Annotated in this window: 50 protein-coding genes and 4 tRNA genes (1 of these 54 only partly in view); 45 read left to right on the top strand and 9 right to left on the bottom strand. The window is 67.3% G+C overall.

Going from position 1 to position 57473, the window contains the following annotated elements:
- Nucleotides 1-188 precede the first annotated feature (188 nt).
- From D106_RS0109460 to arfB, 16 genes are all read left to right on the top strand, one after another.
- Nucleotides 189-1049 (top strand): CbbQ/NirQ/NorQ/GpvN family protein, encoded by an 861-nt coding sequence (locus D106_RS0109460; RefSeq protein WP_018867533.1) that lies wholly within the window; start codon nt 189-191, stop codon nt 1047-1049.
- Nucleotides 1046-3601: a nitric oxide reductase activation protein NorD gene (locus D106_RS0109455; RefSeq protein WP_018879885.1), complete on the top strand. Its 2556-nt coding sequence runs from the start codon at nt 1046-1048 to the stop codon at nt 3599-3601. The genes D106_RS0109460 and D106_RS0109455 overlap by 4 nt, the downstream gene beginning before the upstream one ends.
- The gene (locus D106_RS0109450) at nt 3598-4818 is read left to right on the top strand and encodes an acetoin utilization protein AcuC (RefSeq protein ID WP_018877047.1); all 1221 of its coding nucleotides are present in this window, start codon (nt 3598-3600) and stop codon (nt 4816-4818) included. Before D106_RS0109455 ends, D106_RS0109450 begins: the two co-directional genes overlap by 4 nt.
- Nucleotides 4819-4957: 139 nt before the next feature.
- Nucleotides 4958-6124 (top strand): aldo/keto reductase, encoded by a 1167-nt coding sequence (locus D106_RS0109445; protein WP_018867529.1) that lies wholly within the window; start codon nt 4958-4960, stop codon nt 6122-6124.
- Between the two features lie 149 nt (nt 6125-6273).
- On the top strand, nt 6274-7857 hold the full coding sequence (locus tag D106_RS0109440; protein WP_018877046.1) for a DNA mismatch repair protein MutS: 1584 nt from the start codon (nt 6274-6276) through the stop codon (nt 7855-7857).
- A 289-nt stretch (nt 7858-8146) separates the two neighbouring features.
- Entirely contained in the window at nt 8147-9865 is a 1719-nt protein-coding gene (gene ilvB, locus D106_RS0109435) for a biosynthetic-type acetolactate synthase large subunit (RefSeq protein WP_018879884.1), read from the top strand.
- Nucleotides 9866-9887: 22 nt separating this feature from the next.
- On the top strand, nt 9888-10382 hold the full coding sequence (ilvN, locus tag D106_RS0109430; protein ID WP_018867526.1) for an acetolactate synthase small subunit: 495 nt from the start codon (nt 9888-9890) through the stop codon (nt 10380-10382).
- 85 nt (nt 10383-10467) lie between these two features.
- Complete coding sequence (gene ilvC, locus D106_RS0109425) at nt 10468-11484, top strand: ketol-acid reductoisomerase (protein WP_018879883.1); 1017 nt, start codon at nt 10468-10470, stop codon at nt 11482-11484.
- Between the two features lie 61 nt (nt 11485-11545).
- Nucleotides 11546-12220 carry a phosphatidylserine decarboxylase gene (locus tag D106_RS0109420; protein WP_018867525.1) on the top strand — a complete coding sequence of 225 codons (675 nt, stop codon included), beginning with the start codon at nt 11546-11548 and terminating at the stop codon, nt 12218-12220.
- Entirely contained in the window at nt 12217-13041 is an 825-nt protein-coding gene (gene pssA / locus D106_RS0109415; protein WP_018867524.1) for a CDP-diacylglycerol--serine O-phosphatidyltransferase, read from the top strand. The genes D106_RS0109420 and pssA overlap by 4 nt, the downstream gene beginning before the upstream one ends.
- A 4-nt stretch (nt 13042-13045) precedes the next feature.
- A complete protein-coding gene (locus tag D106_RS0109410; protein WP_018867523.1) occupies nt 13046-13777 on the top strand; it encodes a uracil-DNA glycosylase family protein in 732 nt (243 codons plus the stop codon).
- Between the two features lie 108 nt (nt 13778-13885).
- Entirely contained in the window at nt 13886-14365 is a 480-nt protein-coding gene (gene rimI, locus D106_RS0109405) for a ribosomal protein S18-alanine N-acetyltransferase (protein WP_018878531.1), read from the top strand.
- A gap of 169 nt (nt 14366-14534) precedes the next feature.
- The gene (locus D106_RS0109400; RefSeq protein WP_018867521.1) at nt 14535-15341 is read left to right on the top strand and encodes a tetratricopeptide repeat protein; all 807 of its coding nucleotides are present in this window, start codon (nt 14535-14537) and stop codon (nt 15339-15341) included.
- Between the two features lie 132 nt (nt 15342-15473).
- Nucleotides 15474-17066 carry a peptide chain release factor 3 gene (locus D106_RS0109395; protein ID WP_018867520.1) on the top strand — a complete coding sequence of 531 codons (1593 nt, stop codon included), beginning with the start codon at nt 15474-15476 and terminating at the stop codon, nt 17064-17066.
- Nucleotides 17067-17232: 166 nt separating this feature from the next.
- Nucleotides 17233-17538: a hypothetical protein gene (locus D106_RS0109390; protein ID WP_018879882.1), complete on the top strand. Its 306-nt coding sequence runs from the start codon at nt 17233-17235 to the stop codon at nt 17536-17538.
- 7 nt (nt 17539-17545) lie between these two features.
- Nucleotides 17546-17962: an alternative ribosome rescue aminoacyl-tRNA hydrolase ArfB gene (gene arfB / locus D106_RS0109385; protein ID WP_018867518.1), complete on the top strand. Its 417-nt coding sequence runs from the start codon at nt 17546-17548 to the stop codon at nt 17960-17962.
- A 261-nt stretch (nt 17963-18223) separates the two neighbouring features.
- On the opposite strand, the gene D106_RS0109380 is transcribed toward arfB, so the two are convergent.
- The 4 genes from D106_RS0109380 to D106_RS0109365 all read right to left on the bottom strand — a co-directional run bounded on the left by D106_RS0109380 (nt 18224) and on the right by D106_RS0109365 (nt 22440).
- On the bottom strand, nt 18224-20044 hold the full coding sequence (locus D106_RS0109380) for an ABC transporter ATP-binding protein/permease (RefSeq protein WP_018879881.1): 1821 nt from the start codon (nt 20042-20044) through the stop codon (nt 18224-18226).
- Nucleotides 20045-20486: 442 nt separating this feature from the next.
- On the bottom strand, nt 20487-20885 hold the full coding sequence (locus D106_RS0109375; RefSeq protein WP_018879880.1) for a hypothetical protein: 399 nt from the start codon (nt 20883-20885) through the stop codon (nt 20487-20489).
- Between the two features lie 78 nt (nt 20886-20963).
- Complete coding sequence (locus D106_RS0109370; protein WP_018879879.1) at nt 20964-21962, bottom strand: diguanylate cyclase; 999 nt, start codon at nt 21960-21962, stop codon at nt 20964-20966.
- A gap of 13 nt (nt 21963-21975) precedes the next feature.
- Nucleotides 21976-22440 carry a cytochrome c gene (locus D106_RS0109365; protein WP_018879878.1) on the bottom strand — a complete coding sequence of 155 codons (465 nt, stop codon included), beginning with the start codon at nt 22438-22440 and terminating at the stop codon, nt 21976-21978.
- 176 nt (nt 22441-22616) lie between these two features.
- On the opposite strand from D106_RS0109365, the gene recQ reads away from it, so the two are divergent.
- Both recQ and D106_RS0109355 read left to right on the top strand, forming a co-directional pair.
- Entirely contained in the window at nt 22617-24506 is a 1890-nt protein-coding gene (gene recQ / locus D106_RS0109360; protein WP_018879877.1) for a DNA helicase RecQ, read from the top strand.
- Nucleotides 24507-24549: 43 nt separating this feature from the next.
- Nucleotides 24550-25302, top strand: coding sequence for a DUF3581 family protein (locus tag D106_RS0109355; RefSeq protein ID WP_018867512.1), 753 nt, complete (start codon nt 24550-24552; stop codon nt 25300-25302).
- A 252-nt stretch (nt 25303-25554) separates the two neighbouring features.
- On the opposite strand, the gene asd is transcribed toward D106_RS0109355, so the two are convergent.
- A complete protein-coding gene (asd, locus tag D106_RS0109350) occupies nt 25555-26409 on the bottom strand; it encodes an archaetidylserine decarboxylase (RefSeq protein WP_018878523.1) in 855 nt (284 codons plus the stop codon).
- 82 nt (nt 26410-26491) lie between these two features.
- On the opposite strand from asd, the gene prmB reads away from it, so the two are divergent.
- The 22 genes from prmB to D106_RS0109235 all read left to right on the top strand — a co-directional run bounded on the left by prmB (nt 26492) and on the right by D106_RS0109235 (nt 46150).
- Nucleotides 26492-27385: a 50S ribosomal protein L3 N(5)-glutamine methyltransferase gene (gene prmB / locus D106_RS0109345; protein ID WP_018879876.1), complete on the top strand. Its 894-nt coding sequence runs from the start codon at nt 26492-26494 to the stop codon at nt 27383-27385.
- A 96-nt stretch (nt 27386-27481) separates the two neighbouring features.
- Nucleotides 27482-28525, top strand: a complete 1044-nt coding sequence (gene ruvB, locus D106_RS0109340) for a Holliday junction branch migration DNA helicase RuvB (protein WP_018867509.1) — start codon at nt 27482-27484, stop codon at nt 28523-28525.
- Complete coding sequence (gene ybgC, locus D106_RS0109335) at nt 28522-28941, top strand: tol-pal system-associated acyl-CoA thioesterase (protein ID WP_018867508.1); 420 nt, start codon at nt 28522-28524, stop codon at nt 28939-28941. The genes ruvB and ybgC overlap by 4 nt, the downstream gene beginning before the upstream one ends.
- Before the next feature lie 32 nt (nt 28942-28973).
- Complete coding sequence (tolQ, locus tag D106_RS0109330) at nt 28974-29648, top strand: protein TolQ (protein ID WP_018867507.1); 675 nt, start codon at nt 28974-28976, stop codon at nt 29646-29648.
- A gap of 3 nt (nt 29649-29651) precedes the next feature.
- Nucleotides 29652-30104: a protein TolR gene (gene tolR / locus D106_RS0109325; protein ID WP_018867506.1), complete on the top strand. Its 453-nt coding sequence runs from the start codon at nt 29652-29654 to the stop codon at nt 30102-30104.
- A 10-nt stretch (nt 30105-30114) separates the two neighbouring features.
- Nucleotides 30115-31128: a cell envelope integrity protein TolA gene (gene tolA / locus D106_RS0109320; RefSeq protein WP_018879875.1), complete on the top strand. Its 1014-nt coding sequence runs from the start codon at nt 30115-30117 to the stop codon at nt 31126-31128.
- Between the two features lie 34 nt (nt 31129-31162).
- A complete protein-coding gene (tolB, locus tag D106_RS0109315) occupies nt 31163-32449 on the top strand; it encodes a Tol-Pal system beta propeller repeat protein TolB (RefSeq protein WP_038045813.1) in 1287 nt (428 codons plus the stop codon).
- 45 nt (nt 32450-32494) lie between these two features.
- Nucleotides 32495-33049: a peptidoglycan-associated lipoprotein Pal gene (gene pal, locus D106_RS0109310; protein ID WP_018867503.1), complete on the top strand. Its 555-nt coding sequence runs from the start codon at nt 32495-32497 to the stop codon at nt 33047-33049.
- A gap of 121 nt (nt 33050-33170) precedes the next feature.
- Nucleotides 33171-33920, top strand: a complete 750-nt coding sequence (ybgF, locus tag D106_RS0109305) for a tol-pal system protein YbgF (protein WP_018867502.1) — start codon at nt 33171-33173, stop codon at nt 33918-33920.
- On the top strand, nt 33917-34612 hold the full coding sequence (gene queE, locus D106_RS0109300) for a 7-carboxy-7-deazaguanine synthase QueE (protein ID WP_018879873.1): 696 nt from the start codon (nt 33917-33919) through the stop codon (nt 34610-34612). The genes ybgF and queE overlap by 4 nt, the downstream gene beginning before the upstream one ends.
- A 1-nt stretch (nt 34613) precedes the next feature.
- The gene (gene queC / locus D106_RS0109295) at nt 34614-35300 is read left to right on the top strand and encodes a 7-cyano-7-deazaguanine synthase QueC (RefSeq protein ID WP_018867500.1); all 687 of its coding nucleotides are present in this window, start codon (nt 34614-34616) and stop codon (nt 35298-35300) included.
- A 138-nt stretch (nt 35301-35438) separates the two neighbouring features.
- Complete coding sequence (locus D106_RS0109290) at nt 35439-36707, top strand: YeeE/YedE family protein (RefSeq protein WP_038045809.1); 1269 nt, start codon at nt 35439-35441, stop codon at nt 36705-36707.
- A gap of 139 nt (nt 36708-36846) precedes the next feature.
- Nucleotides 36847-36922: transfer RNA gene (locus D106_RS0109285), tRNA-Lys, on the top strand.
- A gap of 122 nt (nt 36923-37044) precedes the next feature.
- Nucleotides 37045-37131 (top strand) — tRNA-Leu (locus D106_RS0109280).
- 82 nt (nt 37132-37213) lie between these two features.
- Nucleotides 37214-38521, top strand: coding sequence for a trigger factor (gene tig / locus D106_RS0109275; protein WP_026279296.1), 1308 nt, complete (start codon nt 37214-37216; stop codon nt 38519-38521).
- Nucleotides 38518-39159 carry an ATP-dependent Clp endopeptidase proteolytic subunit ClpP gene (gene clpP / locus D106_RS0109270; RefSeq protein ID WP_018867497.1) on the top strand — a complete coding sequence of 214 codons (642 nt, stop codon included), beginning with the start codon at nt 38518-38520 and terminating at the stop codon, nt 39157-39159. The genes tig and clpP overlap by 4 nt, the downstream gene beginning before the upstream one ends.
- A gap of 148 nt (nt 39160-39307) precedes the next feature.
- Nucleotides 39308-40588, top strand: a complete 1281-nt coding sequence (gene clpX, locus D106_RS0109265; protein WP_018867496.1) for an ATP-dependent Clp protease ATP-binding subunit ClpX — start codon at nt 39308-39310, stop codon at nt 40586-40588.
- A gap of 82 nt (nt 40589-40670) precedes the next feature.
- Nucleotides 40671-43136 carry an endopeptidase La gene (gene lon / locus D106_RS0109260; RefSeq protein ID WP_018867495.1) on the top strand — a complete coding sequence of 822 codons (2466 nt, stop codon included), beginning with the start codon at nt 40671-40673 and terminating at the stop codon, nt 43134-43136.
- Between the two features lie 260 nt (nt 43137-43396).
- Nucleotides 43397-43669 (top strand): HU family DNA-binding protein, encoded by a 273-nt coding sequence (locus D106_RS0109255; RefSeq protein ID WP_017940837.1) that lies wholly within the window; start codon nt 43397-43399, stop codon nt 43667-43669.
- An 11-nt stretch (nt 43670-43680) separates the two neighbouring features.
- A tRNA-Val gene (locus D106_RS0109250) sits at nt 43681-43756 on the top strand.
- A 36-nt stretch (nt 43757-43792) separates the two neighbouring features.
- Nucleotides 43793-43869: transfer RNA gene (locus tag D106_RS0109245), tRNA-Asp, on the top strand.
- Between the two features lie 391 nt (nt 43870-44260).
- Complete coding sequence (locus D106_RS0109235; RefSeq protein WP_018879870.1) at nt 44261-46150, top strand: SurA N-terminal domain-containing protein; 1890 nt, start codon at nt 44261-44263, stop codon at nt 46148-46150.
- 339 nt (nt 46151-46489) lie between these two features.
- On the opposite strand, the gene D106_RS0109230 is transcribed toward D106_RS0109235, so the two are convergent.
- Nucleotides 46490-47293, bottom strand: a complete 804-nt coding sequence (locus D106_RS0109230; RefSeq protein WP_018867493.1) for an enoyl-ACP reductase — start codon at nt 47291-47293, stop codon at nt 46490-46492.
- A 252-nt stretch (nt 47294-47545) separates the two neighbouring features.
- On the opposite strand from D106_RS0109230, the gene D106_RS0109225 reads away from it, so the two are divergent.
- Genes D106_RS0109225 through D106_RS0109210 form a run of 4 tightly spaced genes read left to right on the top strand, consistent with a single transcriptional unit; the run spans nt 47546 to nt 53712 of the window.
- Entirely contained in the window at nt 47546-49405 is a 1860-nt protein-coding gene (locus D106_RS0109225) for a peptide-binding protein (RefSeq protein WP_018867492.1), read from the top strand.
- 47 nt (nt 49406-49452) lie between these two features.
- On the top strand, nt 49453-50832 hold the full coding sequence (locus D106_RS0109220) for an ABC transporter permease (protein ID WP_018878515.1): 1380 nt from the start codon (nt 49453-49455) through the stop codon (nt 50830-50832).
- Nucleotides 50825-52093 (top strand): ABC transporter permease, encoded by a 1269-nt coding sequence (locus D106_RS0109215; protein ID WP_018867490.1) that lies wholly within the window; start codon nt 50825-50827, stop codon nt 52091-52093. Before D106_RS0109220 ends, D106_RS0109215 begins: the two co-directional genes overlap by 8 nt.
- A 2-nt stretch (nt 52094-52095) precedes the next feature.
- On the top strand, nt 52096-53712 hold the full coding sequence (locus tag D106_RS0109210) for an ABC transporter ATP-binding protein (RefSeq protein WP_018867489.1): 1617 nt from the start codon (nt 52096-52098) through the stop codon (nt 53710-53712).
- 327 nt (nt 53713-54039) lie between these two features.
- Here D106_RS0109210 and mutM read toward each other — a convergent pair whose 3' ends face one another.
- The 3 genes from mutM to D106_RS0109195 form a co-directional block, all read right to left on the bottom strand.
- A complete protein-coding gene (mutM, locus tag D106_RS0109205; protein WP_018867488.1) occupies nt 54040-54855 on the bottom strand; it encodes a bifunctional DNA-formamidopyrimidine glycosylase/DNA-(apurinic or apyrimidinic site) lyase in 816 nt (271 codons plus the stop codon).
- The gene (locus D106_RS0109200) at nt 54848-55795 is read right to left on the bottom strand and encodes a hypothetical protein (RefSeq protein WP_018879869.1); all 948 of its coding nucleotides are present in this window, start codon (nt 55793-55795) and stop codon (nt 54848-54850) included. Before D106_RS0109200 ends, mutM begins: the two co-directional genes overlap by 8 nt.
- Nucleotides 55796-55946: 151 nt before the next feature.
- Complete coding sequence (locus D106_RS0109195) at nt 55947-57161, bottom strand: EAL and HDOD domain-containing protein (RefSeq protein WP_018879868.1); 1215 nt, start codon at nt 57159-57161, stop codon at nt 55947-55949.
- 84 nt (nt 57162-57245) lie between these two features.
- Between D106_RS0109195 and D106_RS0109190 the strand changes: the two genes are divergently transcribed.
- Nucleotides 57246-57473: the 5' portion of a hypothetical protein gene (locus tag D106_RS0109190; protein ID WP_018867485.1), read on the top strand. 3 nt of this gene lie beyond the right edge of the window; the window shows 228 of its 231 coding nt (coding positions 1-228); it begins with the start codon at nt 57246-57248; its stop codon lies beyond the right edge, outside the window.

Below are 57473 nucleotides of genomic sequence, written 5' to 3'. Positions count from 1 at the left end.
GTGACGGGCGCCTTTGCACGCCCAACCCCGCAGCCGTGGGGCGTTTGGTTCATGCAAGTGCGCAGGTTCGATAGAATATAAACAGCAAATGATACAACAAAGCCTGCGCGAACACGATTGGCCGCCCGCCCAGCGCGCTGGAGGGTAACGCTGCGCACGCGCATACACCAGTCCCTGCCGGAGATCCCATGAAGAACCTGATCAACCGCATCCGCGGTGTGGAACGCGATGTCATCGAGAAGCCGGGGGACGCGGGCGGTGCCCCCTTCTACAAGCCCCAGGGTGACGAGATCGAGATCTTTCAGGCGGCGTACTCGAAGCGCCTGCCGGTGATGCTCAAGGGCCCGACCGGCTGCGGCAAGACCCGCTTCCTGGAACATGTCGCGCACACCCTCGGCCAGCCGCTGGTGACCGTCTCCTGCCACGAGGACCTGACCAGCTCCGATCTGGTCGGCCGCTTCCTGCTGGAAGGCGAGGAGACCGTCTGGCAGGACGGCCCGCTGACCCGTTCGGTCAAGGAGGGCGCGATCTGCTACCTCGACGAGATCGTCGAGGCACGTACCGACACCACCGTGGTCATTCACCCGCTGACCGACCACCGCCGCCAGCTCCCGCTGGACAAGAAGTCCCAGATCATCGACGCGCACGAGGACTTCATGCTGGTGATCTCCTACAACCCGGGATATCAGACCGTGCTGAAGGATCTGAAGCCCTCGACCAAGCAGCGCTTTGTCGGCATCCACTTTGACTACCCGGCCGAGGATGTCGAGCGCGAGATCGTGGCCAAGGAATCCGGCGGCCTGGATGCCGACCGCGTGGAAAAACTCGTGGCGGCCGGGCGCAAGGCCCGGGCCCTGAAGGACCATGGGCTGGAAGAGGCGACCTCCACCCGAGCACTCGCCTATGCCGGCGAACTGATGCAGGCCGGTCTGAGCCCGCGTGTGGCCTGCCGTGCCGCGATGATCGCCCCGATCACCGACGACCCCGAGCTGATCCAGGCGCTGGAAGAGATCTTCGACGCCCACTTCCCCGAGTCCGAAGCCGCGTGAGCGATATCGCGACCAACGGCGGCGCGAAACCGGAGGCGGAAGAACTCGTCGAGATCGAGGAAATCCTCCAGCACCTGGAGGACATCAGCTTCGTCGCCCACCGCGACACGAAGGAAGCCCTGCCGGCTATCCGCCCGTTCGGCGCCACCATTGCGCGGCGCTGGATCGAGACGGCCCGCGACCTGTTCTTCCATGACCGGGAGTCGGGCAAGAGCTTCATGCGCCACTCGGCGCGACTCGCCGAGCACATGCAGACGGTGGAGCTGTGGCTGGAGCAGGCGGCCCGCTTCAAGGAGTGGGTCAACTCGAACTATGCCCTGGAAGGCTTCATGGCCCAGGCCGATCGCGTGTATGACGCCTGGGGCGAGGCCGGCGAGCGCGAGTGGGCCGAGATCGGCCTGCGCTGGTGCGCGCGCAGTCTCCCGGATGCCCGGGCCTATTTCGAGACCGACTTCGAGAAGCTCGCCGGCGGGCGTGGCATCGACGGCCTGCGCGCCCTGATCGAGCCGGCCGAGACCCTGTTCGACGAGCGCGGCCTGACCCTGGATGCCTACCTCGAGGGTGCGCCGATCGCCCGCAACCTGGTCGGCGACCAGGGCCTGCTGTCCTGGGCGCGACGCGGCGCGGACCTGCTGAAGGCCGGGCGCTCGCGCGGCGAGGCGTACTTTCGCCTGGAGAGCGACGAGAGCCTGAAGCTGCTGCTGGAGGCGTTGCCGGGCTTTCGCCCGCGCATGCACGGGCGCTTCCTGCGCCTGGTGCTGATGGCCTGGCTGGACGCCGACATCCCGCTGGCCGATTCCAGCTGGAAGCCGGGCGAGGGCCGTCCGATGCTCGAGACCGATGGCCGGCGCCTGTTCATGCCGGCGGTAATGGACTCGCGCGAGGAGGCGATCGTCGCCACCCAGCATGCGGCCGCGCATCTCGCCTTCGATACCTATGCGCACAGCGAGGTGGAGCGGCTGTTCGCACGCGCGGGTGCCGAGCATCCACCGCTGGACGACAAGTCGCGCATCACCTGGCGCCCGCTGTTCGCGCCCTTCGAGGCGCGCATGTTCCGCTTCCAGGTGCTGTTCGACCTGGCCGAAGACCTGCGCGTAAACGCGCGCCTGGCCCCGCGCATACCGAACTTCCTGCCACGCCTGGTGGCGCTGGCCGAGGTCCACGGTCGCCCGGAGGGCGTGGCCGGCGTCTATTTCGACTTCGCACTGAAGGCCCACCAGGCCCTGCTGCGCGACGAGCCGCAGGACCCGCGTCTGGCGCGTGTGCTGGAGCCGGACGCGGACGTCGTAACCGCCTGGGCGGTCGGCGAGGAGCTGTTCGCCGACGAGGCCTTCCCCGAGATCACCATCGAGGATCGCGCCGAGGCCTATCTGCCCGGGCTGTCGCTGAACCAGTCGCTGCCGGTGTATCCGCAGCGCAAACGCGACGGCAGCCTGGCCGACTTCCGCGACCACGAGGCGCACGACGAGCACAAGTTCGAGCACCAGAAACAGGAAGAGCAGCCGCAGCAGGCCCCGGAGCAGGCGCAGAAGGACCCGGACGCCGACATCCAGACCCCGCAGCAGGAGACTTCCGGCACCGGCGGGCGCATCGGCACGGGCATCCCGCAGCCGGCGCAGGTGGCCAAGCGCGCCGCGCCCTACACCCCGAAGAAGGACGGCATCCCGTATCCGGAGTGGGACTACCGCGAGCAGCGCTACATCTCCGACTGGGTGAACCTCTACGAGCGGGTTCTGGACGACGAGGACCCGGAGCGGGCGGCCACGATCCTGTCGGAGAACGCCGATACCCTGAAGCGCCTGACCCGCGGCCTGGAGATGCAGCGCCCGATGCGCCTGGCGCCGCTGAGGAAACAGCTCGACGGTGACGAACTGGATACCGAGGCGGTGATCGACTACATCGCCGACAAGAAGGCGGGGCTGTCGCCCAAGGCCTTCATCTACCGCCGCCGTGCGGTGCAGCACCGCGATACCGCCGTGCTGATGCTGGCGGACATGTCCACCTCGATCATGGCGCGCCACCCGGGCGGGCAGGGCAAGATCGTCGACCGCGTGCGCGAGGGGATGATGCTGTTCGCCGAGGCGATCGAGAAGGTCGGCGACCCCTACGCGATTTCCGGCTTCGCCTCCAAGCAGCGCGACCAGGTCAACTACTACTGGCTGAAGGACTTCAACGAGGACCTGAACGACACCGTCCGCGCCCGCATCGCCGGGGTTTCCGGGCGTCTGGCCTCGCGTATGGGCGCGGGCATTCGGCACTCGCTGGAGGCATTCCGGCGCAGCTCGGCCCAGCGCCGACTGCTGCTGATCCTGTCCGACGGCCGCCCGGCCGACTACGACGACGGCGGCGATCAGCGCTACCTGCACGAGGACACGCGCATGGCGATGAAGGAGGCGGTGGACGCCGGCGTCCACCCCTTCTGCATCACCCTGGACCCGTCCGGTTCGGAATACCTGCCGGCGATCTTCGGTCCCGGCCACTACACCATCATCGACCACGTGGACGAGCTGCCGCGCCGTCTGCCCGAGATCTACCTGAGGCTGCGCCAGTGAGTGCCACCCCCGAATCCATCGATGCATCCACCGGGGCCGCGGCCCGGCACTCGGAGCCGGCCCGTCGTCATGCCACGTTGCTGCATGCCCCGCGCTATCGCGGGCACAGCTACGGCGACAACCACCCGCTCGGGATCCCGCGCGTCTCGCTGACCATCGACCTGATCGAGGCCTATGACGCGATCACGCCGCAGGAGATGGCCGTATCGCGCAAGGCACAGCCGGCCGAGCTCGAATGGTTTCACACCCGCGAGTACGTCGCCGCGATGCAGCGCGCCGAGGCGCTGGGCAAGGTCTTTCAGCGCTACCGCGACCGCCACAACATCGGCAACTTCGAGAACCCGTTCTTCGCCGGTTTCTTCGCTACTCCGGCGACTGCCACCTGGGGCTCCATCCAGGGGGCCGAGGTGGTGCTGGGCGGGCGCATGGCCTTCAACCCGGCCGGTGGCATGCATCACGCCGCCCCCGACCAGGCGCGCGGCTTTTGCTACTTCAACGACCCGGCGCTGGCCATCCTGCGCCTGCGCCAGGCCGGGCAGCGCGTGCTGTATCTGGATATCGACGCCCACCACGGCGACGGGGTCGAGGCCGCGTTCACCGACGACCCGGACGTGCTCACCGTCTCCCTGCACATGGACACCGAATACGGCTACCCCTTCGAGGGCGGGCGCATCGAGGACACCGGACCGCTGGGCAACGCCGTGAACCTGCCGCTGCCCAAGGAGACCAACGACACGGAGTTCCGCGCCGCCTTCACGGCCGTCTGGGAGGCCGTGCGCACCCGCTGGCAGCCGGATGCGGTCGTGGTCCAGGCCGGGACCGATGCGCTGCTGCCGGACCCGCTCGGCAAGTTCGGCATCTCCACCCAGTGCTTCCTCCAGTGCATCGACGACGTAATCGAGACCAGCCCGCGCCACGCCGACGGCACGCCGAGGCTCCTGGTGCTCGGAGGCGGCGGTTATCACCCGCTGGCGCTGGCGCGCTGCTGGACCGGGGTCTGGGCCCTGCTGACTGGCCGCGAGCTCCCCGCCGCGATCCCGGAGGCCGGCCAGAACCTGCTGCGCGAGGTCGACTGGGACATGGACGAGGAGGAGGACTGGTACGAGAACCTGTTCGTCTCCCGCCTCGACGCCGACCGCTCGGGCCCGGTCCGTCCTGAACTCAACGCCCGCCTGGAGCACCTTTTAGCCACGCATCCTTTGTTCGCGCAAGGCTGACTGCGGCGGAGTGAGGCGGGGTGGGAGTAGCCCGGCCCACCTGCGGGTTTTCGCAAATCCCGTCGGCTGACGTAGGATTCCACAGCTTGCAGGCTGGGGGCACCCGGTCGGTACGACGTCTGATCGAGCGAGGAGACGCATGGAGTCCGAGCAGAAACTGATACCCGGATACGCCAATGCCAAGGCAACGCGCCGCTACGCGGAGCAGTTCGTGGCCGAGGGCAAGGCCGCCGAGGGGCATTACAGCGAGTTCTCGCGCGCGAAGATGCGCCTGTCGAGCCTCGGCATCGGCACCTTCGGCGGCGCGGCCACCGCCGAGGTGGACGCGCAGATCTCCGCGATCGTCGCGCGCGGGCTGACCGAGGGCGTCAACGTGGTGGATACCGGCGCGCACTACCGGTACGGGCGTTCGCTGGCGGCCGTCGGGGCGGGTGTGCGCACCGCGCTGGAGGCCGGGGTCCCGCGCGAGGCGATGTTCCTGATCTCCAAGGGCGGCTTCCTGACGCTGCGCGGCGGGCCGCCGGAGGACATGGAGGCCTGGTTCCAGCGCGAGATCGAGTCCCAGGGCATGGGGACGAAGGACGACCTGGCCAAGGGCGCGCACCTGCTGACGCCGGAATACATCCACTACCAGATGGAGCTGTCGCGCTCGCTGATGGGGGTGGAGACGCTGGATGCCTTCATCATCGACCAGCCCGAGGTGCACATCCACGAGATCGGCAAGGAAGCGACCAACCGCAAGCTGGAGCCGGTGTTCGAGGTGCTGGAGCGGGCCGCGCGCGAGAAGAAGATCCGCGCCTACGGCATCTCCACCTTCGAGGGCTTCCGCGAGGAGACCGATGCCGCGGTGTTCCAGTCGCTGACCTCGATGCAGGGGCTGGCCGAGCGCGCCGCGCAGACCGTCACCGGCGACGACCATGCCCGGCATCACTTCAAGATCGCGATGCTCCCCTTCAACCAGGTGATGCTGGAGGGGTTCACCCGCTTCAACACCGCCACCGGGCAGGGCAACGTGGCGAGCCCGCTGCAGGCCGCCCACCAGCTCGAGGTGTACATGATTGCCTCGCACTCCATGCTCAAGGGCCATCTGGCGCAGCAGTCGGTGGAGGTGGTCGAGCAGCAGCTGGCCAGCCTGCCTAATCCGGCTCAGCGCGCGATGCAGTTCAACCGTTCCACGCCGGGGCTGGGCACCTCGCTGGTCGGCATGAGTACGCCGGCGCACCTGGACGACATGCTGGCGGTGATGCGCGAGCCGATGATGGACAAGAAGGCCTACCTTGGCATGTTCAAGAAGGCCGAGGAGTAAGCCGGAGCCGGGTCTTTCCCTGGTGGGAGCCGGCTTGCCGGCGAAGCCCCTGCCTGCATCCGGCTTTGGCAGGGGCTTCGCGTGCAAGCACGCTCCCACAGGGTCCCGGGCCCCGGCTGCAATCGCGAATTCATGCACAAAGGTATGCCATGCAGGTTGATCTGAAGGCCCTCGAATTTCCCGCGATCCAGCGCCTGCTGGAGCGCCTGACTGCCACCCCCTACGGTGCCGATGCCGCGCGCGGCCTGGAGCCGGCGCCGAACCTGGATGCCGCCCGGGCCCTGCAAAAGGCGGTAACCGTCGCGCGCCAGCGCCTGGACGCCGGCACCCTGCCGCGGCTGGGCCAGCTTCCCGACGTGCGCGCGGCGCTGCGCCAGGCGGCCAATCCCGGCGCGGCCCTCCCGGTGCAGGCGCTGCACAACCTGCAGACCATCATGCGTCATGCCCGCGAGCTGGCGGACCAGCTCGCCGATACGCCGGAGATCTACCCGGCCGACCTGAACAAACTGTATCCGCCCGAGGCACTGGAAGAGCGTCTGTCCGCGTGCCTGAATCCTGGGGGTTCGCTGCGCGAGGACGCCAGTGCATCACTGGTCGAGGCCTTTGGCGAGCGCAACCGCCTGCGCGGCGAGGTCGAGGCGGTGGTAAAGAAGCGTCTGGCAGCCTCCGATGTCGCGCAGAAGGGCGAGGACGCGCTGAAGGTTCAGTGGCACCAGGAGCGCGCCGTGATGGTGCTGCGCGGGGATGCCGCCAGCGCGGTAAAGGGCGTGCGCCGAGGCACGGCCATGGGCGGGCGCGACCAGATCGTGGAGCCGATCGAGGCGGTGCCGCTGAACAACCAGCTGGATACGGTCAACGGTCAGATCAACACCGAGCAGCAGCGCCTGCTACGCGAGCTGACCGATGTGGTGCGCCAGTACGGCGAGCCGCTGGAGCTGATGCTGACCGCGCTGACCTGGATCGATCTCGCCTCGGCCGCGGCGCAGCTCTCGGCCCAGATGAATGCCCACGCCCCGCGGCTGGAGGCCGAGGCGGGCGTGGAGCTGGTCGAGGCCTACCATCCGCTGCTGCTGTTGCAGTTTGCCGAGGGCAACGGCCCGCAGCCGGTGCCGCTGTCGATCCGGCTGGATGGCGAGCAGCCGCTGTTGCTGATCACCGGGCCGAACACCGGTGGCAAGACGGTCGCGCTGAAGACCTTGGGCCTGCTGGTCACCATGGCGTGGTGCGGGCTGCATATCCCGGCCGAACAGGACTGCCGCATCGGGCGTTTCGATCAGGTGATGGTGGATGTTGGTGACAACCAGAGCCTGTTCCACCACCTGTCGACCTTCGCCGGGCATGTGGAGGTCCTGAAACGCATCCTCGAAAACGCCGGCCCCGAGAGCCTGATCCTGCTGGACGAGCTGGGCACGGGCACCGACCCGGACGAGGGCGCGGCCCTGGCGATGGCGATGCTGGACGAACTGCGCGCGCGGGGCACGCGCGGGATCGTGAACACCCACCTGGCGCCGCTGAAGGACTACGCCGCACAGCATGCGGGCATCGTCAACGCCTCGATGCAGTTCGACGCGGAGACCCTGTCGCCCACCTACCGGTTGCTGATTGGCGAGCCCGGCGTCTCCTTCGGTCTGACCATCGCGGAGAAGAACGGCCTGCCGCCGCAGCTGGTGGCCCGCGCCCGCGAGCACTTCGCCGAGCTGCCCACCGCGCAGGCTGGGGCCGAGCACAGCTGAGCCTTGATCCGGGGTGCTCCCTGGAGATCGCCGCGGCGCTGCGCGCCTCGCGATGACGATTATTTTTCGTGCCGGTCATGGCGAGGCCCCGCCGGGGCCGTGGCCATCTCTGGGCACAACCCCAACGCGGGTTGCGGCAGGCTCCTCGGCGCTGCATGAATTGCACCGATTCCGCGCGTCATGGCGTGAAATGGGGGCGATTTCATATTAGGATGGTGGGCTATTTTGATTTGTGGTGCATGATCGCTCGACGATCGTGCACAAGCCCCCGGTAAGGAAGTCGACCATCATGTCCGAGACCGCAAGTTCCTCCACCGCCATCACCGGCGCCGAAATCTTCTGCCGCAGCCTGCAGGCCGAGGGCGTCGAGGTCGTATTCGGCTATCCCGGTGGCGCGGTACTGCACATCTACGATGCGCTGTACCGGCAGGACAAGGTCTCCCACGTACTGGTGCGCCACGAGCAGGGCGCGGTACATGCGGCCGAGGGCTATGCCAAGTCCTCCGACAAGCCCGGCGTGGCGCTGGTCACCTCCGGCCCCGGCGCGACCAACGCGATCACCGGGATCGCCGATGCGTACATGGATTCTGTGCCGCTGGTGGTGTTCACCGGCCAGGTGCCGACCAGCCTGATCGGCAATGATGCCTTTCAGGAGGTCGACACCGTGGGGATCACGCGTCCCTGCGTGAAGCACAACTTCCTGGTCAAGGACGTGAAGGACCTGGCCACCACCATCAAGAAGGCCTTTTACGTGGCGACCACCGGTCGTCCGGGCCCGGTGGTGGTGGATATCCCGAAGGACGTAACCGCCGACAGCTGCGAGTTCGAGTATCCGGAGAGCATCCACATGCGCTCCTACAACCCGGTCTCGAAGGGGCACACCGGGCAGATCCGCAAGGCGGTCGAACTGATTCTGTCGGCGAAACAGCCGATGATCTACACCGGCGGTGGCGTGATCCTGGGCAAGGGTTCCGAGGCGCTGACGGAGTTCACCCGCAAGCTGGGCTATCCGATCACCAACACCCTGATGGGGCTGGGCGGCTACCCGGCGTCGGACAAGCAGTACCTCGGCATGCTCGGCATGCACGGGACCTACGAGGCCAACATGGCCATGCATCACGCGGACGTGCTGATCGCGATCGGTGCGCGCTTCGACGACCGTGTGACCGGCAACATCGAGAAGTTCTGCCCGCATGCGAAGATCGTGCACGTCGATGTCGACCCGTCCTCCATCTCCAAGAACGTGAAGGTGGACGTGCCGATCGTGGGCGAGGTGGAGCCGGTGCTGCGCGAGCTGATCAAGGGGCTGGACGAGAACGGCGGCAAGCCGGATGCCGAGGCTCTGGCTTCCTGGTGGAAGCAGATCGAGGAATGGCAGGCGCAGGACTGCCTGAAGTACGACCAGAATTCCGAGCTGATCAAGCCGCAGTACGTGGTGCAGAAGTTCTGGGAGCTCACCCAGGGCGAGGCCTTCGTGACCTCGGATGTCGGCCAGCACCAGATGTGGGCCGCGCAGTTCTACCGCTTCGACAAGCCGAACCGCTGGATCAACTCCGGCGGCCTGGGCACGATGGGCGTGGGCCTGCCGTTCGCAATGGGCGTGCAGTTCGCGCACCCGGACGCGACGGTGGGCTGCATCACCGGCGAGGCCAGCATCCAGATGTGCATCCAGGAGCTCTCCACCTGCTTCCAGTACCAGCTGCCGCTGAAGATCCTGAACCTGAACAACCGCTACCTGGGCATGGTCCGGCAGTGGCAGGAGTTCTTCTACCAGGGCCGCTACGCGATGTCCTACATGGATGCCCTGCCGGATTTCGTGAAGCTGGCCGAGGCCTATGGCCATGTCGGCATCCAGGTCACCCAGCCCGGGGACGTCGAGGGTGCGATCAAGGAGGCCCTGGCGCAGAAGGAGCGCCTGGTGTTCCTGGACTTCATCACCGACCAGTCCGAGAACGTGTATCCAATGATCCCGGCCGGTGCCGGCCAGAACGAGATGATCCTGGTCTGAGCCGGGTACAGGGAAGAGCCGTATGCGTCATATCATCAGTGTCCTGCTGGAAAACGAAGCCGGTGCCCTCTCGCGGGTGGCCGGGCTGTTCTCCGCGCGTGGCTACAACATCGAGTCGCTGACCGTCGCGCCGACCGACGACCCGTCGCTGTCGCGCATGACCATCGTCACCAGTGGTTCCGACGAGATCGTCGAGCAGATCACCAAGCAGCTGAACAAGCTGATCGACGTGATCAAGCTGCTGGACATGACCGCCTATCCGCACATCGAGCGCGAGATGGCGCTGGTCAAGGTCCGCGTGCCGGAGGCCGCCGATCGCGAGGAGGCGAAGCGCCTGGCGGATATCTTCCGCGGCCGCATCATCGACGTGACCCACGACACCTATGTCGTCGAGATCACCGGCGAGGGCTCCAAGCTGGATGCTTTCCTCGAGGCGCTCCAGCCGTTCCCGGTGCTGGAGGTCGTGCGTTCCGGCGTCATGGGCATCGCACGCGGCGACGTCAGCCTGCAGATCTGAATCCCCGGGTCCGGCCCCCACTGGCGGGGCCGGACCCGTTTGTTTGCCATGGGCCCCGTACGGGGTTGATATCAAGGAAATTGTGATGAATCTCTACTACGACAAAGACGCCGATCTCTCCATCATCCAGGGCATGAAGGTGGCCATCATCGGCTACGGCTCTCAGGGCCACGCCCATGCGAACAACCTGAAGGACTCCGGCGTGGACGTGACCGTGGGCCTGCGCGAGGGCTCCGGTTCCCGCGCCAAGGCCGAAGAGGCGGGCCTGAAGGTCGCCGACGTCGACGCCGCGACCGCCGGCGCCGACCTGATCATGGTGCTGGCCCCGGACGAGTACCAGGCCGCGCTGTACCGCGACGTGCTGGAACCGAACCTGAAGCAGGGCGCGACCCTGGCCTTCGCCCACGGCTTCGCGATCCACTACAACCAGATCGAGCCGCGCAAGGACCTGGACGTGATCATGATCGCGCCCAAGGCCCCGGGCCACACCGTGCGCTCCGAGTTCGTGCGTGGCGGCGGTATCCCCGACCTGATCGCCATCCAGCAGGACGCCTCCGGCAAGGCCCGTGACATCGCGATGTCCTATGCCTCCGCGATCGGCGGCGGTCGCACCGGCATCATCGAGACCACCTTCAAGGACGAGACCGAGACCGACCTGTTCGGCGAACAGGCCGTGCTGTGCGGCGGTGTGGTGGAGCTGGTCAAGGCCGGCTTCGAGACCCTGACCGAGGCGGGTTACGCCCCGGAGATGGCCTACTTCGAGTGCCTGCACGAGCTGAAGCTGATCGTCGACCTGATGTACGAGGGCGGCATCGCCAACATGAACTACTCGATCTCCAACAATGCCGAGTACGGCGAGTACGTGACCGGCCCGCAGGTGATCAACGAGGAGTCCCGCTGGGCCATGCGCGAGGCGCTGAAGAACATCCAGAACGGCGAGTACGCCAAGCAGTTCATCCTGGAAGGCGCCATGAACTACCCGTCGATGACCGCCAACCGCCGCCTGAACGCCGCCCACGAGATCGAGCAGGTGGGCGAACGCCTGCGTGCGATGATGCCGTGGATCAAGGCCAACCAGCTGGTCGACAAGTCCCGCAACTGATGCGGCTCCCCGCGGCGGGCGTTCCGGCCCGCCGTGGTCCTTCATTCCTGCCGAGCGCCCGATGCTGTTTCCGCTAGCCCCTGAAGGCCGCCTGTTCGTGATCATCGCCGCGTGGATGGCGGTTATCACGTTGCTGGTCGGGGAGGCGGAGCTGGGCCTGTTCATGGTGATCCTCACCGTGTTCCTGATGGCGGTGTTCCGTGACCTGCGGCGCAAGGCCCCGGCGCCGGCCCTGGGCGTAATCGCCCCGGCTGATGGCACCATCGAATCGGTCGCCGAGGCCCGCGACCCGTTCACGAAGAAGCCGGCGGTCTGCATCCGCCTGCGCCAGCGGCGGCTGGGCGAGTACAACGTGCATGCTCCGCAGGAGGCCGAGATCCGCGAACGGGTCTGGCCGGGCAAGGAAACCGACGAAGCCCCGGATGCGCAACTGGAGGGCCGCCTGGCCTACGCGCTGGAGACCGACGAGGGCACGCGGCTGACCCTGGCCCTCAGTGTCGATCACTGGCCGCGGATGATCCGCATGCAGAACAACGTCCCGGGCAATCGTCTGGGGCGCGGCAAGCGCATGGGGTTCGCCGGCTTTGGTGGTACCTTCGAGGTGTGGCTGCCGGCCGGGTCGCAGGTGATGGTCGAGCCGGGGCAGCGGGTGCTGGCTGGTTCCGCCCTGCTGGGCGGGCTGCCGGAGTCCGAATCGACCGGGGACGCCGAGGGGGCCGTGGAGATGCTGCAATGAGTACAGGCGACGAAGGCGACCGGCGCGCGGAACCCGACTACATCGAGGGCGAGGACACCATCGCCGACGACCAGCCCCCGCATCGTCGGCGCCGGCGCGGCGTGTTCCTGCTGCCCAACCTGTTCACCACGGGGGTGCTCTTCTCCGGCTTCTTCGCCATCGTCTCGGCGATCAACGGCGAATACATCACCGCTGCCATCGCGGTCTTCGTGGCCATGGTGCTGGACACCCTGGACGGGCGCGTCGCGCGCATGACCGACACCCAGAGCGAGTTCGGCGCGCAGTACGATTCGCTGTCGGATCTCGTCTCGTTCGGTGTTGCGCCGGCGCTGATCGTCTACCTGTGGCAACTGCATGACCTGGGCAACTTCGGCTGGGTGGCGGCGTTCTTCTTTACCACCGCCGCCGCGCTGCGCCTGGCGCGCTTCAACAGCCGCCTCGCGGTCAGCGACAAGCGCTTCTTCCAGGGCCTGCCAAGCCCCGCCAGTGCCGCGATCCTGGTCGGTATGGTCTGGGTGCTGGAGGATTGGGGCATCCCCGCCGAGCTGGCCGATCCGTACGTGGTCGGCATCCTGGTGGTTACCGTGCTGTCCGGGGCGGCAATGGTCAGTAACCTGACCTACTTCAGCTTCAAGGACATGGACTTCAAGCACCGGGTGCCCTTCCTGGCGATCGTCGGCGTGGTGGTCGCGCTGATGCTGCTGGCCCTGGATCCGCCCAAGGTCCTCCTCGCGGGCTTCGTGATCTATGCCCTGTCCGGTCCGCTGCTGACCCTGGAGCGCTGGCGCCGGCATCGTCGCCGGGCGCCCTCGGGGGAGTAGTCGCGTGTCGCTGTCGGTGCGCCAGCGCCGCATCCTCGCGGATATGGGTATCCCGGTGTGGCGGTCGCGGGTCGCGGCCGCCCCGGCGATCGAAGCGCCGCCGGGCGAACCGCTGGCCCCGGCCGCCGAGGTGCCGTCCGGGGCGGCGGATGCGGGTGGCGGGGGGCAGGACGCCGCCGTCGCGACCCTGGACTGGGAGGCCCTCCAGACACGCGTGCGTGACTGCCAGGCCTGTGCCGAGCTGGCGCGCGAACGTACGCAGACCGTGTTCGGGGTGGGCGATCCGCGCGCCCGCTGGCTGTTCATTGGCGAGGCCCCCGGCGCGGAGGAGGACCGGCGGGGGGAACCCTTCGTCGGCCGTGCCGGACAGCTGCTGGACAACATGCTGCGGGCGCTGGGGCTGGAGCGGGGCCACGATGTCTTCATTGCCAACGTTCTGAAGTGCCGGCCCCCCGGAAACCGCGACCCGAAACCGGAGGAATCGGCGGCCTGCCGCGCCTACCTCGATCGCCAGATCGCCCTGATCCAGCCCCAGGTCATTGTCGCCCTGGGACGGATCGCGGCCCAGAGCCTGCTGGCATCGGAGGAGCCCCTGGGACGCCTGCGCGGGGCGCAGCACCGCTATCAGGGCGTGCCGCTGGTGGTGACCTATCACCCGGCCTACCTGCTGCGAAAGCCGGGAGACAAGGGCAAGGCCTGGCAGGACCTGCAGCGCGCCCGGGCCTTCCTGGAGTAACCCGATTCCCGTTGTGGAGATGGGAACCCGGGCAGCATTCCCGGGCTCGGAACTCCCGGAAGCGCCCCGTATCCCCTTCGTTCACCCCGTTCAGGAGGAAGCTGCGACATGAGTGCCGAACCCCGCGTCCAGCCCGAGTTGCGCCGTATGCAGACGGCGGATGTGGAGGGGGTGATGCGCGTGGAACGCGAGGCCTATGACTACCCGTGGACCGCCCGCATCTTCGAGGACTGCATCCGTGTGGGCTATGACTGCTGGGTGCTCGAGGTGGATGGCCGCCAGGTGGGCCACACCGTGCTGAGCGTGGCCGCGGGCGAGGCCCACCTGCTGAACCTGACGGTGGACCCGCGCTGGCAGGGCAACGGGCTGGGCCGGTTCATGGTGCGGCGCTTGTTCGACTATGCCTGTGAGCAGGAGGCCGAGGCGCTCTTTCTGGAGGTCCGTCCGTCGAACGTGGCCGCGGTCCAGCTCTACCGTTCGGAGGGCTTCGAGCATGTCGGCACCCGCCCGCGCTACTACCCGCTACCCAGCGGCCGCGAGGATGCCTGGGTTCTGACACGTCGCTGCAACGCCCCGGCCGGGGCCTGACGGGTTCCGCTGGCGGCGTGAAACCGGTCACAGTCCCGGGTGACCTTTGCGTGATGTGCGCCCGTTTTGCCGTCATCGGTTCTCGTCCTGCCACCCCCGCGTTGTGACGGCCCGCCCCCCGGACTATGATCAAAACCGGTATTCGCCCCGACACCGGATGAGGTAACCCATGTCCCGATCCCTGCGCGCACTGTTCGTTTCGCTCCCTCTGGCCCTGCCACTGGCGCTGTCCGCCGGGGCCGTTCAGGCCCAGCAGTCCTTTGGTTATGACGAGGCCGAGCGCCAGCAGGAACTGCTGGAGGTCTGGTACGAGATCCGCGAAAGCAACGCGCAGAAGGGCAATACCGCGGCGATGTTCGACGTGGGTATGGCCAACTACTCCGGGCGGGGTACGCCAGTGGACCACGACCAGGCCGTGCGCTGGTTCGCCCGCGCAGCGGATGCCGACCACGCCGGGGCCCACTACTACCTGGGCTATCTCCTGGCGGCCGGCAAGGGCGCCCCGGCGGACCCCGAGCGCAGCCGCGAGCACTACACCCGCGCCGCCGAACTGGGACATGCCGATGCCCAGTACTGGCTAGGGAGCCACCTGGCCAATGGCGAACAGGACCCGGCCGCCGGTCTCGAATGGCTGACCCGGGCCGCGGATCAGGGGCTGCCCGCCGCCCAGTACTACGTCGGGTTGCTGCACGAGAACGGCCAGGGCACCACGCGCGATGCGGCCGCCGCCGCCCGCTGGTACACCGCCGCGGCGGAACAGGGCTACCGGCATGCCCAGATCGGGCTGGGCCGGCTGCACCAGAACGGCCGCGGGGTCGAGCGTGACCTGGTGCAGGCGCATGTCTGGTACAGCCTGGCCCAGGACGAAGAGCGCATTGCTACGCTCGAGGCCCGCATGAACAACCGCGACCTGGTGACCGCGCGCGGGCGTCTGGAGGAGCAGAACGCGGCGATCCAGGCGGCCGCCGCACGCTGAGCCCGCAGCGGCCAGTGTGGGGTTGCACAACGGCCCCGGCTTCCGGGGCCGTTTGCGTTTCGGGGGCATCCGGCTGAACCGGACCCCCGATTTCGCGTTAAACTTGCGGGCTGTTCCCAGCGGCCCGAATGCATGTCCTTTATCGAGGAAACCCGCCGACGCCGGACCTTCGCGATCATCTCGCACCCGGACGCCGGCAAGACCACCATGACCGAAAAGCTCCTGCTGTACGGCGGCGCGATCCAGCTCGCGGGTACGGTCAAGGGGCGCAAGTCGTCGCGCCATGCCACCTCCGACTGGATGGAGATGGAGAAGTCGCGCGGGATCTCGGTCACCTCGTCCGTGATGCAGTACCCGTACAAGGGGCGCATGGTGAACCTGCTGGACACCCCCGGGCACGCGGACTTCTCCGAGGACACCTACCGCACGCTGACCGCGGTGGACTCCGCGTTGATGGTGATCGACGCGGCCAAGGGCGTGGAAGAACGCACCATCAAGCTGATGGAGGTCTGCCGGCTGCGCGACACGCCGATCATGACCTTCGTCAACAAGATGGACCGCGAGGGCCGCGACCCGATCGAGCTGCTCGACGAGGTCGAGGAGGTACTGAAGATCGAGTGCGCCCCGGTCACCTGGCCGATCGGCTCCGGCAAGCGCTTCCGTGGCGTCTACCATATCCGTCGCGATGCGGTGCACCTGTACGATCCCGAGCAGGGCGGGAAGAAGTCCACCGGCGAGATCATCGAGGGCCTGGACAATCCGCGCCTGGACGAGGTGCTGGGCGATCAGGCGCAGGAGCTGCGCGAGGAGCTCGAGCTGGTGCAGGGCGCCTCGCACGCGTTCGACGCGGACGCCTACCTGCGCGGCGAGCAGACCCCGGTGTTCTTCGGCTCCGCGATCAACAACTTCGGCATCGAGGAGTTGCTGGACGATTTCGTCGAATACGCCCCGGGTCCGCTGCCGCGTCCGACACACTCGCGCAAGGTCGAGCCGACCGAGGAGAAGTTCACCGGCTTCGTGTTCAAGATCCAGGCGAACATGGATCCGAATCACCGTGACCGCATCGCCTTCATGCGCATCTGTTCCGGCACCTTCGACAAGGGCGCGAAGCTGCGTCACGTGCGGATCGGGCGCGACGTGAAGATCCCGGATGCGCTGACCTTCCTGGCCTCCGACCGCGAGCATGTGGAGACTGCCTATCCGGGCGACATCATCGGCATTCACAACCACGGCACCATCCGCATCGGGGATACCTTCACCCAGGGCGAGGACCTGACCTTTACCGGCGTGCCCAACTTCGCCCCGGAGCTGTTCCGGCGCGCGCAGCTGAAGGACCCGCTGAAGATGAAGCAGCTCGCCAAGGGCCTGCAGGAGTTGTGCGAGGAGGGTGCGACCCAGCTCTACCGCCCGCTGACCAACAACGACCTGATCCTGGGCGCGGTCGGCGTGCTGCAGTTCGACGTGGTCGCCGAGCGCCTGCGTACCGAGTACAAGGTCGAGGCGCAGTTCGAGAACGTGAACGTCCAGACCGCGCGCTGGGTCGAATGCGACGACCCGAAGAAACTCGAGGAGTTCAGGGAGAAGGCCGCGGCGAACCTGGCGATCGATCACGGTGGCGATCTGGTCTATATCGCCCCGACTCGGGTGAACCTGCAGATGGCGATGGAAAAATGGCCGGAGATCCGCTTCGAGGCGACCCGCGAGCACGGCCAGCCGACGGAGTAGATCGCCGCTCCGGGGTGCACTGGAACCGCCATCGGGAGGAGCGAAGCGACGTGGCGAACTCCATCCGAAATCAGCGGCCCCGGGCTTCATGCCAGCTTGAGGCGATTGCCACGGTGTCTTCGACGCCTCGCAATGACGGTGCAGTTGTGTGGTGCAGGAGGAGAATATGGCGTTTCGATTCTTGTCTGTGATTGGCGTGGTCGTGGCGCTGGTGGTTGGCGGCTGCGCGGTGCACAAGACCGAGACCCGGGGCGATGGACCCGAGCCGCGACCGGGTACGGTCGAGCAGATGAACCCGTTCCTGCACTTCCTCGAGAGTCGGCCGACGCCCGAGGAGTTCGAGCGCGTCTACCCCGACGTGATGCTGGTGCTGCCCGGCGACATCGTGACCCAGGAATACCGCACGGATAACAGCCGCTTCTTCGCCGAACTGGACGCGGATGGCCGCATCCATGACGGCGATTTCCGCTGATTCCCCGATGCTGCGCATTTCCAACAGCGTGAGCGTCCCCGAGCACGAGATCGAGCTGACCGCGATCCGTGCCCAGGGGGCCGGCGGGCAGAACGTGAACAAGGTGGCCTCGGCCATTCATCTGCGCTTCGATATCCGCGCCTCCAGCCTGCCCGACGTCTACAAGGAGCGCCTGCTGCGCCGCCATGACCAGCGCATCACCAAGGACGGCGTGGTCGTGCTCAAGGCGCAGCAGTACCGTACTCAGGAGGCCAACCGCGAGGATGCGCTGGAGCGCCTGGCGGAGCTGCTGCGCGAGGTGGGTCGCCCGATCAAGGCGCGCAAGCCGACGCGCCCCACGCGCGCCTCCAAGCTGCGCCGCCTGGAGGGCAAGACCCACCGCGGCCGCAAGAAGGCGCTGCGCGGCCGCGTCGATCCCGACTGACTGCCAAGAGCTTTTTGTTCACCACGAAGCACACGAAGGCACGAAGAAGGGCCAGGTCAATGGCATAAAAGCGGACAGGAAGACGGGAAGGTCGGAAGGATTTCTGGTTGGGACGCCGGGCACCGGCTGGCCACATCCGCGCGCCCGGGCATCAGGGGCTCTGGGAGACGCACCCTGTTCATCTTCCCGTCTTCGTACCTTCCTGTTAACCGCCCTTGAATTCCTTCGTGCCTTCGTGTGCTTCGTGGTGAATAAAAGGGTTCAGGCCCCGGCGTTCGGGCTCGGATCGACGGGCGCGGGTTCGTGTTCCTGCTGGTGTTGCCACAGGCGGGCGTAGGCGCCGCCCGCCGCGAGGAGTTCGCGGTGGGTGCCGCGTTCGACCACGCGTCCCTGGTCGAGGACGACGATCTGTTCGGCGTCCTTCACGGTCGACAGGCGATGCGCGATGACCAGCGTGGTGCGCCGCGCCGAGACCTCGTTCAGCGCCTGCAGGATCGCCTTCTCCGAGCCCGAGTCCAGCGACGAGGTGGCCTCGTCGAAGACCAGGATCGGCGGGTCCTTCAGCAGCATGCGGGCGATGGCAATGCGTTGCTTCTCGCCGCCGGAGACCTTGAGGCCGCGTTCGCCGACGACCGTATCCAGGCCGTCGGGCAGGCGCTGGATGAAATCGTCCAGGTGCGCCAGACGCACCGCGCGCCGGATGGCCTCCTCGGAGGCCTCCGGATCACCGTAGGCGATGTTGTAGCGAATGCTCGCGTTGAACAGCACGGTATCCTGCGGGACCACGCCGATCGCTCGGCGCAGGCTTTGCTGGGTCACCTCGCGGATATCCTGGCCGTCGATGGTGATGCGCCCGTCCGTCACGTCGAAGAACCGGAACAGCAGGCGTGCGAGCGTGGACTTGCCGGCCCCGCTGGGCCCGACGACCGCCAGCTTGTGCCCGGCCGGGATTTCGAGCGACACGTCCTCGAGGATCGGGCGCTCCGGCTGGTAGTGGAAGGCGACCTGCTCGAAGCGCACATGCCCCTCCGCGACGTCGAGATCCGGCGCGCCTGGCCGGTCCTCGACCTGTACCGGTTTTTCCAGCAGGCCAAACAGGCGCTCGATGTTCGCCAGCGACTGCCGGATCTCGCGGTAGACGAAGCCGAGGAAGTTCAGCGGCATGAACAGCTGGATCATGTAGGCATTGACCATCACCAGATCGCCCAGCGACATCTGCCCCGAGGCCACCCGGCTGGCGGCCAGCAGCATCATCACGGTGATCGCGGCGGCGATGATCAGGGCCTGGCCGGAGTTCAGCAGCACCAGCGACAGCACGTTCTTGGTGCGCGCCTGCTCCCAGGTGGCCAGTCCCTCGTCGTAGCGCCGGGCCTCGAAGCCCTCGTTGCCGAAGTACTTCACCGTTTCGTAGTTCAGCAGCGAGTCGATCGCGCGGGTGTTGGACTCGTTGTCGCGCTGGTTGGCCTCGCGCACGAAGCGGGTACGCCACTCGGTAATCCATACCGACCAGGCGATGTAGGCGGCCACCGCGAGGATCACGGTGACGGTGAAGACCGGACCGACCGCCACCAGCAGGATCACCGCGACCAGCGCGATCTCGATGATGGTCGGCAGGATGTTGAACACCATGAAACGCAGCAGGAAGCTGATGCCGCTGGTGCCGCGCTCGATGTCGCGTGCCAGGCCACCGGTCTCGCGCGCCAGGTGGAAGCTCAGCTCGAGCCGGTGGAGGTGCTCGAATACCCGCAGGGCCGCGCGCCGCATGGCCCGTTCGGCCACGCGTACGAAGACCGCGTCGCGCAGCTCGCCGAACAGGGTACTGCCGAAGCGCAGCAGGCCGTAGGCGATCACCAGGGCCACCGGGACTGCGACCAGCGCCTCGGTGCCGCCGTCCTCGAAGTGGTCGACGATGTACTTCAGCACCAGCGGGACCAGCACGGTCGCCAGCTTGGCCAGGCCCATCAGGCCCAGGGCCAGGAACAGCCGGCCGCGGAATTCCGCGAGATAGGGGAACAGGGAGCGAACGATGCGCCAGTTGATCGCATCGTCGGGCGCATCGTGCACGCTGGAGTGACCGCGCATGGGGGAGTCCGGGGCTGGGTAGGCTGCCTACTTTAGGGAGACGCTGATATAAACGCACGTCCGCGTTGGTGCCCCCCAGTTTTTCGAGACAAACGTTCCGAGACAAGGCGCGTCGTGCAGCGGGTAGTGGTTCTACCCGCCCGTTTTGGATGGATTCGGGGCGCAACGCAGGATCGGGGAACAGGGGGCACCAACCCCACAAGCCATTGAAAGCAGGGGCTCGGCCGCCCGTTGTTGATCAAAAACGGGCGCGGGAACGGCGTTGCGGTTCCCTTGTGCAGAATGACTGCACGGCAGTCACCGCGCATTAAACGCACGCAAAAGCGACTGGAGCGCGGACGTGCGATTCAATCAGCGTCTCCCTAGGAGGTCCCCGCCGGGTACGCACATGGGCGCGCGTTCCGTGGCGGCTCCCCGGCCCGGTGCGGCCCGGCCGCACATCTCACCGGTGGATGCGGAAGCCCTCGCCCTGGTCCTGTTCGAGGTCGATCCGCAGGCGCTGGTGACTCCAGCCGTCCTGCGAGCAGCGGGCCTCGATCTGCAGGAATCGCTTGCCATCGGGGATCGACAGCCGGCGCAGGCTGCGGGTAAACGGCTGCTCGTTGACATGCGGGTGGTGCAGGATGCGTTCACCGAGGACGTTCCCATCGGCGTCCAGCACACGCCAGGCATCGGCATAGTGATCCCAGCCGGTATCGGGATGCTCCACGGTGACGGCGACCCGCCACTGGTTCGGGCCGCTGGCATGCAGCTGGGCCTCCAGCATGTCGACCGGGTTTGCCTGAGCGGGCAGGGCCAGAAGGCCCAGAAGGGTGGCGAGGGTCAGTCTCTTCGTGCACATGGCAAGGCTCCTTTTGCCGATCGGGGTGAATGCGTTCCTGCGGTTACCGGGCGGGACGCCCCCGGGGCCGGATTGATTTCACGCGCCCTGTACCCGGTTGCGCCCGGCGTGCTTGGCCGCGTACAGGGCGCGGTCGGCCCGGTCCACCAGGGATTCCGCGCTCTCGCCTGGCTTCAGCTGGGCGACGCCGAAGCTGGCGGTCAGTGGCTGTCCGGTCTGGAAGTCGTGGGTCTCCAGGCAGTGGCGCAGGTCCTCGGCCAGCCGGGCTGTGGCGGCGATGTCATCTTGCGGGCAGAGAATGAGGAACTCCTCGCCACCCCAGCGCGCGGCCCGATCAGTGGCGCGGATACGGCCCGTGATCAGCCGCCCGACCGCGGTCAGTACCGCGTCGCCGCGACCATGTCCCAGGGTATCGTTGATCGGCTTGAAGTGATCAAGGTCCAGCAGGATCACGCTGAGCGGGCTCGCGTGACGCTCGGCCCTCAGGATCTCTTCGGCCAGGGCCTCACTGGCCTTCATGCGGTTGTTCAATCCGGTCAACGGGTCGGTGGTGGCGAGATGTTCCAGGCGTTGCTGGGCGGCCTCCAGGGAGTGCGTGCGTTCCCGCACCAGGCGTTCGAGCACCTGTGCGCACTCCTCCAGCTCTTTCACCGGGTAGGGCTCGTCGTCTCCATGGACGCTCGCGGGGAAGGAGCCATGCAGGTGCGCCAGGCGCCAGCCGTCGGCGGTCGCGTGCAGCACCAGGCTGGCGCGAAGGCCGTTCAGTCGGACCCGCTGCCCGCGGGTGTCCAGCATCATGTCGAAGATCAGCATGACCAAGGCCACGTCATCGGTCAGCAGTCGGACGTCCTCGCGATGAATGGTGTAATCGAAGGGTTCCGGTACCTGTTCGATGTCGCGCCCGACGATGCGCCCGACCTCTTCCGGGGTGAAGGCGGCCTCGTCGGCACCAGTGCCAAAGCCGCTGACCGCGGGGGTGTGAAGGCGCAGCAGGGCCGCGAGGTCGCGCTGGCGCAGCCAGGCGTCCAGGTAGGCGTGGACCGTGCCGCGGATCGCCTCCGTGCGTGGATCTGTCATGTACGGGTTGAGTTCAGTCGATGCCGACGGCGCGCTGTTCCTGGCGGATCCAGGCGATGATGTGGGCGGTCTCCTCGCCGGTGACGCCCGCCACCGGCGGCATGTCGCCGAACTCCCAGTGATGCTGGTGCACGCCCAGGGCCACCGCGCGATGGAAGGTGATGTCCGGGTGGTGCGAAGGCTCGTAGATGCGGTGGATCAGCGGCGGGCCCTGGTCGGTGCCGCGGGCGTCCTCGCCGTGGCACTGCATGCAGTTGGCGCGGAACAGCGAGCGCCCGGCCTCGGGGTCGGCGGCGAAGTCCTCTGGCGGCAGGCTGTAGTCGAGCTGCGCGGTGGAGCCGGAGGCCGCGCTCGAGTCTTCGCCGGATGCCTGCGCAGGCGGCTCGGCGGCGGTGTCCGGTTCCGGGGCGTCGGAACAGGCGGTCAACGCGAACAGGGCCAGCAAGGCGGCGGGCAGGAGGCGGGCGGTTGTCGGCATCGGGCGTCCTGGATTTTGGTATTCAGGCGGGGAGTTTATCGCGGCGGGTCACGGCGGGCGACTGCGCACCGGGAGGGATTGCGGCCGGCGCGGGGCGGTTGTGGCGCTGGTGGCTTGCAGCAGTGGCGGGCATTCGGCAGTCTTCGTGGCTTGTCTTCCCGTCTGGAGTACGTCCATTGGAACCCTCGGGTCTTGCAGCTGGAGAAGCGCAGGGAAGCGCTCCGGCGGCGGCGCCACTGGAGATCCTGCGCGAGACCTTCGGCTACACGGAATTTCGCGGTCAGCAACAGGCCATCGTCGAGCATGTGACCGCGGGTGGCGACGCCGTGGTGCTGATGCCCACCGGCGGTGGCAAGTCGCTGTGCTACCAGATCCCCGCGCTGGCGCGGCCCGGGTGCGGCATCGTGATCTCGCCGCTGATCGCGCTGATGCAGGATCAGGTGGCGGCCCTGCGCCAGAACGGCGTGGCGGCCGCCAGTCTGGATTCCGGCCAGAAGGCGGACGAGGCCCGCTCCGTGCTGGCCGCGCTGCATGCGGGCGAACTGGATCTGCTGTACATGTCGCCGGAGCGCCTGTTCGCCGCGGGCATGCTGGAGCGCCTGGAGGGTATCGAGCTGGCGCTGTTCGCCATCGACGAGGCCCACTGCGTCTCGCAATGGGGGCATGACTTCCGCCCGGAGTACAGCCAGCTGGCGGTGCTGGCCGAACGCTTCCCGCAGGTGCCGCGTCTGGCCCTGACGGCGACGGCGGACGGGCCCACTCGCCAGGAGATCCGCGAGCGGCTGCGCCTGGAGCAGGCCCGTGCCTTTGTCAGCTCGTTCGATCGCCCCAATATCCGCTACCGCATCGCCCAGGCCGACGGGGGGCGCGGCGGTTCCGCACGCGACCGGCTGCTGCGCTTCATCCGCGAGGAGCACGCGGGCGAGGCCGGTATCGTCTACTGCCTGTCGCGCAAGAAGGTCGAGGCCGTGGCCGAGTGGCTGGTGGAGCAGGGCATTACCGCGCTGCCCTATCACGCGGGTCTGCCGGCGGCGACCCGCGCGGCTAACCAGACCCGATTCCTGCGCGAGGAGGGCGTGGTGATGGTGGCGACCATCGCCTTCGGTATGGGTATCGACAAGCCGAACGTGCGCTTCGTGGCTCACCTGAACCTGCCCAAGAGCCTGGAGGGCTACTACCAGGAGACCGGCCGCGCCGGGCGCGACGGCCTGCCCGCGAATGCCTGGATGGTCTATGGCCTGCAGGATGTGGTCACCCTGCGCCAGATGCTGGAGGGCTCGCAGGCCGGCGCCGAGCGCCAGCGCATCGAGCAGCAAAAGCTGGAGGCGATGCTCGGGTTCTGCGAGATCACCAGTTGCCGGCGCCAGGCCCTGCTTGCCTACTTCGACGAGCGCATGCCCGAGCCCTGCGGGACCTGCGACAACTGCATGCAGCCGCCGGCCACCTGGGATGCCAGTGTCCCGGTGCAGAAGCTCCTGTCCTGCATCTACCGCACCGGCGAGCGCTTCGGCGCGGGGCACGTGATCGACGTGCTGCGCGGCTCCGCGAGCGAACGCCTGAGCCGCCTCGGTCACGACCGCCTGAGCACCTTCGGGATCGGCAAGGAACTGGACAAGGCGCAGTGGCGCGGCGTGGTGCGTCAGCTGCTCGCCCGCGGTCTGCTGCGTCTGGACGAGGAGGGCTACGGCGGGCTGAAGCTGGACCCGGCCTGTCGCCCGGTGCTGCGCGGCGAGGATTCGATCCACCTGGGCGAGGAGGTGGCGCGCCCGGAACGCGAGGCGCGCACGGCCCGCCCGGCCCGCCGCGACACCGCCCGCAGTGTGGCGGCGATGGACAGCGAGGACCGCGCGCTGTGGGAGGCCCTGCGCGCATTGCGCACCGACCTTGCGCGCGATCAGGGGGTGCCGCCCTACGTGATCTTCAGTGATGCCACGCTGCTGGAGATGGTTGCGGCCGCCCCGCGCAGCCGTGACGAGATGGCCGGGATCTCCGGGGTCGGCCAGCACAAGCTGGAGCGCTATGGCGATGCCTTCATCAAGGCCATCGAGGGGCATTTCGGGCTATAGTGGTGCGAAAAACCACGCCGCAATACGATTTCGGGGAGACCGCGTGACCGACAAAAGCTTCCTTGAGGATTTCTACCGCCATCGCGACGGTCAACTGGTCGTGACCCCGGAGCAGGGCAGTGACTTTGCCAAGACGCTCGCCGGCGATTTCAATCCGATTCACGATGCCGACAACCGGCGCTTCTGCGTGCCGGGCGATCTGCTGTTCGCGCTGGTGCTGGATACCTACGGCGCCAGCGCGAACATGCACTTCCGCTTTACCGGCATGGTGGGGGGCAACGTGCCGCTGATCTTCCCGGAGGCCCCGGGCGAGGCCTTTGCGATTACCGACGACAATGGCAAGAGCGTGATCGAGGTCGAGCGCTCCGGCGCGGTGATCGACGAGCCCAACGCGATCGAATCCCTGATCCGCAGTTATGTGAGCTTCTCCGGGCAGAACTTCCCGCATGTGCTGGTGCCGCTGATGGAGGAGCACGGCGTGATGGTGAACCCGAAGCGCCCGCTGGTGATGTACGAGCGCATGGGCTTCCGCCTGCCCGAGCCGCTGGCCGCCAGCGCCGGGGTGCCGGAGCCGCGCCTGAAGGACGCGGTGATGACCGTCAACGGCAAGCGCGGCGAGATCCGCCTGGACTACGAGCTGGTGATCGATCAGTCCGTAGTCGCCGACGGCAGCAAGCACCTGGTGCTGAGCGGCCTGCGCCCGTTCGATGCCGCCGACGTCGAGCAACTCGTCGCCGACTACGAGAGCTGGAAGGCCGCCTACTTCAACCAGACCGCAGCCCGCGCCCACGCCTGAACGTTTTTATTCACCACGAAGCGCACGAAGGCACGAAGAAGGTCAAGGGCTTGGAGCGGACAGGAAGGCGAGAAGATCGGAAGATAGGCAAGATACGGCTGATCCGGGCGATGCAGTTAATAGCCCTCGATGGCCGGCCGCCCCCCGAGTCCATCTAACCGATCGTTTTTACTTCTAGTCTTCCCATCTTCCTGTTAACCGCCCTTGACCTGGCCCTTCTTCGTGCCTTCGTGTGCTTCGTGGTGAAAAAAGTCAGTAGAACTGGCCGAGTGCGGAGCGGACCTGGACCTCGGTCTCGGGCGTCAGGTGGTCGGCGAGCTTCAGCGGGTGGTCCGGCAGCAGCAGCACCACCGAGGACCCGAGGTTGAAGCGGCCCATCTCGGCCCCGCGTTCCAGGGTGATATCGCGGTCCGGATACTCGCTTACGCTGATCTCGCGCCCCCGCGGCGGGGTGACCTCGCCGGCCCAGACGGTCTCGATGGAACCGACGTTCTGGGCACCGATCAGGGCCATGGCCATCGGGCCAACAGGCGTGTCGAAGCAGGCCACGACCCGCTCGTTGCGGGCGTACAGCCGGGGTACATGGCGCACGATGCGCGGGGCCACCGAGAACAGCCGCCCGGGCACATGGATCATGTGGGTCAGGGTGCCGGTCAGCGGCATGTGCAGCCGGTGGTAGTGGCGCGGTGACAGATACAGGGTGACGAAGTGTCCGTGGCGGAAGGCCTCCGCCAGATCGTCCTCGCCACCCAGCAGCTCGCGCACGGTGTAGTGATGGCCCTTGGCCTGGAAGATCTGGCCGGCCTCGATGCGCCCGGCCGCGCTGACGCGCGAATCGGCCGGGCTGACCACCGTGTTGGCGTCCCCCTCCAGCGGCCGCGCATCCTCGCGCAGGGCGCGGGTGAACAGTGCGTTGAAACTGGCATAGGCCGCGAGGTCTGGCTCGGCGGCCTCGTCCAGGTTCAGGCCGAAGCGGCGCACGAAGGCGCGCAGCAGGGGCTGCAGGCGCGGCGACTCGATGCGCGCCAGCCAGTGCACGCCGCGCGAAAGGGCGTGCTGGGGCAGCAGGTGCGACAGACGCGCCAGCCAGGGGTCGATCTTGCTCATGCGGAGTCCGTGGGTGGGTTACGTACAGGGCGGTAGCGAGACGGTATGATGACCGCCCTCGCACGTAACGGAAAGACCGGGCATGGATTCGACCACCGGATTGCGCAGCCTGCGCGACTTCATTCGCTTCGGCGCCAGTCAGTTTCGCGGCGCCGGCCTGAGCTTCGGGCATGGCACCGACAACGCCTTCGACGAGGCCGCCTGGCTGGTACTGCACACCCTGCATCTGCCGCTGGATCTGCCCGAGTCCTGGTGGGATGCCCGCCTGAGCGAGGTCGAGCGCACGCGGGTGGTCGCGGTGCTGCGCGAGCGGGTCGCCACGCGCAAGCCCGCGGCCTATCTGACCCGCGAGGCCTGGTTCGCCGGGGTGCCGTTCTATGTCGACGAGCGCGTGCTGGTGCCGCGCTCGCCGCTGGCCGAGCTGATTGCCGCAGGCTTCGAGCCCTGGGTCGACCCCGATGGCGTGACCCGCGCGCTGGATCTGTGCACCGGGGGCGGGTGTATCGGGATTGCAATGGCCCTGGCGCTGCCGCAGGCGCGGGTGGATCTGGCGGATGTGTCGACGGATGCGCTGGCGGTGGCGGGGATCAACATCGAGCGCCACCGGGTGGGCGATCAGGTGCGCGCTGTGCAGTCCGACGTGTTCGACGGGCTGGAACCCGGGGATCGCTACGAGCTGATTGTGTCCAACCCCCCATACGTGGATGCCGAGGACATGGCGGCCCTGCCGGACGAATACCGTCACGAACCCGCGCTGGGGCTGGCCGCCGGCGGCGACGGACTGGATATCGTGCGCCGCATCCTGGACGGGGCCCGCGAACACCTGACGGAAGACGGCGTGTTGATCGTCGAGGTCGGCAACAGTCAGGCCGCGGTGGAGGCGGCCTTCCCGGACCTGCCGCTGATCTGGCTGGAGTTCGAGGCGGGCGGGCACGGGGTGTTCCTGGTCTACGCCCGCGATCTCCCCGGCGCCTGACGGCGCTACGGGCGGGAACGCTCGAACGCACGCGAATCCGAAAACCCGCCGGACGGCCCTGTAAACGGCACCGGTGGCGATGCATACTGCGGGGCTATGGAATCACGTCTGGTGGATATGCAGAGTCGGTCCGAGGAAGAGCGGGCCGAGGTCAGCCTGCGCCCGAAGCGGCTCGCGGACTACACCGGCCAGCCCCGCGTAGTCGAGCAGTTGGGGCTGTTCATCGAGGCCGCCCGCCGGCGCGACGAGGCCCTGGATCACACCCTGGTCGCCGGCCCGCCCGGGCTGGGCAAGACCACGCTGGCGCACATCGTCGCCAACGAACTCGGCGTGGGCCTGCGCCAGACCTCTGGTCCGGTACTGGAACGCGCCGGTGACCTGGCCGCCATCCTGACGGCCCTGGAGCCGCGCGATGTCCTGTTCGTCGACGAGATCCACCGCCTGCCGACGGTGGTGGAAGAGGTGCTGTATCCGGCCCTGGAGGACGGCCAGCTGGACATCGTGATCGGCGAGGGCCCGGCAGCGCGCTCGATCAAGGTGGACCTGCCGCCGTTCACGCTGGTGGGCGCGACCACCCGCGCGGGGCTGCTTTCGGCCCCGTTACGTGACCGGTTCGGTATCGTGCAGCGTCTCGATCATTACACTGTCACCGATCTCGCGCATATTGTGGATCGCGCGGCCGGTTTGCTGGGCGTGGGGATCGAGGCCGAGGGAGCCGCGGAGATCGCCCGCCGGGGCCGCGGCACGCCGCGGCTGGCCAACCGCCTGCTGCGGCGGGTACGGGATTTCGCCCAGGTCCGGGCCGATGGCGTGGTGACCCACAACGTGGCGGCGCAGGCGCTCGACCTGCTGGCGATCGATGCCTCCGGGCTGGATGCCCAGGACCGTCGCCTGCTGGAGGTGCTGGTGGAGAAGTTCGACGGTGGCCCGGTCGGGGTCGAGAGCCTGGCCACGGCGATGAACGAGGACCGTGGCACGCTGGAGGATGTGGTCGAGCCCTTCCTGATTCAGCAGGGCTACCTGCAGCGCACTCCGCGCGGGCGCCAGGCGACCCGGCGTACCCTGGCGATGTTCGGCCTGACCCGGATGGACGAGGGCGATCTGCTGACGCCCGCGGCGGAGGGTCCGCGCCAGCCATGACCGCAGCATTCGAGTGGCCGGTGCGGGTGTACTACGAGGATACCGACGCCGGCGGCGTGGTCTATCACGCCAATTACCTGAAATTCATGGAGCGCGCGCGTACCGAATGGCTTCGTGCCCTCGGCTTCGAGCAGGACCGGCTGCGGTCCGAGTATGGAATTGTGTTCGCCGTGCGGCGTCTGGCTGTGGAGATGCAGCGTCCCGCGCATTTCAACGAGGCCCTGACGGTCACCTGCCGGGTCACGCGCATGCGTCGCGCCAGCGTGGAGTTCGCGCAGGTCGTGCAGCGCGAGGCGACGGCGCTGGCAACCGGCGAGGTCGCCATTGCCTGCGTCGATGTGGCCCGGCAGGCGCCGGTGGCGATCCCCGATGAAGTGGCGCGCGCGATGCGGGCGGCGGACGGAACAACGGCATAACGGGAGATGGACAAGTGACAGTCGACTTTTCGATGTACCAGCTGATCATGGACGCCAGTCTGATCGTGCAGCTGGTCATGGTGATCCTGGTGATCGCCTCGGTGCTCTCCTGGCTGGTGATCATCATCAAGGCGCGCTCGCTGAACGCGGCCCAGCGGGCCAGCGACGAGTTCGAGGAACGGTTCTGGTCGGGCGCGGACCTCTCGCACCTGTACGAGGGCGTACGCCGCAAGTCCGAGATGTCCGGCATGGAGCACGTGTTCTCCTCCGGCTTCAAGGAATTCCTGCGTGCCCGCCAGCACGGCATGGTGGCCGGCGAGCCGGCCCATCGCGCGATGCGCGTGGCCATCGCCCGCGAGACCGACGAGATGGAGCGCTATCTGCAGTTCCTCGCCACAGTCGGTTCCACCAGCCCGTACATCGGCCTGTTCGGGACCGTGTGGGGCATCATGCATGCATTTCTCGGGCTCTCCGGGGTGCAGCAGGCTACACTCGCCATGGTCGCTCCGGGGATCGCCGAGGCGCTGATCGCTACCGCGCTGGGCCTGTTCGCGGCCATCCCGGCGGTCATCGCCTACAACCGCTTTGCCGGGGACGTCGATCGCGTGGCCTCGCGCCTGGAGAACTTCAGCGACGAGTTCGTGGCCCTGCTGAACCGCCAGGGCGCGGGCAAGCCGGCCGAGGGCGCCGCCGGGGCGCCGGCCTGAACCATGGCCGAGTCGCGTCGCAACAGCCGCCGCCTGCGGCGGCCCATGTCGCAGATCAACGTCGTGCCGTTCATCGACGTGATGCTGGTCCTGCTGATCATTTTTATGATCACCGCCCCGATGCTGCAGCAGGGGGTGGAGGTCGATCTGCCGGAGGCCGATGCCGAGGCCCTGGACGAGGATCCATCCGCGGCCGAGCCACTGGTGGTCACCGTGGATGCTTCCGGGGCCATGAGCCTGAACCAGGGCCCGTACGTGAACGAGCCGCTGGCGCCGCAGGAGATGACCGAGATCGTGCGCGAGTTCCTCGCCGAGAATCCGGGCACCCAGACCTTCGTGCGCGGGGACCGCAACGTGGACTACGGCCGGGTGATCGATGCAATGGTCGCCCTGCAGCGCGCCGGGGGCGGTCGTGTCGGCTTGATCACCGAACCGCCACGTAACAACCAGGACTGAGCTACACGCCGTGTTCGAGCTCCTGCGCCGTCACCCCCTCAGCCTGCTCCTCGTCCTGATTCTGCACGGGGTGCTGTTCGCGGCGTTGCTGCTGAACGTGAGCCTGATGTCGCCGACCTCGACCCGGGCGGCGGTGGAGATCGCGGTGCAGGAGGATATCGAGGTGATCGACGCGGTCGCGGTGGATGCCGAGACCTTCGATCGTGTCGAGCACCAGCGCGAGGTGGCCGAACAGGAGCAGGTCGCCGAGCAGCTGCGCGCCGAGGAGGAACGCCGCCGTGCCGAGGAGCAGGCCCGGCGCGAGGAGGAACGTCGCCAGGCCGAGGAACAGCGCCGCCGCGAGGAAGAGGAGCGCGCGCGCCAGCAGGCGCTGGAGGAGGCCGAGCAGGCGCGCCGCGAGGCGGAGGAAGAACGCCAACGCGCGCGCGAGGAGGCCGAGGCCGAGCGCGAGCGCATCCGCCAGGAACGCGAGGCCGCGGAACAGGCGCGGCGTGAGGCCGAGGAGGCGCGCGAACGCGAGGAAGCCGAGCGGCGGGAGCGCGAGGAGGCGGAGCGCCAGGCGCGGGAAGAGGCGGAGCGGCGCGAACGCGAGGAGGCCGAACGCCGCGAGCGGGAGGAGGCCGAGCGTCGCGCCGAGCAGGAGCGTGAACTGGAAGAGCAGCGCCGGCGCGAGGCGATGGAGCGCGAGCGCGAACGTCTGGCCGAGGCACAGGCGCAACGCGAGGCCGCCGAGCGCCAGGCGCAGCTGGATCAGGAGCTGAACGAATGGCGTGCCCAGGTGCAGTCGGTGGTGCAGCGGCGCTGGCGCCAGCCCTCGGGCCTGGATGCGTCAGACCGTGCCATTGTTCTCGTGCGTGTCAACGAGACCGGGCGTATCATCAATTTCGATATCGAGAGCTGCTCGGGCGGGTCCGCCTTCTGCGAATCGGTCCGCCAGACCATGGACCGTTTGTCCTCGCTGCCGCGTCCGCCCGACGCGGATGCCGTGCGCGGCGGGGTGCGCATCCGTTTCGAGCCCGACTGACCGGCCCGCTCCCAACCGGGCCACGAGGAACACCATGCAACGAATGATTCACGCGATGCTGCTGGGGCTGGCGCTGCTGTGGTCGGCGCAGGCTCACGCGGTGCTGGAAGTGACCGTGACCGAGGGTGTGACCGGGGCCATTCCGGTCGCGGTCGCACCGTTCACCTGGGAGGGCGAGGGCCGCCCGGACGAGGATGTGGGGCGAATCCTGGCCGCGAATCTGACCCGTAGCGGTCTGTTCGACGTCGAGCGCGAGGGGCTGCCGCGGGCCCCCTCGGGCCCGGCCGACTTCATCGCGCAGCCCTGGGCCGACGCCGGCATGGAGTACCTGGTGGTGGGCTCCAAGCGCCCGGACGGGGACAACGTGATCGTGGAGTTCCACGTGTTCGACGTGCTGGCGGAGGAGCGCCTGGGTGGCTGGCGCATCCCGGTGCCCGCGGACATGCTCCGGAGGGGCGCCCACCGCGTATCGGACATCGTCTACGAACAGATCACCGGCGACCCGGGCGCCTTCAGCGCGCGTATCGCGTTCGTCAGTGTCGAGCGCCGGAACGACTCGCGCACCTTCCGACTGGAGGTGGCCGACTCCGACGGGGCCAATCCGCGGACTCTGTTCCGCTCCGAGGATCCGATCATGTCGCCGGACTGGTCCCCGGATGGCCGCGAGCTGGTCTACGTCTCGTTCGAGAACCGCCGTTCCGAGGTCTTTCGCCAGAATGTGGAGACCGGCGAGCGCTCGCGCATCGCCAGCTTCACCGGGATCAACAGTGCCCCGGCCTGGTCCCCGGACGGTCGCCAACTGGCGCTGAGCCTGTCGCGCGACGGCTCGCCGAACATCTATGTGATGGACCTGGCCTCCGGGGATCTGCGGCAGCTGACACGTTCCAGCGCGATCGAGACCGAGCCGGTCTGGTCGCCGGACGGCGAGACGATCTATTTCACCTCCGACCGGGCGGGGGCCCCGCAGATCTACGCCCAGCCAGCCGGCGGCGGGAATGCGCGGCGTCTGACCTTCGAGAGCGGCTACGCGGCCGCCGCCACCATCTCGCCGGACGGGCGGTCGCTGGTGTATGTCCATGGGGGTGACGGCGGATTTCAGCTGGCCCGACTCGATCTGGATGACCGCCGTGTGACGCGCCTCACGGACGGACGCGATGCAGAGTCGCCAAGCTTTGCCCCCAATGGCAGCATGATCCTGTATGCCATGACCGACGGGGGACGGGGCGTGCTCGGTTCCGTCAGCCGCGACGGCCAGGTGCACCAGCGTCTGGCCGCCCGCGAAGGCGAGGTGCGCGAGCCGGCCTGGTCACCCCTGAACTGATTTTCGGACCCTTTGACTGTCACCTTCTTTCGAGGAACCAACACCATGAACAACGCGTTTCGTCTGACCCTTGCCGCCGTGGTGATCGCGGCCCTGTCGGCTTGTGCCACTCCGACCCGCGATGCCGAGGATGCCGAGCGTGCCGCCGAGCGCGAACGTGCCGCCGAGCAGGAGCGGGCCGAACGGGAGGCCGCCGAGGCCCGTGGTATCGGTCGCGACCGGGAGTTCGATGCCGCCGCCCTGGACGACCCGGACAGTCCGCTGGCCGAGCGCCTGGTCTACTTCGACTTCGACCGTGACGAGGTGAAGTCCGAATTCATGCCGATGCTGGAGGCCCACGCGGCCTACCTGGCGGAGAACCCCGGCGCGCGCATGCGCCTGGAGGGGCATACGGATGAGCGCGGCACCCGCGAATACAACCTGGCCCTGGGCGAACGCCGTGCGCAGTCCGTGCGGCGGGTGCTGAATCTGAACGGCGCCTCGGATGACCAGCTCGAGGTCATCAGTTATGGTGAGGAGATGCCGGTGGCCTTCCAGCAGAACGAGGAGGCCTGGGCCAAGAACCGCCGGGTCGAGCTCGTCTACGAATCCCGGCGCTGAGTCAGGGTAGGTAAACCCGGGAAGCCAGATGCGATCGATGTTCAGCACGTCTTGCGGAGATGCCCCCTCGGGGGCATTTCTGTTTCGGAACCCGGCGCGCCCGGGGCCGTTCCTGGCGGCCATGCTGGCCGCGGCCTTTGTCCTGACCCCGCTGGCTCTGATGCCGGGGACCGCCGGGGCGCAGGACGACACCGTGTTCGCGACCCAGTCGCAGATCCGCCAGCTGGATCGGCGCCTGGACCGTATCGAACGCGTGCTGGACTCCAGCGCGATGAACGAGCTGCTGCAGGTCTCCGAGTCGCTGAACCGGGACCTGCGCGAACTGCGCGGGGAGGTGGAGACCCTGCGCCACGAGGTGAACCGCCTCAGTACCCGTCAGCGCGACCAGTTCCGCCACCTGGACGAGCGCGTGGCCGCCGTCGAGGGCGGGGCTCCGGTGCCGGACGCAACCCCGCGCGAGGAGGTGGTCGAGCTGGATCTGCCGGAGGCCGACGAGCAGGCCGCCTATCAGGAGGCCTTTGACGATCTGATGGCCGGTGATTACGCCACCGCCATGCGCAAGCTGGAGCGTTTCATCGAGGATTACCCCGAGGGGAGCTTTACCGCGAATGCGTGGTACTGGCTGGCGGAGGCGAAGTACGCCAGCGGCGAATTCGAGGCGGCGCTCGAGGACTTCCAGCGCCTGCGCGAGGATTTCCCCGAAAGCGACAAGAGTGGGGATGCACTGCTGAAGATCGGGTACTCCCACTACGAGCTGGAGGACTTCGATGCGGCCCGCGAGGCCCTGGAGGCAGTGCGTGCCGACTATGGCGGTACGACACTGGACCGCCTGGCCCGCGAACGCCTGCAGCGGATCGATCGCGCCCAATGACCACCGCCCCGTTGCGTGACGCCCGTGGCTCGGGGGTCGTCGACCCGGCGTCGGTGCGGCTGCGGATCAGCGAGATGTTTGTCTCGCTGCAGGGCGAGGCGGCGCAGGTCGGCTGGCCCACAGCCTTCGTGCGCCTGACCGGTTGCCCGCTACGCTGCCGCTGGTGCGACAGCGAATACGCCTTCGAGGGCGGCGAGGCGCTGATGTTGCCGACGGTCCTCGACTGGGTCGGGCGCACCGGGGTGCGGCATGTCTGCGTGACCGGTGGTGAACCCCTGGCCCAGCCGGGCTGCCTGCCGCTACTGGAGGCACTATGCGACGCCGGGTTCACGGTGTCGCTGGAGACCAGCGGGGCGATGGACATCGCCGGTGTCGACCCCCGGGTCGCCATCGTGATGGACTGGAAGGCGCCGGGCTCGAGGGAGGCCGAACGCAACCTCCCCGATAACATTCCGCGGCTGAAGGCCGGGGACCAGCTGAAGTTCGTGCTGGCCGGGCGCACAGACTTTGACTGGGCCCGGGCCGAGCTCGAGCGCCTGGGGCTGGACCCGGAGGTCGAGGTCCTGTTCTCGCCCGTGTTCGGCGAACTGGAGCCGCGGACCCTGGCTGACTGGATCGTGGCCGAACGTGTGCCGGTACGCTTCCAGGTTCAGCTGCACAAGCTCCTCTGGGGCGATCAGCCGGGCCGCTGATATGAACGAACGCGCGGAACAGGCCGTGGTGCTGCTCTCGGGCGGGCTCGACTCGGCGACCTGCCTGGCCATGGCGCGCGCCGAAGGCCTGGAGTGCCATGCCCTGTCCATTGACTATGGACAGCGCCACCGGACCGAGCTGGAGGCTGCGCGGCGGGTCGCCGCGGACCAGGGCGTGACCGACCACCGCGTGGTGGCGGTGGACCTGAGCGCCATCGGTGGCTCGGCGCTGACAGACACGGCGATCGACGTACCGACCGCGCCGACCGAGGGCATCCCGGTGACCTACGTGCCGGCGCGCAACACGGTGTTTCTGGCCCTGGCCCTGGGGCTGGCCGAGACCCTGGACGCGCGGCTGCTCTACGTCGGCGCCAATGCGGTGGACTATTCCGGTTATCCGGATTGCCGTCCGGCCTTCATCGACGCGTTCCGCGACCTGGCCCGGGTGGCCACCCGCAGCGGGGTCGAGGGCACGCCCTGGGAGGTGCGGGCGCCGCTGATGCACCTGTCCAAGGCCGAGATCATCCGGGCGGGCAGCGAGCTCGGGGTGGACTACCGCCACACGGTCAGCTGCTATCAGGCCGATGCCGAGGGGCGCGCCTGCGGCCGCTGCGACAGTTGCCGCATCCGGCGCGAGGGCTTTGCTGCGGCCGGCGTGCCGGACCCGACCCGCTATATCCCCGCGTGATGCCCGCCGGCAGCCCGCCGGCTGCATGTTCGTTCCCGCAGGAATGAAAACGGGCTCGATCTCGTCTAGCGTCCGATGTATGCTGCGCACCCCGTGGGTGCAGGCCTGCCCTGAAATCTTTCGTCGAGAGGATACGTGATGGAATTCTCCAGTTTTTCAACTGCCGCGATGGCGTTCCTCGGTGGGGCGTTCATCCTCGCCTTCATCATGGGGGCCGTGGCGAACAAGACCAACTTCTGCACCATGGGCGCCGTCTCCGACTGGGTGAACATGGGTGATACCGGGCGTATGCGCTCCTGGCTGCTAGCGATCGCCGTGGCCATGCTGGGCGTGGCCATCCTCGAGTTCTTCGGGGTGCTGAGCGCCGACGGTTCCTTCCCGAACTACCGCATGAGCGAGTTCCAGTGGGTCGAGCATGCCTTTGGCGGCTTCCTGTTCGGGATCGGCATGACCTACGCCTCCGGCTGCGGGAACAAGACCCTGGTGCGCGTCGGTGGCGGCAACATCAAGTCGCTGATGGTGCTGATCGTGATCGCGATCATCGCCTACTACATGGTGCGCCCGCTGCCGGGTACTTCCGATACCCTCTATTCCCTGCTGTTCATGGACTGGACCACCGCGCTGGCCATCTCCACCCCGGCGGGCCAGGACCTGGGTACCCTGGTGGCCGGCGAAGAGAACGGCCTGACCGCCCGCCTGGTGCTGGGCGCGGTGATCGGCGTGCTGCTGCTGGCCCTGATCTTCAAGGCCGCGGACTTCCGCAAGAGCTTTGACAACATCCTGGGCGGTCTGGTGATCGGCCTGATGGTGCTCGGCGCCTGGTGGCTGACCAGCAACATCCAGATCGACGATGGCATGGACACCTATACCCCGCAGGCCTACGTGGCCGATTGGGACTTCGTGGCCGATGCAGACGCGGGTGAGCGCCCGTCCGAGAGTGCCCCGTGGGCCAACCAGTCGTTCACCTTCATCAATCCGATGGGCCAGAGCCTGCGTTACGTGTCGAGCGGGTTTGACAACACCGTGCTGTACTTCGGCGTGATGGCGCTGGCCGGCGTGATCCTCGGCTCCTTCTTCTGGGCCCTGGTTACCCGTGCGTTCCGCTTCGAGTGGTTTGCCTCGGTGCGCGACTTCGTGAACCACTTCATCGGCGCGATCCTGATGGGCTTCGGTGGCGTGCTGGCGATGGGCTGCACCATCGGTCAGGGCATCACCGGGATCTCCACGCTCGCGCTGGGCGGCTTCCTGACCTTCATCATGATCGTCTTCGGGGCCGCGCTGACCATGAAGATCCAGTACTACAAGATGGTCTACGAAGACGAGGCCTCCTTCGGCAAGGCGCTGATCACCTCGCTGGTGGACATGAAGCTGCTGCCGGGTGGCATGCGCAAGCTGGAAGCCATCTGATGGCGTAGCGGCGGGGGCGCCTTGCGTTTTCCCCGCCGCGCCGTAAACTACGCGGCACTGGAGGCCCGGTGATCCCGGGCCTTCGGTTTTGCAGCTCGGCCAGGGCGACCCGCGGGGTCGCCGCCGGCCAAACCGAAAAGGGTCGTTAGCTCAGTTGGTAGAGCAGTTGGCTTTTAACCAATTGGTCGTAGGTTCGAATCCTACACGACCCACCATTTTCTCCGGTCCCCGCGCCGGCACAAGGGCCCGTTCATACGGGCCTTTTGTGTTTGTGGGCGGGGAACACGCTAGAATGCGCGGCTAACGCGCGAACACAACAAGAGTTTTCTGCAAGATCGCGAAAGTGGCGGAACTGGTAGACGCGCTGGGTTTAGGTCCCAGTGGGGTAAAACCCGTGAGAGTTCGAGTCTCTCCTTTCGCACCACAGTCCGCATTTCCCAACGCCATGAAGGTTACCACTGCGATCGGCAGGGATGACCGATATCCGAACTATGACGAGGCCCTCCATGCAAGTTTCTGTTGAAGCCACCGGCAACCTGGAACGCAAGATGACCATCCAGGTCCCCTCCGAGCGGGTCGACACCGAGGTCGACAACCGCCTGAAGTCCCTGGCCAAGCGGGTCAAGCTGGACGGGTTTCGCCCGGGCAAGGTCCCGCTGAAGGTGGTGCGCCAGCGCTATGGCACCGGCGTCTACCAGGAGGTGCTGAGCGAGGTCCTGCAGGAGAGCTACCGCGAGGCGGTGCAGCAGGAGGGCCTGGAACCGGCCGGTAACCCGAGCATCGAGCCGACCAGCCTGGAGGGCGGCGACGCCATCGAGTTCACCGCCAGCTTCCAGGTGTTCCCGGAGGTGCAGGTGGCCGACTTCGCCGACGTCGAGATCGAGCGGCCGAAGGCCGAGGTGGCGGACGAGGACATCGACCGCGTGATTGACTCGCTGCGCGAGCAGAACAAGGAGTGGGCCGAGGTCAAGCGCAAGGCGAAGAAGGGCGACCGTGTCACCCTGGACTTCGTCGGCACCCTGAACGGCGAGGAGTTCGAGGGCGGCAAGGCCGAGGACTTCCAGGTCGAGGTCGGCGCCGGGCGCCTGATCGAGAGCTTCGAGAAGCAGCTCAAGGGCGTGAAGGCCGGCGAGGAGCCGACCATCGACGTCACCTTCCCCGAGGATTACCCGGCGGAGAACCTGAAGGGCCAGACCGCGCAGTTCGCCCTGACCATCAAGCAGGTCGAGGGGCCCAAGCTGCCGGAGGTCGACGAAGAGTTCGCGAAGAAATTCGGCATCGAGGACGGCTCGGTGGAGAAACTTCGCGCTGATGTGCGGTCCAACATGGAGCGGGAACTGCGTCAGGCCCTGAAGGGCCGGGTGAAGCAGCAGGTCCTGGAGGCCGTGGTCGACAAGCACGACTTCGACCTGCCGGACGCCCTGGTGAAGTCGGAGATCAACCGTCTGCGCGAGGAAGCCGAGAAGCGCTTCGGTGGCGCCGAGCAGACCCAGCCGCTGCCGGACAGCCTGTTCGAGGACGAGGCGAAGCGCCGTGTCCGCCTGGGGCTGGCCCTGCGTGCGATCATCGACCAGAAGGGGTTCGAGGTGGACGCCGAGCGCGTCGAGCGCGATCTCGAGGAGATGGCCGCGACCTACGAGGACCCGGAAGAGGTGAAGAACTACTACCGCTCCAATCCCCAGGCCAAGAGCAACCTGGAGTCGCTGGTGCTGGAAGACCAGGTGGTCGACTGGGTGGTCGAGCAGGCCAAGGTCACCGAGAAGGAAACCAGCTTCCAGGACGTCATGAATCCGAACAAGGAGTCGACTGAATGAGCCACGACATGGCCGACCAGGGTGCGCAGCATGCCCAGGGCCTGAACCTGGTCCCGATGGTGGTCGAACAGACCGCCCGCGGCGAGCGCGCCTACGACATCTATTCCCGTCTGCTGAAGGACCGGGTCATCTTCTGTGTGGGTCCGGTCGAGGACTACATGGCCAACGTGATCGTGGCTCAGCTGCTGTTCCTCGAGTCGGAGAACCCGGACAAGGAGATCAGCCTGTACATCAACTCCCCGGGGGGTGCGGTCACCGCCGGCATGGCGATCTACGACACCATGCAGTTCATCAAGCCCGAGGTCAGCACGCTGTGCGTGGGCCAGGCCGCGAGCATGGGCGCTGTTCTGCTGGCGGGCGGGGCCCCCGGCAAGCGCCATACGCTGCCGCACTCGCGGGTGATGATCCACCAGCCGCTGGGCGGCTTTCAGGGTCAGGCGTCGGATATCGATATCCATGCCCGCGAGATCCTGAAGATCCGCGACGAGCTGAACCGCGTACTGGCCCACCACACCGGCCAGCCGATCGAGAAGATCGAGCAGGACACCGATCGCGACCGCTTCATGACCGCGACCGACGCCAAGGAATACGGCCTGGTCGACCACGTCCTGACCCACCGCAACTCCGCGGACGACTGATCCCCTCGTCCGCGCCGATCGCAACCGCGCCCCGGAGACCGGCTCCGGGGCGGGGCCTCAATACCGGACTTCTGCTTGGCCCGTTTGCAACTCACAGGCAAACGGGGCATGTTTTGAAGAACACTGAAATCGCAACCGAGGCAAACGGATGAGCGACGAAACCACCCCCTCCGCCGACGGCAAGCTCCTGTACTGTTCTTTCTGCGGAAAGAGTCAGCACGAGGTGCGCAAGCTGATCGCCGGGCCATCCGTATTCATCTGCGACGAGTGCGTCGAGCTGTGCAATGACATCATCCGCGAGGAGATGCAGGAGGCCGGCCACACCGAGCGGGATTCCCTCCCGACCCCGCACGAGATCCGCGCGATCCTGGACGACTACGTGATCGGCCAGAACTCCGCGAAGAAGATCCTCTCGGTCGCGGTGTACAACCACTACAAGCGTCTGCAGGCCAAGGCCGGCAAGGACGATGTCGAGCTGTCCAAGTCGAACATCATGCTGATCGGCCCGACCGGCTCCGGCAAGACGCTGCTGGCCGAGACGCTGGCGCGAGTACTGAACGTCCCGTTCACCATCGCCGACGCGACCACGCTGACCGAGGCCGGTTACGTGGGCGAGGATGTCGAGAACATCATCCAGAAGCTGCTGCAGAAGTGCGACTACGATGTGGAGAAGGCCGAGAACGGCATCGTCTACATCGACGAGATCGACAAGGTCTCGCGCAAGTCGGACAACCCCTCCATCACCCGTGACGTCTCGGGCGAGGGTGTGCAGCAGGCGTTGCTGAAGCTGATCGAGGGCACCACCGCCTCGGTCCCCCCGCAGGGCGGACGCAAGCATCCGCAGCAGGAGTTCCTGCAGGTCGATACCAGCAACATCCTGTTCATCTGCGGCGGGGCCTTCTCCGGGCTGGAGAAGGTCATCCAGCAGCGCGCCGAGAAGGGCGGCATTGGCTTTGGCGCCGAGCTGCGTACCACCGAGGCGGCCAAGTCCGGTGGCCAGTGGCTCAAGCAGCTGGAGGCCGACGACCTGGTGCGCTATGGGCTGATCCCCGAGTTCGTGGGGCGCCTGCCGGTGCAGGCGACCCTGGACGAGCTGGACGAGGACGCGCTGATCACCATCCTGACCCAGCCGAAGAACGCCCTGGTCAAGCAGTATGCCCGTCTGTTCGAGATGGAAGGGGTGGAACTGGAGTTCCGCGACGACGCCCTGTCCGCGATCGCCCACAAGGCGATGGAGCGCAAGACCGGGGCGCGCGGCCTGCGCACCATCATGGAGAACATCCTGCTCGACACCATGTACGAGCTGCCGTCCATGGAAGGCGTCAGCAAGGTGGTGATCGACGAGGCGGTGATCCGCGGCGATGCCGAGCCGTATCTGGTGTACGAGAACGACTCGTTCGCCAAGAAGCAGGCGGCCGCGGATTCCTGAGCGGAAGTGTTGCGGCGCCCTTGAAATGGGCGCCGCCGCCCCCACTTCCTTCTGTACATTCGTCCAGCCCTGAGGGGGCAACATGACCGATACCCACTCCTCCCAGAACGAGGTGGACTCCCCCGTCAAGCGCGTCGCGGTGCTGCCGCTTCGCGATGTCGTGGTCTATCCGCACATGGTCATCCCGCTGTTCGTGGGTCGCGAGAAGTCGATCCGCGCGCTGGATTCGGCCATGGCCGAGAACAAGCAGGTCCTGCTGGTCGCCCAGAAGAGCGCCGAGGTCGACGAACCCGAAGCCGGCGATCTGCACGATATCGGTACCCTGGGCAACATCCTGCAACTGCTGCGCCTGCCCGACGGCACCATCAAGGTGCTGGTGGAGGGGGCCCAGCGCGCCCGCGTGATGGATGTTTCCACCACCGGTGATGCCGAGAAGGAGGAGGACTACTTCGTCTCCGACATCCGGCTGATCGACGAGGAATACGACACCGAGGACAAGGAACTCGAGGTCCTCGGCCGCTCCGCGCTGAACCAGTTCGAGCAGTACATCAAGCTGAACAAGAAGGTCCCGCCGGAGATCCTGACTTCGCTGGCCGGGATCGACGACACCTCGCGCCTGGCCGATACCATCGCCGCGCACATGTCCCTGAAGCTCGAGGAGAAGCAGCAGGTCCTCGAGATCGCCAATGTGCGCGAACGCCTGGAGCACCTGGTCGCCAAGATCGAGGGCGAGATGGACGTGCTGCAGATCGAGAAGAAGATCCGCGGCCGCGTGAAGCAGCAGATGGAGAAGTCCCAGCGCGAGTACTACCTGAATGAGCAGATGAAGGCCATTCAGAAGGAGCTGGGCGACCTCGAGGACGCGCCGAACGAACAGGAAGACCTGGCCGAGAAGATCGAGAAGGCCGGGATGCCGGAGGAGGCCAAGAAGAAGGCCACCGCCGAGCTGAACAAGCTGAAGATGATGTCGCCGATGTCGGCCGAGGCCACCGTCGTGCGCAGCTACATCGACTGGCTGGTCAATGTCCCGTGGAAGAAGAAGACCCGGGTCAGCAAGGATCTGGCGCGTGCCGAGAAGATCCTCAACGAGGACCACTACGGCCTGGAAGAGGTCAAGGAACGCATCCTCGAGTACCTCGCCGTGCAGTCGCGAGTGCGCAAGCTGAAGGGCCCGATCCTGTGCCTGGTGGGCCCGCCCGGCGTCGGCAAGACCTCGCTAGGTCAGTCCATCGCTCGTGCGACCAACCGCAAGTTCATGCGCATGGCGCTGGGCGGGGTGCGTGACGAGGCCGAGATCCGCGGCCACCGTCGCACCTACATCGGCTCGCTGCCGGGCAAGATCATCCAGAACCTGGCCAAGGTCGGGGTGCGCAACCCGCTGTTCCTGCTCGACGAGATCGACAAGATGGCGATGGATTTCCGGGGCGACCCCGCCTCGGCCATGCTCGAGGTGCTGGATCCGGAGCAGAACCACACGTTCAGCGACCACTATCTGGAGGTCGATTTCGACCTGTCCGACGTGATGTTCGTGGCCACGGCCAACAGCATGCACATCCCCGGGCCGCTGCTGGATCGCATGGAGGTCATCCGGCTGTCCGGCTACACCGAGGACGAGAAGGTCAACATCGCCCACAACTACCTGCTCGACAAGCAGATCAAGGCCAATGGCCTGAAGCCGGCCGAGATCCAGATCTCCGATGCGGCGGTGCGCGACATCGTGCGCTATTACACCCGGGAGGCCGGTGTGCGCTCGCTGGAGCGCGAGATCGCCAAGGTCTGCCGCAAGGTGGCCAAGCAGCGCCTGCTGGCCAGCGAGAAGGAGCGTGCGCGGACCACGTCGGTGACCCCGAAGACGCTGGAGAAGTACCTGGGCGTGCGCCGTTTCCGCTTCGGCCTGGCCGAGGAGAACGATCAGATCGGTCAGGTGACCGGTCTGGCCTGGACCGAGGTCGGGGGCGAGCTGCTGACTATCGAGGCCAGCGTGGTCCCGGGCAAGGGCAAGACCCAGCAGACCGGGAAGCTCGGCGACGTGATGCAGGAATCCATCCACGCGGCGCTGACCGTGGTGCGCTCGCGTGCCGAGGCCCTGGGGCTGGAGGAAAACTTCCACGAGAAGAAGGACCTGCATATCCACGTGCCGGAGGGTGCGACGCCCAAGGACGGACCATCTGCCGGTATCGGCATGTGCACCGCGATCGTCTCGGCACTGACCGGGATCCCGGTGCGAGCGGATGTGGCGATGACCGGGGAGATCACCCTGCGCGGCCAGGTCCTCCCGATCGGCGGGTTGAAGGAGAAGCTGCTGGCCGCCCATCGCGGCGGGATCCGCACGGTCCTGATCCCCGAAGAAAACGAGAAGGATCTGGTCGACATCCCGAAGAACATCAAGCAGAAGCTCGATATTCGCCCGGTGCGCTGGATCGACGAGGTCCTGGAGGTGGCGCTGACGCATATGCCGGAGGGCAAGGCGGGCGAAACCCCGGAGAAGGTCGAAGAAGTCGTCAAACCGGCCAAGGAATCCGGCCGTCGCCGGGTTCGGCACCACTAAGCGTCTGTAAACGGACGGAAACCGCGGGGACCCGCAGACCGGGGCTCCGCGGTTTTTTGTGGACTGGATCACACCCGTGCGGGGGCGGTCAGGAGATCGCGTTTGACTCGTTTTCCGGGGGCTTGCTATAACCCCATCCGCATCACCTGATTTCTCGCCGAGGGCAGTTGCGGGGCCATGGAGAAAAGGCCTCCGGCTGGTGTAAGCTAGGCCCAGTCCGGCAGAAAGCCTGAGTCACCACTGAGATAAGGAAGCGCTTCATGAATAAATCCGAACTGATCGACGCGATCGCGGCGGAAGCCGATGTCCCCAAGGCCCAGGCCGGCCGGATCGTGGATGCCATGGTAAGTGTTGTTGGCGACACCCTCGCCAAGGGTGACCAGGTCTCCCTTGTCGGCTTCGGTACCTTCCTGGTGCGCGAGCGTGAGGCCCGCACCGGTCGTAACCCGCGTACCGGTCAGACCATCCAGATCGCCGCTTCGAAAACGCCTTCGTTCAAGGCTGGTAAAGCGCTCAAGGATCGAGTAAACTAGCGCGCTTTATCGGGTGCTTAGCTCAGTTGGTAGAGCGTCGCCCTTACAAGGCGAATGTCGGCGGTTCGAACCCGTCAGCACCCACCAAGTGCAACCCTGACCCTGGTTGCACTGCAAGAATACGGAGCGGTAGTTCAGCTGGTTAGAATACCGGCCTGTCACGCCGGGGGTCGCGGGTTCGAGTCCCGTCCGCTCCGCCATCTCCGAAAAAGGCGCCCTTGTGGCGCCTTTTTCTTTTCTTGGCGATTGGGATCCAGGAGAAAAGAAGGTCAAGGGCGTTTGCACCACAGAGGACACGAAGGACACGGAGAAGGGCAAGGAATTCGGGGCCGCGGCAACACGCGGCGTTCCCCCCCTGACACAACTTCATCCTTCCAATCCTACGATGCTCTGTCCTTCCCGCGGATCGCTATCGACTTTCTCCGTGCCCTCCGTGTCCTCTGTGGTGCAAACGCCCTTGACCTGGCCCTTCTTCGTGCCTTCGTGCGCTTCGTGGTGGATAACCCAGGCGCAGACGCGCGCGGGCGCGCCTGCTACCATCGGCGGTCGATTCCCGATTTCCTCTCCACGGCGGAGTGAGCAGAGACCATCATGTTGCAAGCGATTCGTGACCGGGCGAGCGGCTGGCTCGCCTATGTGATCATCGGCCTGATCACCATCCCCTTTGCCCTGTGGGGCCTGGGCGAGTATTTCGGCGGGGCGGGCCCGCTGGTGGCGGCCGAGGTGAACGGCACGGATATCGCGGTGCGCGACGTGCATCAGGAGGCGCGCGCCCAGCGCGACGAAATGGCGCGCATGTTCGGCGGCGAGATCCCCGAGGACGTGCTCGACGAGCAGGGTATCCGCCTGCAGGCCCTGGAGACGCTGATCCGGCAAGAGCTGTTGCGCCAGGCGGCGGATTCCGCGGGCTTCAAGGCCGCCGGAGACAGCGTGCTGCGCGAGATCCGCGGCATGCCGGTGTTTCAGGAAGAGGGCCGCTTCAGCCGCGAACGCTATAGCCAGCTGCTGAACGCCCAGCGGATCAGTCCCGCGGACTTCGAACAGGACATCGCGCGCAGCATTGTCCTGTCGCAGATCCAGCGGGGGATCCAGGCGACCGGCGTGGTACCGGAAAGCCTGGTGGAAGACTACAGTCGTCTGCGCAACCAGACCCGCGTGGCCAGCTGGCGGGTCTTCTCCGCGGACGAGTTCGACCGTCCGGACGTGGTGGACGAGGACGCCATCCAGGCGTACTACGAAGCCAATCCCGATGAGTTCACCACCACCGAGCGCGTACGGGTGAGTTATCTCCGGCTGGATCCGGAGGGCCTGGAGGCCGGGGTCGAGGTCACCGAGGACCAGGTGCGCGAGCACTACCGGGTGAACCGCAGCCGCTACGAGCAGCCGGAGCTGCGCGAGGTGCGCCAGATCCGTATTCAGGACACGGGCGAGGAGGGCGAGGCCCGCATCCGCGAGCTGCGCGAGCGGCTGGAGGCCGGCGAGGACTTTGCCGAGCTGGCCGAGGAATACTCGGAGGACAGCCTGACCGCCGACCGTGGCGGGCGAATGGGCGAGATCGCCCGGGGGGACCTGGGCTCGACGCTGGAGACCGTGATCTTCACCCTGCCGAAGGATCTGATCAGCCAGCCGGTGCGCACCGAGCGAGGCTGGTTCATCCTGGAGGTGACCGCGATCCAGGAGGCCCAGCCGCAGCCGTTCGAAGAGGTCCGCGACGAGGTCGAGCAGGATCTGCGCGATCGCACGGCGGAGCAGATGCAGATTGACGCCCTGGACGACATGATGGCGCTGGGGATCGAGTTCCCCGACAGCCTGGAGCCGGCGGCCGATGCGACCGGGCTGGAGATCCAGACCAGCGACTGGTTCTCGCGGGGCTCCGGGGACGGCATTGCGCGGCACCGCTCCATTCGCAACGCGGCGTTTGATCCGCGGGTGCTGGAAGACGGCCACAACAGCGAGGCGATCGACCTGCAGGACGGCTCCACCGTGATCCTGCGGATCGACGAACACCAGCCGTCCGAGCTGCGCCCGCTGGCGGAGGTGGAAGACACGATTCGCGAGCGCCTGCAGCGTCAGGCGGCGGCCGATGCTGCCCGTGAAGCCGGCGAGGCCCTGATCGAGCGCCTGACCGCGGCGGAGGACTGGGCCTCAGAGGCGGACGAGAACGGGGCCTGGAGTCGCTCGGTCGAGGTCACCCGCGAGCGCGCCGCGGAACTGCCCACCGGCTTGCAGGACCACCTGTTCCGCCTGCCGGCCCCGGGCGAGGGCGCGGTGGAGATCGCCGGTGCCCGGATCGGCGACGGCGACTTTGCCGTGACCGTGCTGGAAGAGGTGCGTATGGGCGAGGACGCCGCCGATGCCGCTGCACGCCAGCAGGCGCGTGACCAGATCGGTAATGCCTATGGCAGCGCCGAATTCCGGGCCTACCTCGCCTGGCTGGAAGAGCAGGCCGACATCAAGCGCTTCCCCGACGCGCTCGACTAGCCTGAGTCGTTGTTTGGAAAGGCCAAGGGACGTAACACCACGGAGGACACGGAGCCCACGGAGAACGTCGATTGTGACTGACTGGACGGGGCGCGGGGAGCGATACGTTTGTCCTGTCTCTCGGAATACCTTCGCGCTAAGCAGTCCCTGCGAATTCTCCGTGTCCTCTGTGCACTCTGTGGTTCAACGCCCTTGCCTTATGGCCGCTAATGCCGAGCGGGTTTGATTGGCCGAGACCGGTTGCAGCCCGAAAACAAGAAAGCCCGGCTCCGCTCATGCGGGCCGGGCTTTTCCATGTCTGCCACGGGAAGAGGCGGCATCGGGGCCGAAGCCCGCGAGCTACTTGTTGTCGAGGCCGATCTCGGCCGCGCCCAGGCCCACCGTGTTGTAGCCGGAGTCGACATACATGATCTCGCCGGTGATGCCGGAGGCGAGATCGGAGCAGAGGAAGGCGCCGGCGTTTCCGACCTGTTCGGTGGTCACGTTGCGCCGCAGCGGGGCATTGGCCTCGACGTGGTCGAGGATGCGCTTGAACTCGCCGATCCCGGAGGCCGCGAGGGTGCGGATCGGGCCGGCGGAGATCGCGTTCACCCGGGTGCTCTCCGGCCCCAGCGTATAGGCCAGGTAACGGACGTTCGCCTCCAGGCTCGCCTTGGCCAGACCCATCACGTTGTAGTTGGGCATCGAGCGTTCGGCGCCCAGATAGCTGAGGGTAAGGATGGAGGCGTCGCGATCCTTCATCATCGCGCGGCCGGCCTTGGCAAAGGCCGCGAGGCTGTAGGAGCTGACGTCGTGCGCGATGCGGAAGCCGTCGCGGGTCATGTTGTCGAGGAAGTCGCCTTCCAGTTGCTCCTTGGGTGCGAAGGCCACCGAGTGCACCAGGATGTCGACGCCGTCCCAGTAATTGTCCAGGTGCTCGAAGACCTGTTCGATCTCGCGGTCATCCTCGACGTTGCAGGGCACCAGGATGTCGGAGTCGAAGTCCGCGACCAGTTTCTCGACGCGATCGCGCAGGCGTTCGTTCTGGTAGGTGAAGGCGAGCTCGGCGCCCTCGCGATGCATGGCCGCGGCAATGCCGTAGGCGATGGAACGGTTGCTGGCAACGCCGACGATCAGTGCGCGCTTGCCCTTCAGAAAACCCATGTGACACTCCTTGGTTCGGATCCGTGCGGACGTACCCGGGCGGGCCGTCTCGACGGCGCCCGCCCGGCTGCGGAACCGGGGACGGGCGCGACTGTCTCCGGGATCATACCGATGTGGTGCTAGTGCGGCCAGCACCCGATGAGCCGAAGCAGGTGGCTTGCTATAGTGCCAGCACCCGCGGTCCCCGCGACCGCTCGCCCGTCATGCCGAAAACAGTGTGGCGGGCGGCCAGCGCAACAACCCGGAGGTCTTGTGAGTCGTCATTTCGGTTGGATCGTGACCCTGATCGTGCTGGGCATCCTGTTGCTGCTGGTGATGGTCCAGATCGACCGCCAGTGGCAGCGCATGGCCTCCATGCAGAACACCATGAGCGAGCAGGCTCGGGACCTGCGGGCGCTGCGGCGCAGCCTGCAGGGGCTGGAGTCGGACCTGGCCTCGGGACGTTTCGCCGGCATGGAGGCCGAGCAGGCCCCGCGGGCGGACGCGGTCCCGTCGGCCTTCCGCCGCGCGGCACGGGCCGCGGAGCAGGAGGACTACGCCGAGGGTGACTGGCTGGTGCAGGCCTTTGGCACGGGGCTCGCGACCATTACGCCGTATGTGTCCTCGGATGCCTATGCCTCCGAGGTGCAGAACTATGTGCTGGAGTCGCTGGTGGTTCGCGATCCGGACACCCTGGAATGGCAGGGTCTGCTGGCCGAGTCCTGGGAATTCGACGACAGCGGGACGGAGCTGACCTTCCGCCTGCGTTCGGGGCCGCAGTTTTCCGATGGCGAGCCACTGACCGCGGAGGACGTCGAGTTCACCTTCGATTTCCTGATGACCGATGCCATCGCGGTGCCGCGGTCGCGCGCGTTCCTGGAGAAGGTCGAGGCCGTGGAGGCCGTGGACGAACGCACGGTACGGTTCGTGTTCGAGGAACCGTTCTTCGATGCGATGCGGGTGGCCGGGGGGCTCGATGTGCTGCCGAAGCATTTCTACGAGCGCTACCTGGAGGACCCCGAGACCTTCAACGAGTCGCGCGGCATCCTGCTCGGTTCCGGCCCCTACCGGCTGGAGGACCCGACCGGCTGGACGCCGGACGCCGGGCGCATCGAGCTGGAGCGCAACCCGCGCTACTGGGGTCCGATCGAGCCGCCATTGGATCGCCTGGTCTGGCGCGTAATCCAGAACGACAGCGCGCGCCTGACCACCTTCCGCAACCGGGATATCGATGTCTACGGCGCGCGGCCGCGTGAATACGCCCGGCTACGTGACGATGAGGCGCTGCGCGAACGCGCGGACACTCACGAGTACATGAGTCCGACGGCGGGCTATTCCTATATCGCCTGGAATCAGCAGCGCAACGGCGAGCCAACGCGCTTCGCCGATCCGCGGGTGCGCAAGGCGATGAGCTACCTGACCGACGTGGACCGGCTGATCGAGGAGGTCATGCTGGGGTATGCCGAGCGGGCGATCTCGCCGTTCTCGCCGCGCAGCGATCAGCACAATCCGGATCTCGAACCGATCCCCTTTGATGTCGAGCGGGCCCTGGAGCTGCTCGCCGAGGCCGGCTACCGCGAGCGTAACCGGGATGGCGTGCTGGTGAACGAGGACGGCGAGCCGTTCTCCTTCGAGCTGGCGTATTTCCAGGACAATGAGGACACCCGCCGCATCGCTCTGTTCCTGCGCGATCTCTATGCGCGTGCCGGAGTGGAGATGCGGCCCCAGCCGACCGAGTGGTCGGTGATGCTGGAAAAGCTCAGTCGCCAGGACTTCGACGCCATCACGCTGGGCTGGACCAGTGGCGTCGAGGTGGATATCTACCAGATGTTCCACTCCAGCCAGACCGTTTCCGGCGGCGATAACTTTATCCACTACCAGAACCCCGAGCTGGACGCGATCATCGAGGCGGCCCGCGGCGAGGTGGACGAGCCGGCGCGCATGGAGCTGTGGCGCGAGGCCGAGCGCATCCTGCACGAGGACCAGCCCTACACCTTCCTGATGCGGCGCCAGACGCTGGCCTTCATCGACCGGCGCATCCAGAACCTGGAACAGACCGCGCTGGGGCTGAACCTCGGGGCGGTGCCGCTGGAGATCTACGTGCCCTTCGAACTCCAGCGCTACGGACAGTAGTCGCCCATGGGCCACGTAGTGGAACCGATCGGCAGGCGGCGCGCGGGATGCTGACCTATATCCTGCGCCGCATGATCCTGATGGTGCCGACCCTGTTCGGCATCACCGTGGTCGTGTTCGCGGTGATGGCGGCGGCGCCCGGGGGCATCAGCGCCCTGACCCTGGTGGAGGGGCAGGGCCTGGAGCCGCAGGCGCAGAAGGCGATGGAGGAGTACTACAACCGCCTCTACGGCCTGGATCAACCGGCGCCGGTGCAGTTCGGGCGCTGGCTCAACAACATCTCGCCGATCGGTTTCGCCCAGGACGCGGACGGTTCACTGACCGGATGGCCGCACTTCAAGGCGCCCAACCTGGGGACCAGTTTTCGCTACGGCCGCCCGGTGGTCGACCTGATCGCGGAGCGGTTGCCGATTACGCTGCTGCTGAACGTGCTGTCGATCCCGCTGATCTACATCGTCGCGGTGGCCGTGGGGGTGCGCGCGGCCACCCAGCACGGCCAGGCCTTCGACTCGCAATCCGGCGTGGTGTTGCTGGCGCTGTGGTCGGTGCCGACCATGCTGGCGGGCGTGCTGCTGATCGGCTTCTTCGCCTCCGACCAGTTCTGGCAGTGGTTTCCCACCGGGGGCATCAGCCAGCGCGCGGCACTGGATATGACCTTCCTGCCGACGGTGGAGGTGGTGTGGGCCCTGCCGCTGCTGCTGATCCTGCCGTTTCTGGGCGCGGCCCTGGGGATCTACCTGGCGCGAACCCTGCCGGCGCGGATCCGTGGTGGGGTCGGGGCCGTACTCGGGGCCCTGTGTGGCTGGCTGATGTTCCGCGACCTGGCCGTTGCCGGGATGGTCAGTACCGGGGTCGCCATGGGGGTCGGCGCCGCGGTCGGCTGGCTGATGGCGCACAGCGACTGGGGGGTGCTGCGCGGCTTCTATCTGGGGACGCTGGGGCTGGGCGCGGGGCTTGCGCTGGCCCTCGGACTGGCGCCGGGCAGCATGGTGCCCGGCTTCCTGCTGGATCGGGCCTGGCACCTGGTGCTGCCGGTGCTGTGTCTGTCCTACGGCGGGCTGGCGTTCCTGGCCAAGCTGTCGCGCTCGGCGGTGCTGGAGAACCTGACCTCGGACTATGCGCGCACCGCGCGGGCCAAGGGGGTCGCCGAGCACGACGTGCTGTGGCGCCACGTGTTCCGCAACTCCCTGCTGCCGCTGATCACCGTGTCCGCCACCCTGCTGCCCTCGCTGCTGGCCGGGTCGGTGATCGTGGAGGCCATCTTCTCCATTGACGGCATGGGCAAGCTGGCGGTGGAGGCCGTGCAGACGCGCGACCGCGAACTGGTGCTGTCGATCACCCTGATCTCCGGGGTGCTGACCCTGGTCGGCTACCTGCTGGCGGACCTCGCCTACGCCATCGTCGATCCGCGGGTGAACTATGACTGAGCCGAGCCGCCATCCGGAAACCGGGGGTCGCCGCAGCCGCTCCTGGGCGCGGCGCGTGGTGGGCGAGGTCCTGCTGCGCTGGGGCGCGCGCCTCGGGATTGGCTGGATCGCGCTGTTGACTCTGGTGGCGATCCTCGCGCCGGTGCTGGCGACCTCCCATCCGCTGCTGGTGCAGACCACCGACGGCGAGTGGGCGATGCCCTTCCTGCGCTATCTGACGGCAGCCGACGTGACGCTGTTCGGTCTGCTGGTGCTGGCGCTGGTCTTCTGGCGCCTGCCCGGGCGGCCCTGGCGACGCTTCGGGCTGTGGGCCGCGCTGGGCGCGGTGCTGGCCGCGGTGGCCTGGCAGACGGTCTCGCCGCCGTCGCTGGTGATCCACGATCAGTACCGCGAGGCCGAGCGCATGGGCGAATACCAGACGGTGATTCGCGCCCCGATCCCGTATTCGCCGCGCGACTACCTGCGCGACTATGCCGATACCGGCCTGGAGGCCCCGCGCGAGGCGCCGGATCGGGTGCACTGGTTCGGCACTGACGACACCGGTGCGGATGTCCTCTCGCGCATGATCCACGCCTCGCGCATCGCGCTGTCCATCGGCTTCATCGCCACCGGGATCGCGCTGGGGATCGGGGTGATCCTGGGCGGGCTGATGGGCTACTTCTCGGGGATCGTGGACATCATCGGCATGCGCCTGGTGGAGATCTTCGAGGCGATCCCGACGCTGTTCCTGCTGCTGACCTTCGTCGCCTTCTTCGGTCGCTCGCTGTACCTGATGATGCTGATCATCGGCCTGACCTCCTGGTCCGGCTACGCGCGCTATGTGCGCGCGGAGTTCCTGCGCCTGCGCCAGCAGGACTTCGTGCAGGGGGCGATCGCGTCGGGGCTGTCGCTGCCGTCGATCCTGTTCCGGCACATGCTGCCGAACGGGATCGCGCCGATCCTGGTGGCGGCCAGTTTCGGGGTCGCCTCGGCCATCCTCGCCGAGGCGACGCTATCGTTCCTCGGCCTGGGTCTGGTGGATGATCCCTCCTGGGGGCAGATGCTGAACCAGGCGGTACAGAGTTCCACCTTCAACTGGTGGATGGCGGCCTTCCCCGGCGGGGCGATCTTCCTGACGGTGTTCGCCTACAACCTGATCGGCGAGGCCCTGCGCGACGCCGTGGACCCGCACGCGCGCTCGGCCGCGCGCAGTGCCAATCGCGATGCCGGCGCGCGTCCGGCGGCCGGTGCCACCAGCGCGACCAGCGGCGGGGTGCGCTGAACATGCTGGAGGTGCGCAACCTGCAGATCCGTCACCGTGACAGCGAGGCACCGCTGGTTGCGGAGGCGAGCTTCGCCATCCGCGGTGGCGAACTGTTCGCGCTGGTCGGGGAGTCGGGTTCCGGCAAGTCGATCACCGCGCTGGCGATCATGCGCCTGCTGGACGAGGGCTTCGAGCGCCCCACGGGCGAGGTCTGGCTGGCCGGGCGCGAGGGACGCCAGGAACTGCTGGGGCTGCCAGCCCCGGCGATGCAGCAGGTACGCGGCGACCGAGTGGGGATGATCTTCCAGGAGCCGATGACTTCGCTGAATCCGGTGCTGACCGTGGGCGATCAGATCGAGGAGGTGCTGCGTCTGCACCGCCCCCAGATGAGCCCGGAGCAGCGCGCCGCGCGCACGCTGGAGGTGCTGCGCGAGGTGCAGCTGCCGAACCCCGAACAGCGCCGCGACGAGTATCCGCACAAGCTCTCCGGCGGGCAGCGCCAGCGGGTAATGATCGCGATGGCGCTGGTGGCGGAGCCGGACCTGCTGATCGCGGACGAGCCGACTACCGCGCTGGACGTGACCATCCAGGCCGAGATCCTGAAGCTGATCGACCGCCTGCGCGAGAAGAACGGCATGGCGGTGCTGCTGATCACCCACGACTTCGGGGTGGTGGCCTCGGTGGCCGACCGGGTGGCGGTGATGCGCGAGGGGCGGCTGGTGGAGCAGGGCGAGTGCCTGCCGTTGTTGCGCGACCCGCAGGATGCTTATACGCGCAAGCTGATCCAGGCCCTGCCGGAGAATCTGCCCCCGCTGCCGCCGGTGCCGGGCGCCGGACGCAATGCGCTGCTGCAGGTCTCCGGGCTGCAGGTGCACTTCCCGGTGCTCAAGGGGCTGATGCGCCGCCAGGTCGACGTGGTGCGCGCGGTGGACGATGTCAGTTTCGAGCTGGAGAACGGCGAGGTGCTGGCGGTGGTCGGCGAATCCGGCTGTGGCAAGACCACCCTGGGCCGGGCCATCCTGCGCCTGGTGGAACCGACCGGTGGCGAGGTCCGCTACCGCGGCGAGTCGCTGACCCGCATGCCGCGCAAGCCCCTGCGCCGACTGCGGCGCCACCTGCAGGTGGTGTTCCAGGACCCGGCCTCGTCCCTGAATCCGCGCCTGAACGTGCTGACGCTGCTGACCGAGCCGATGGCGGTGCACGGCATCGGGGCGGACGTGGACGAACGCATCGCCCTGGCCGGGCAGGTCCTGCAGCAGGTGGCGCTGCCGGAAGATACCCTGTGGCGCTATCCGCACGAGTTCTCCGGCGGTCAGCGCCAGCGCATCGCGATCGCGCGGGCCCTGGTGCTGGATCCGGACGTGATCATCTGCGACGAGGTCACCAGTGCGCTGGACGTGTCGGTGCAGGCCGAGGTGTTGCAGATCCTTGCCCGGCTGCGGGCCGAGCGGCGTCTGGCGATGATCTTCATCACCCACGACATGGGCGTGGTCGAGTACTTCTCCGATCGCATGCTGGTGATGCACGACGGACGCATGGAAGAGATCGGCGCCACCGAGGAGGTGCTGGCCAGCCCGAAGGCCGAGTACACCCGCCACCTGCTGGACGCCGTGCCCCGCGTCTCGCGCTACCTCTGAACCGGGCGAGCCGGCGGCAATGTGCCTTGGTGCGGTCGTTTTGATTCACCACGAAGGCACGAAGAAGGTCAAGGGCATTTTTGCACCACAGAGGAGACCGAGTGCACGGAGAAGACCAAGGGCGGTTTGTAGTGGGCTGGCAATCGGTCTTGTCCTGGGTGATATCCAGGCTCTCCGCTTCTCGAGGGTTGGTATGACCGCGATCACACTCCATACCAGAAGAAACCTTCGCGAGCTTCCTGTCTTCCTGTGACCCGCCCTTCTCCGTGTCCTCCGTGCCCTCTGTGGTAAAAAAGCCTTTCGCGGCCTCCAGGCCACAGCGGGCGGCTATTTCTGGCAGGTGGGGCAGTAGCTGCTGGCGCGCTGGCCGATGCGGCGGGTGCGCAGTACATCGGCGCAGACGTGGCAGGGTTCCCCGGCGCGGCCGTAGACGTGCAGGGACTGGCGGAAGTAGCCGTGGGTACCGTCCTCGCGGAGGAAGTCGCGCAGGGTGGTCCCGCCCTGCTCGATGGCCTCGGCCAGTACGGCCTTGATGTGTGCGGCCAGGCGCTGGTATTCCGCGCGGGTGACCCGGCCGGCCGCGCGACCGGGCCGGATGCCGGCGAGGAACAGGGCCTCGGTGGCGTAGATGTTGCCGACCCCGACCACGATGGCCTGGTCCATGATGAAGGCCTTCACCGGGCCACGGCGGCCGCGGCTGCGCAGGAAGAGGGTGTCGCCATCGAATGCGGGGTCCAGGGGTTCCGGGCCGAGCTCAGCCAGGAGCGGATGCGGGGTGCCGTCGTCCGGTAGCGGCAGACAGCAGCCGAAGCGGCGCGGGTCATGCAGTCGGACCTGATAGCCGTTGTCGAGGTGCACGATCAGGTGGTCGTGGCGCCGCAGTGGTGTCTCCGGCGGGCAGTAGCGCAGGCTGCCGGACATCCCCAGGTGCAGCAGCACGCCGGCGCGATCCGTCTCCAGCAGGAGATACTTGGCCCGGCGGGCCAGTCGGTGGACCTGCGCGTCGGTCAGTCGCCTGGTCAGGTCTTCGGGGACGGGCCAGCGCAGGCGTGGCTCGCGGACCTCGAAGGCGGTGATGCGGCGCCCGGCCAGCAGGGGTTCCAGTCCGCGTCGGGTGGTCTCGACCTCGGGCAGTTCAGGCATGCACGCCCTCGATCTCCAGCAGCAGCTCGCGGCGGCAGATGTCGCCGCGCACCCACTGCACGATCGGACCCGGGTGGGCCGCGTTGTAGTGTTCCGCCAGCACGGCCGCGACCCGGGGGCGGTCCTCCGGGCGGCGCAGGTAGACACGCAACCAGGACGGCCGGGGCAGCTTGCGCCCGGCGGTATTGTGCAGGGCCTGGAGGTTGGCGAGGGTCTCGCGCGCCTGGGCCACTACGTCGTCCGGGTGCCGGCTCTCGTGGCCGACGATGCTGGCGGTGCCGGAGAGCAGGATCAGCGGGCCGTCGGCCGTATCCAGTTGTGTGGCGCGGGCAAAGGTCGGGCTCTTCGGGCTGTAGCGCGCCGGGTAGTGGTAGGCGCTGACCTGGCGCGGGTTCTCCAGCGGTTTCGCCGGTGTCCGGGTGGCGATCAGGTAGATCACCAGCTGGCGCCGGTCGCCACCGATCGCGGTGGCGGCCGGCATGCTGGCCAGCGGGACCTGCAGAGCCTCCAGGGCGGCGGCGCGCCCGACACAGAACGCCTGGTAGCGTTCCAGTCCGTCCTCTTCGCCGTGGATATCGCCGAAGAAGTTCCAGATGCGCGCCAGGTGTTCGTAGCCGCGCGTGCGGCAGGCGGCCAGCAGCGACTGGTAGGCCTGTTCGGTCTGCTCCCGCAGCCCGTGGTCCGGGCCGGTCCAGCTCGCAAACAGCACATCGTCGTGTTCCAGCAGGTGCACGGGGCCCTCGCGGGAGGAGCGCGGCGTGCCGGGGGCGGTCCAGTATTCGACATAGTCATCCGGCGCCAGGGGGCTCAGTCCCGGATGGATCTCGAGGGTGCCGCGCGCGGCCTCGATCCCTGCGGGCTCGCGCAGCCGGATCCGCAACCCCGTGTCGGGGCCACTCGCGGCTTCCGGCATCAACTGGCTGCGCAGGGTGAGGGGCATGGTCTAGTCCGAATGTTTCATGAATTCGCGCGACGATCGCACAGGGGATTTTCCGAGGAGGCGCCGTATTGGGCTATACGGCCGACTGACGAAGATCCCCTGTGCGGCCAAGAGACCAGCGAGGGCGTGCGCAGTTCATGAAACATTCGGTTTAGGGCTCCGCCAGGGATGCGAGAAGGTCCTCGGTCCAGCGTACGGCTTCCAGGTAGAGGCGGCTGGAGACCGGCGCGGGGACGGGGGCATTCGCGCTGTCGGGCGGCAGCGCGGGGCCCTCGAAGGCGGCAATGGTCGCCAGCAGCGGCGCCAGCGGGCCGCTCCCCTCCAGCAATGCCTGTTCCATCTCCGTGGACAGGTGGAGTTCGCCGAGGATGCGCCGCAGCGGCACACCCAGCACCCGGTCCAGGCCGGACAGCATGCCGAGCGTGAAATAGCGCTCGCATTCCTCCGGGGGCAGGCCCAGGGCGCGGGCCATCAGCATGCCCATGCGGGCGCGGATCATGACCTGTTCGAGACCGTGGCTCTGGCCGTCGGCGCCGCGCAGGACCATCAGCATCGCCAGGCGCTTGATTCGCCCCTGGCCCAGCCGCAGGATCGCGTCGTACAGGGAGTCCGTGGCCCGCCGGCCCCGGTAGGCCGGGCTGTTGGCGAGGCGCAGCAACTGGATCGCCAGCCCCGGTTCGGCGGCGATCAGGCGCTCCAGTTCGGCCGGCGTGGGATCGGGTGCCTGCAGGGCCTTCAGCAGGCGCAGCAGGGCGAGCTCCAGGCTCTCCAGGCGCTGCCCCTCGATCACGTGGGGGAAGGACAGGTGAAAGCCCTGGAACAGGCTGAACCCGAGGTGTCGGCAGCGCGCATAGTCCTCGGCGGTCTCGACCTTCTCGGCCAGCAGTTCCACTCCGAAGCCGCGCAGGGTGTCGACTTCCTGCTCCAGGCGTTCGCGGCCCAGGGTCAGCACGTCGAGCTTGACGAGATCGGCCAGCTCGACCAGTTCCGCGTGGCTCTCCTGGAACTGGTAGTCGTCGAGCGCAATGCGGAAGCCCCGGGCCTTCAGGCGTCGCACGGCGGCGACCACCTCGGTGTCGATCTCGACATCCTCGAGGATCTCCAGCACCACCTGCTCCGGTGGCAGGCTGGTGATGACGTCGTGCTCGAGGAAGCCGCGGGTCAGATTGACGAATGCCAGGTGCTCGCCGACGAGATGCTCCAGCCCGATGTCGATAAAGGCGCTGCGCAGGAGATCGGAGGTGGCCAGGTCGCCGTCGGTGACCGAGGCGGTATCCATGTGCCCCGCGCGAAAGAGGAGCTCGAAGCCGATCAGGTTCTCCTGATCGTCGAAGATGGGTTGCCGGCCGACAAAAATTGGTTGCATGCTTGCGTCAGGTGAACACGATCAATCACGGATGGGCGGCCACGACGAAGTGCGGCAGGCCGGCTCGGGAGGAACACACGCACCATGGATTCGATTGATGCGCCATTTGGCGAAGTCGTGGAGTTGCGTCAGATCCTGCACGACTCGGGGGTTCCGTTGCTGCGGGTTATTATCCGCGATGGCGAACGTTATACCAAGATCGAACTGGACCCGGCGACCGCGCATCGTTGGGGGCGCGTGATGACGCGCTGGGCGGAGACCGCCGCGGAGGGCAGCGCGGCATCCGGGAAGGGTGGTCAGCCGGATCCCGTT

The sequence above is a fragment of the Thioalkalivibrio sp. ALE9 genome (assembly GCF_000377445.1).
GTDB lineage: Bacteria > Pseudomonadota > Gammaproteobacteria > Ectothiorhodospirales > Ectothiorhodospiraceae > Thioalkalivibrio.
The sequence above is the reverse complement of the archived record's forward strand: the minus strand, read 5'-3'. Positions and strand labels throughout refer to the sequence as shown.

Coding starts and splice junctions, on each gene's coding strand:
- D106_RS0109460 (WP_018867533.1), top strand. CDS start 189: ATGAAGAACCTGATCAACCGCATCCGCGGTGTGGAACGCGATGTCATC.
- D106_RS0109445 (WP_018867529.1), top strand. CDS start 4,958: ATGGAGTCCGAGCAGAAACTGATACCCGGATACGCCAATGCCAAGGCA.
- D106_RS0109440 (WP_018877046.1), top strand. CDS start 6,274: ATGCAGGTTGATCTGAAGGCCCTCGAATTTCCCGCGATCCAGCGCCTG.
- ilvB (WP_018879884.1), top strand. CDS start 8,147: ATGTCCGAGACCGCAAGTTCCTCCACCGCCATCACCGGCGCCGAAATC.
- ilvN (WP_018867526.1), top strand. CDS start 9,888: ATGCGTCATATCATCAGTGTCCTGCTGGAAAACGAAGCCGGTGCCCTC.
- ilvC (WP_018879883.1), top strand. CDS start 10,468: ATGAATCTCTACTACGACAAAGACGCCGATCTCTCCATCATCCAGGGC.
- D106_RS0109420 (WP_018867525.1), top strand. CDS start 11,546: ATGCTGTTTCCGCTAGCCCCTGAAGGCCGCCTGTTCGTGATCATCGCC.
- pssA (WP_018867524.1), top strand. CDS start 12,217: ATGAGTACAGGCGACGAAGGCGACCGGCGCGCGGAACCCGACTACATC.
- rimI (WP_018878531.1), top strand. CDS start 13,886: ATGAGTGCCGAACCCCGCGTCCAGCCCGAGTTGCGCCGTATGCAGACG.
- D106_RS0109400 (WP_018867521.1), top strand. CDS start 14,535: ATGTCCCGATCCCTGCGCGCACTGTTCGTTTCGCTCCCTCTGGCCCTG.
- D106_RS0109395 (WP_018867520.1), top strand. CDS start 15,474: ATGTCCTTTATCGAGGAAACCCGCCGACGCCGGACCTTCGCGATCATC.
- D106_RS0109390 (WP_018879882.1), top strand. CDS start 17,233: ATGGCGTTTCGATTCTTGTCTGTGATTGGCGTGGTCGTGGCGCTGGTG.
- arfB (WP_018867518.1), top strand. CDS start 17,546: ATGCTGCGCATTTCCAACAGCGTGAGCGTCCCCGAGCACGAGATCGAG.
- D106_RS0109380 (WP_018879881.1), bottom strand. CDS start 20,044: ATGCGCGGTCACTCCAGCGTGCACGATGCGCCCGACGATGCGATCAAC.
- D106_RS0109375 (WP_018879880.1), bottom strand. CDS start 20,885: ATGTGCACGAAGAGACTGACCCTCGCCACCCTTCTGGGCCTTCTGGCC.
- D106_RS0109370 (WP_018879879.1), bottom strand. CDS start 21,962: ATGACAGATCCACGCACGGAGGCGATCCGCGGCACGGTCCACGCCTAC.
- D106_RS0109365 (WP_018879878.1), bottom strand. CDS start 22,440: ATGCCGACAACCGCCCGCCTCCTGCCCGCCGCCTTGCTGGCCCTGTTC.
- asd (WP_018878523.1), bottom strand. CDS start 26,409: ATGAGCAAGATCGACCCCTGGCTGGCGCGTCTGTCGCACCTGCTGCCC.
- prmB (WP_018879876.1), top strand. CDS start 26,492: ATGGATTCGACCACCGGATTGCGCAGCCTGCGCGACTTCATTCGCTTC.
- ruvB (WP_018867509.1), top strand. CDS start 27,482: ATGGAATCACGTCTGGTGGATATGCAGAGTCGGTCCGAGGAAGAGCGG.
- ybgC (WP_018867508.1), top strand. CDS start 28,522: ATGACCGCAGCATTCGAGTGGCCGGTGCGGGTGTACTACGAGGATACC.
- tolQ (WP_018867507.1), top strand. CDS start 28,974: ATGTACCAGCTGATCATGGACGCCAGTCTGATCGTGCAGCTGGTCATG.
- tolR (WP_018867506.1), top strand. CDS start 29,652: ATGGCCGAGTCGCGTCGCAACAGCCGCCGCCTGCGGCGGCCCATGTCG.
- tolB (WP_038045813.1), top strand. CDS start 31,163: ATGCAACGAATGATTCACGCGATGCTGCTGGGGCTGGCGCTGCTGTGG.
- pal (WP_018867503.1), top strand. CDS start 32,495: ATGAACAACGCGTTTCGTCTGACCCTTGCCGCCGTGGTGATCGCGGCC.
- ybgF (WP_018867502.1), top strand. CDS start 33,171: ATGCTGGCCGCGGCCTTTGTCCTGACCCCGCTGGCTCTGATGCCGGGG.
- queE (WP_018879873.1), top strand. CDS start 33,917: ATGACCACCGCCCCGTTGCGTGACGCCCGTGGCTCGGGGGTCGTCGAC.
- queC (WP_018867500.1), top strand. CDS start 34,614: ATGAACGAACGCGCGGAACAGGCCGTGGTGCTGCTCTCGGGCGGGCTC.
- D106_RS0109290 (WP_038045809.1), top strand. CDS start 35,439: ATGGAATTCTCCAGTTTTTCAACTGCCGCGATGGCGTTCCTCGGTGGG.
- tig (WP_026279296.1), top strand. CDS start 37,214: ATGCAAGTTTCTGTTGAAGCCACCGGCAACCTGGAACGCAAGATGACC.
- clpP (WP_018867497.1), top strand. CDS start 38,518: ATGAGCCACGACATGGCCGACCAGGGTGCGCAGCATGCCCAGGGCCTG.
- clpX (WP_018867496.1), top strand. CDS start 39,308: ATGAGCGACGAAACCACCCCCTCCGCCGACGGCAAGCTCCTGTACTGT.
- lon (WP_018867495.1), top strand. CDS start 40,671: ATGACCGATACCCACTCCTCCCAGAACGAGGTGGACTCCCCCGTCAAG.
- D106_RS0109255 (WP_017940837.1), top strand. CDS start 43,397: ATGAATAAATCCGAACTGATCGACGCGATCGCGGCGGAAGCCGATGTC.
- D106_RS0109235 (WP_018879870.1), top strand. CDS start 44,261: ATGTTGCAAGCGATTCGTGACCGGGCGAGCGGCTGGCTCGCCTATGTG.
- D106_RS0109230 (WP_018867493.1), bottom strand. CDS start 47,293: ATGGGTTTTCTGAAGGGCAAGCGCGCACTGATCGTCGGCGTTGCCAGC.
- D106_RS0109220 (WP_018878515.1), top strand. CDS start 49,453: ATGCTGACCTATATCCTGCGCCGCATGATCCTGATGGTGCCGACCCTG.
- D106_RS0109215 (WP_018867490.1), top strand. CDS start 50,825: ATGACTGAGCCGAGCCGCCATCCGGAAACCGGGGGTCGCCGCAGCCGC.
- D106_RS0109210 (WP_018867489.1), top strand. CDS start 52,096: ATGCTGGAGGTGCGCAACCTGCAGATCCGTCACCGTGACAGCGAGGCA.
- mutM (WP_018867488.1), bottom strand. CDS start 54,855: ATGCCTGAACTGCCCGAGGTCGAGACCACCCGACGCGGACTGGAACCC.
- D106_RS0109200 (WP_018879869.1), bottom strand. CDS start 55,795: ATGCCCCTCACCCTGCGCAGCCAGTTGATGCCGGAAGCCGCGAGTGGC.
- D106_RS0109195 (WP_018879868.1), bottom strand. CDS start 57,161: ATGCAACCAATTTTTGTCGGCCGGCAACCCATCTTCGACGATCAGGAG.